Annotated in this window: 53 protein-coding genes and 2 pseudogenes (1 of these 55 only partly in view); 26 read left to right on the top strand and 29 right to left on the bottom strand. The window is 68.2% G+C overall.

The annotated features are described in order from the left end of the window. From AC07YH_RS20910 to AC07YH_RS20895, 4 genes are all read right to left on the bottom strand, one after another. Nucleotides 1-4,562, bottom strand: the 5' portion of a protein-coding gene (locus AC07YH_RS20910) for a hypothetical protein (protein ID WP_494748891.1). Its footprint begins 463 nt before the window's first position; the window shows 4,562 of its 5,025 coding nt (coding positions 1-4,562); its start codon is at nucleotides 4,560-4,562; the stop codon falls past the left edge of the window. Between the two features lie 93 nt (nucleotides 4,563-4,655). Continuing rightward, entirely contained in the window at nucleotides 4,656-5,723 is a 1,068-nt protein-coding gene (locus AC07YH_RS20905) for a hypothetical protein (protein WP_494748875.1), read from the bottom strand. Between the two features lie 38 nt (nucleotides 5,724-5,761). Further along, a complete protein-coding gene (locus AC07YH_RS20900) occupies nucleotides 5,762-6,253 on the bottom strand; it encodes a hypothetical protein (protein WP_494748874.1) in 492 nt (163 codons plus the stop codon). After that, nucleotides 6,250-7,353 carry a hypothetical protein gene (locus AC07YH_RS20895; protein ID WP_494748873.1) on the bottom strand — a complete coding sequence of 368 codons (1,104 nt, stop codon included), beginning with the start codon at nucleotides 7,351-7,353 and terminating at the stop codon, nucleotides 6,250-6,252. Before AC07YH_RS20895 ends, AC07YH_RS20900 begins: the two co-directional genes overlap by 4 nt. 397 nt (nucleotides 7,354-7,750) lie before the next feature. Here AC07YH_RS20895 and AC07YH_RS20890 point away from each other — a divergent pair, with 397 nt between their 5' ends. Further along, nucleotides 7,751-8,401, top strand: coding sequence for a response regulator transcription factor (locus AC07YH_RS20890; protein ID WP_494748872.1), 651 nt, complete (start codon nucleotides 7,751-7,753; stop codon nucleotides 8,399-8,401). A gap of 53 nt (nucleotides 8,402-8,454) precedes the next feature. Here AC07YH_RS20890 and AC07YH_RS20885 read toward each other — a convergent pair. From AC07YH_RS20885 to hrcA, 10 genes and pseudogenes are all read right to left on the bottom strand, one after another. After that, nucleotides 8,455-8,634 (bottom strand): annotated as a pseudogene (locus tag AC07YH_RS20885) (UDP-glucose 4-epimerase GalE); the annotation flags it as partial. A 20-nt stretch (nucleotides 8,635-8,654) separates the two neighbouring features. Further along, entirely contained in the window at nucleotides 8,655-9,308 is a 654-nt protein-coding gene (locus AC07YH_RS20880; RefSeq protein WP_494748890.1) for a sugar transferase, read from the bottom strand. A 446-nt stretch (nucleotides 9,309-9,754) separates the two neighbouring features. After that, a pseudogene (locus AC07YH_RS20875) lies at nucleotides 9,755-10,895 on the bottom strand (methyl-accepting chemotaxis protein). Between the two features lie 121 nt (nucleotides 10,896-11,016). Then, nucleotides 11,017-13,479 carry a DNA topoisomerase (ATP-hydrolyzing) subunit B gene (gene gyrB, locus AC07YH_RS20870; RefSeq protein ID WP_494748871.1) on the bottom strand — a complete coding sequence of 821 codons (2,463 nt, stop codon included), beginning with the start codon at nucleotides 13,477-13,479 and terminating at the stop codon, nucleotides 11,017-11,019. Beyond that, on the bottom strand, nucleotides 13,476-14,639 hold the full coding sequence (recF, locus tag AC07YH_RS20865; RefSeq protein ID WP_494748870.1) for a DNA replication/repair protein RecF: 1,164 nt from the start codon (nucleotides 14,637-14,639) through the stop codon (nucleotides 13,476-13,478). The genes gyrB and recF overlap by 4 nt, the downstream gene beginning before the upstream one ends. A 36-nt stretch (nucleotides 14,640-14,675) precedes the next feature. Then, nucleotides 14,676-15,047, bottom strand: coding sequence for a VOC family protein (locus AC07YH_RS20860; RefSeq protein WP_494748869.1), 372 nt, complete (start codon nucleotides 15,045-15,047; stop codon nucleotides 14,676-14,678). A gap of 42 nt (nucleotides 15,048-15,089) precedes the next feature. After that, nucleotides 15,090-16,862: a gamma-glutamyltransferase family protein gene (locus tag AC07YH_RS20855; protein ID WP_494748868.1), complete on the bottom strand. Its 1,773-nt coding sequence runs from the start codon at nucleotides 16,860-16,862 to the stop codon at nucleotides 15,090-15,092. 63 nt (nucleotides 16,863-16,925) lie between these two features. Continuing rightward, entirely contained in the window at nucleotides 16,926-18,044 is a 1,119-nt protein-coding gene (gene dnaN, locus AC07YH_RS20850; RefSeq protein WP_494748867.1) for a DNA polymerase III subunit beta, read from the bottom strand. A 134-nt stretch (nucleotides 18,045-18,178) separates the two neighbouring features. Then, on the bottom strand, nucleotides 18,179-18,805 hold the full coding sequence (grpE, locus tag AC07YH_RS20845) for a nucleotide exchange factor GrpE (protein ID WP_494748866.1): 627 nt from the start codon (nucleotides 18,803-18,805) through the stop codon (nucleotides 18,179-18,181). 12 nt (nucleotides 18,806-18,817) lie between these two features. Continuing rightward, nucleotides 18,818-19,894, bottom strand: coding sequence for a heat-inducible transcriptional repressor HrcA (gene hrcA / locus AC07YH_RS20840; protein ID WP_494748865.1), 1,077 nt, complete (start codon nucleotides 19,892-19,894; stop codon nucleotides 18,818-18,820). A 135-nt stretch (nucleotides 19,895-20,029) separates the two neighbouring features. Here hrcA and rph point away from each other — a divergent pair, with 135 nt between their 5' ends. The 3 genes from rph to AC07YH_RS20825 all read left to right on the top strand — a co-directional run bounded on the left by rph (nucleotide 20,030) and on the right by AC07YH_RS20825 (nucleotide 22,587). After that, nucleotides 20,030-20,746, top strand: coding sequence for a ribonuclease PH (gene rph / locus AC07YH_RS20835; RefSeq protein ID WP_494748864.1), 717 nt, complete (start codon nucleotides 20,030-20,032; stop codon nucleotides 20,744-20,746). Nucleotides 20,747-20,815: 69 nt separating this feature from the next. Then, the gene (locus AC07YH_RS20830; RefSeq protein WP_494748863.1) at nucleotides 20,816-21,793 is read left to right on the top strand and encodes a S1C family serine protease; all 978 of its coding nucleotides are present in this window, start codon (nucleotides 20,816-20,818) and stop codon (nucleotides 21,791-21,793) included. After that, complete coding sequence (locus AC07YH_RS20825; RefSeq protein WP_494748862.1) at nucleotides 21,793-22,587, top strand: retropepsin-like aspartic protease family protein; 795 nt, start codon at nucleotides 21,793-21,795, stop codon at nucleotides 22,585-22,587. Before AC07YH_RS20830 ends, AC07YH_RS20825 begins: the two co-directional genes overlap by 1 nt. 22 nt (nucleotides 22,588-22,609) lie before the next feature. On the opposite strand, the gene AC07YH_RS20820 is transcribed toward AC07YH_RS20825, so the two are convergent. The 5 genes from AC07YH_RS20820 to AC07YH_RS20800 form a co-directional block, all read right to left on the bottom strand. Continuing rightward, on the bottom strand, nucleotides 22,610-22,927 hold the full coding sequence (locus AC07YH_RS20820; RefSeq protein ID WP_494748861.1) for a hypothetical protein: 318 nt from the start codon (nucleotides 22,925-22,927) through the stop codon (nucleotides 22,610-22,612). A 90-nt stretch (nucleotides 22,928-23,017) separates the two neighbouring features. Beyond that, a complete protein-coding gene (locus AC07YH_RS20815) occupies nucleotides 23,018-23,257 on the bottom strand; it encodes a helix-turn-helix domain-containing protein (RefSeq protein ID WP_494619502.1) in 240 nt (79 codons plus the stop codon). 17 nt (nucleotides 23,258-23,274) lie between these two features. Continuing rightward, a complete protein-coding gene (locus tag AC07YH_RS20810) occupies nucleotides 23,275-23,808 on the bottom strand; it encodes a DUF2975 domain-containing protein (protein ID WP_099581882.1) in 534 nt (177 codons plus the stop codon). Between the two features lie 106 nt (nucleotides 23,809-23,914). Continuing rightward, on the bottom strand, nucleotides 23,915-24,031 hold the full coding sequence (locus AC07YH_RS20805) for a hypothetical protein (RefSeq protein WP_494748860.1): 117 nt from the start codon (nucleotides 24,029-24,031) through the stop codon (nucleotides 23,915-23,917). 158 nt (nucleotides 24,032-24,189) lie between these two features. After that, nucleotides 24,190-24,795: a glutathione S-transferase N-terminal domain-containing protein gene (locus tag AC07YH_RS20800; protein ID WP_494748859.1), complete on the bottom strand. Its 606-nt coding sequence runs from the start codon at nucleotides 24,793-24,795 to the stop codon at nucleotides 24,190-24,192. A gap of 26 nt (nucleotides 24,796-24,821) precedes the next feature. Here AC07YH_RS20800 and rdgB point away from each other — a divergent pair, with 26 nt between their 5' ends. The 13 genes from rdgB (at nucleotide 24,822) to AC07YH_RS20735 (ending at nucleotide 39,686) form a co-directional block, all read left to right on the top strand. Then, nucleotides 24,822-25,424, top strand: coding sequence for an RdgB/HAM1 family non-canonical purine NTP pyrophosphatase (gene rdgB / locus AC07YH_RS20795; protein ID WP_494748858.1), 603 nt, complete (start codon nucleotides 24,822-24,824; stop codon nucleotides 25,422-25,424). Next, nucleotides 25,417-26,559, top strand: coding sequence for a radical SAM family heme chaperone HemW (hemW, locus tag AC07YH_RS20790; protein WP_494748857.1), 1,143 nt, complete (start codon nucleotides 25,417-25,419; stop codon nucleotides 26,557-26,559). The genes rdgB and hemW overlap by 8 nt, the downstream gene beginning before the upstream one ends. Before the next feature lie 36 nt (nucleotides 26,560-26,595). After that, entirely contained in the window at nucleotides 26,596-27,468 is an 873-nt protein-coding gene (gene rsmI / locus AC07YH_RS20785) for a 16S rRNA (cytidine(1402)-2'-O)-methyltransferase (protein WP_494748856.1), read from the top strand. Next, nucleotides 27,468-27,860 carry a YraN family protein gene (locus tag AC07YH_RS20780; RefSeq protein ID WP_494748855.1) on the top strand — a complete coding sequence of 131 codons (393 nt, stop codon included), beginning with the start codon at nucleotides 27,468-27,470 and terminating at the stop codon, nucleotides 27,858-27,860. The genes rsmI and AC07YH_RS20780 overlap by 1 nt, the downstream gene beginning before the upstream one ends. A gap of 3 nt (nucleotides 27,861-27,863) precedes the next feature. Continuing rightward, nucleotides 27,864-28,679 (top strand): SirB1 family protein, encoded by an 816-nt coding sequence (locus AC07YH_RS20775; RefSeq protein WP_494748854.1) that lies wholly within the window; start codon nucleotides 27,864-27,866, stop codon nucleotides 28,677-28,679. A 173-nt stretch (nucleotides 28,680-28,852) separates the two neighbouring features. Continuing rightward, nucleotides 28,853-28,975, top strand: a complete 123-nt coding sequence (locus AC07YH_RS20770; protein WP_494748853.1) for a hypothetical protein — start codon at nucleotides 28,853-28,855, stop codon at nucleotides 28,973-28,975. 180 nt (nucleotides 28,976-29,155) lie between these two features. Continuing rightward, nucleotides 29,156-30,976, top strand: a complete 1,821-nt coding sequence (locus tag AC07YH_RS20765) for a methyl-accepting chemotaxis protein (RefSeq protein WP_494748852.1) — start codon at nucleotides 29,156-29,158, stop codon at nucleotides 30,974-30,976. Between the two features lie 49 nt (nucleotides 30,977-31,025). After that, nucleotides 31,026-32,030, top strand: a complete 1,005-nt coding sequence (locus tag AC07YH_RS20760) for an alpha/beta hydrolase (RefSeq protein WP_494748851.1) — start codon at nucleotides 31,026-31,028, stop codon at nucleotides 32,028-32,030. A 109-nt stretch (nucleotides 32,031-32,139) separates the two neighbouring features. Continuing rightward, a complete protein-coding gene (locus AC07YH_RS20755; RefSeq protein ID WP_494748850.1) occupies nucleotides 32,140-33,609 on the top strand; it encodes an OprO/OprP family phosphate-selective porin in 1,470 nt (489 codons plus the stop codon). 177 nt (nucleotides 33,610-33,786) lie between these two features. Next, entirely contained in the window at nucleotides 33,787-34,740 is a 954-nt protein-coding gene (gene gshB, locus AC07YH_RS20750) for a glutathione synthase (protein WP_494748849.1), read from the top strand. Nucleotides 34,741-34,848: 108 nt separating this feature from the next. Further along, entirely contained in the window at nucleotides 34,849-36,393 is a 1,545-nt protein-coding gene (locus AC07YH_RS20745; protein WP_494748848.1) for a YifB family Mg chelatase-like AAA ATPase, read from the top strand. A 36-nt stretch (nucleotides 36,394-36,429) separates the two neighbouring features. Next, a complete protein-coding gene (locus tag AC07YH_RS20740; RefSeq protein ID WP_494748847.1) occupies nucleotides 36,430-37,959 on the top strand; it encodes a response regulator in 1,530 nt (509 codons plus the stop codon). Nucleotides 37,960-37,994: 35 nt separating this feature from the next. Continuing rightward, nucleotides 37,995-39,686, top strand: coding sequence for an AmpG family muropeptide MFS transporter (locus AC07YH_RS20735; protein WP_494748846.1), 1,692 nt, complete (start codon nucleotides 37,995-37,997; stop codon nucleotides 39,684-39,686). 30 nt (nucleotides 39,687-39,716) lie between these two features. On the opposite strand, the gene AC07YH_RS20730 is transcribed toward AC07YH_RS20735, so the two are convergent. The 3 genes from AC07YH_RS20730 to AC07YH_RS20720 all read right to left on the bottom strand — a co-directional run bounded on the left by AC07YH_RS20730 (nucleotide 39,717) and on the right by AC07YH_RS20720 (nucleotide 41,548). Continuing rightward, complete coding sequence (locus tag AC07YH_RS20730; protein ID WP_494748845.1) at nucleotides 39,717-40,550, bottom strand: S1 family peptidase; 834 nt, start codon at nucleotides 40,548-40,550, stop codon at nucleotides 39,717-39,719. 25 nt (nucleotides 40,551-40,575) lie between these two features. Next, on the bottom strand, nucleotides 40,576-41,004 hold the full coding sequence (locus AC07YH_RS20725; protein WP_494748844.1) for a DUF350 domain-containing protein: 429 nt from the start codon (nucleotides 41,002-41,004) through the stop codon (nucleotides 40,576-40,578). A 94-nt stretch (nucleotides 41,005-41,098) separates the two neighbouring features. Then, on the bottom strand, nucleotides 41,099-41,548 hold the full coding sequence (locus AC07YH_RS20720) for an SRPBCC family protein (RefSeq protein ID WP_494748843.1): 450 nt from the start codon (nucleotides 41,546-41,548) through the stop codon (nucleotides 41,099-41,101). Between the two features lie 50 nt (nucleotides 41,549-41,598). On the opposite strand from AC07YH_RS20720, the gene AC07YH_RS20715 reads away from it, so the two are divergent. Continuing rightward, nucleotides 41,599-41,928, top strand: coding sequence for an ArsR/SmtB family transcription factor (locus tag AC07YH_RS20715; RefSeq protein ID WP_494748842.1), 330 nt, complete (start codon nucleotides 41,599-41,601; stop codon nucleotides 41,926-41,928). A 120-nt stretch (nucleotides 41,929-42,048) separates the two neighbouring features. Further along, nucleotides 42,049-43,068: an SGNH/GDSL hydrolase family protein gene (locus tag AC07YH_RS20710; protein ID WP_494748841.1), complete on the top strand. Its 1,020-nt coding sequence runs from the start codon at nucleotides 42,049-42,051 to the stop codon at nucleotides 43,066-43,068. 7 nt (nucleotides 43,069-43,075) lie between these two features. Here the strand turns inward: AC07YH_RS20710 and rlmN are convergent, their stop codons facing one another. The 5 genes from rlmN to AC07YH_RS20685 all read right to left on the bottom strand — a co-directional run bounded on the left by rlmN (nucleotide 43,076) and on the right by AC07YH_RS20685 (nucleotide 46,765). Then, nucleotides 43,076-44,290, bottom strand: coding sequence for a dual-specificity RNA methyltransferase RlmN (gene rlmN, locus AC07YH_RS20705; protein WP_494748889.1), 1,215 nt, complete (start codon nucleotides 44,288-44,290; stop codon nucleotides 43,076-43,078). 83 nt (nucleotides 44,291-44,373) lie between these two features. Continuing rightward, nucleotides 44,374-45,174: an SDR family NAD(P)-dependent oxidoreductase gene (locus AC07YH_RS20700; RefSeq protein WP_494748840.1), complete on the bottom strand. Its 801-nt coding sequence runs from the start codon at nucleotides 45,172-45,174 to the stop codon at nucleotides 44,374-44,376. A gap of 74 nt (nucleotides 45,175-45,248) precedes the next feature. Continuing rightward, entirely contained in the window at nucleotides 45,249-45,440 is a 192-nt protein-coding gene (locus AC07YH_RS20695; protein ID WP_494748839.1) for a hypothetical protein, read from the bottom strand. A 72-nt stretch (nucleotides 45,441-45,512) separates the two neighbouring features. Further along, entirely contained in the window at nucleotides 45,513-46,016 is a 504-nt protein-coding gene (locus tag AC07YH_RS20690) for a VanZ family protein (RefSeq protein ID WP_494748838.1), read from the bottom strand. Nucleotides 46,017-46,156: 140 nt separating this feature from the next. Beyond that, entirely contained in the window at nucleotides 46,157-46,765 is a 609-nt protein-coding gene (locus AC07YH_RS20685; RefSeq protein WP_494748837.1) for a flavodoxin family protein, read from the bottom strand. A gap of 295 nt (nucleotides 46,766-47,060) precedes the next feature. On the opposite strand from AC07YH_RS20685, the gene AC07YH_RS20680 reads away from it, so the two are divergent. Further along, nucleotides 47,061-48,254 carry an MFS transporter gene (locus AC07YH_RS20680; protein ID WP_494748836.1) on the top strand — a complete coding sequence of 398 codons (1,194 nt, stop codon included), beginning with the start codon at nucleotides 47,061-47,063 and terminating at the stop codon, nucleotides 48,252-48,254. Between the two features lie 2 nt (nucleotides 48,255-48,256). On the opposite strand, the gene AC07YH_RS20675 is transcribed toward AC07YH_RS20680, so the two are convergent. Next, nucleotides 48,257-48,703 (bottom strand): Rrf2 family transcriptional regulator, encoded by a 447-nt coding sequence (locus AC07YH_RS20675; RefSeq protein ID WP_494748835.1) that lies wholly within the window; start codon nucleotides 48,701-48,703, stop codon nucleotides 48,257-48,259. A 219-nt stretch (nucleotides 48,704-48,922) separates the two neighbouring features. Between AC07YH_RS20675 and AC07YH_RS20670 the strand changes: the two genes are divergently transcribed. The 3 genes from AC07YH_RS20670 to AC07YH_RS20660 all read left to right on the top strand — a co-directional run bounded on the left by AC07YH_RS20670 (nucleotide 48,923) and on the right by AC07YH_RS20660 (nucleotide 52,606). Beyond that, a complete protein-coding gene (locus tag AC07YH_RS20670) occupies nucleotides 48,923-50,914 on the top strand; it encodes a potassium transporter Kup (RefSeq protein ID WP_494748834.1) in 1,992 nt (663 codons plus the stop codon). 17 nt (nucleotides 50,915-50,931) lie between these two features. After that, the gene (locus AC07YH_RS20665; RefSeq protein WP_494748833.1) at nucleotides 50,932-51,294 is read left to right on the top strand and encodes a hypothetical protein; all 363 of its coding nucleotides are present in this window, start codon (nucleotides 50,932-50,934) and stop codon (nucleotides 51,292-51,294) included. A gap of 85 nt (nucleotides 51,295-51,379) precedes the next feature. Next, nucleotides 51,380-52,606, top strand: a complete 1,227-nt coding sequence (locus AC07YH_RS20660; RefSeq protein ID WP_494748832.1) for an argininosuccinate synthase — start codon at nucleotides 51,380-51,382, stop codon at nucleotides 52,604-52,606. 681 nt (nucleotides 52,607-53,287) lie between these two features. Here AC07YH_RS20660 and AC07YH_RS20655 read toward each other — a convergent pair. Beyond that, a complete protein-coding gene (locus AC07YH_RS20655; RefSeq protein ID WP_494748831.1) occupies nucleotides 53,288-53,488 on the bottom strand; it encodes a KTSC domain-containing protein in 201 nt (66 codons plus the stop codon). Nucleotides 53,489-53,646: 158 nt separating this feature from the next. Here AC07YH_RS20655 and AC07YH_RS20650 point away from each other — a divergent pair, with 158 nt between their 5' ends. The 3 genes from AC07YH_RS20650 (at nucleotide 53,647) to AC07YH_RS20640 (ending at nucleotide 55,420) form a co-directional block, all read left to right on the top strand. After that, complete coding sequence (locus tag AC07YH_RS20650; RefSeq protein WP_494748830.1) at nucleotides 53,647-54,054, top strand: MAPEG family protein; 408 nt, start codon at nucleotides 53,647-53,649, stop codon at nucleotides 54,052-54,054. A 42-nt stretch (nucleotides 54,055-54,096) separates the two neighbouring features. Then, nucleotides 54,097-54,729, top strand: coding sequence for a LysE family translocator (locus tag AC07YH_RS20645; RefSeq protein ID WP_494748829.1), 633 nt, complete (start codon nucleotides 54,097-54,099; stop codon nucleotides 54,727-54,729). A gap of 97 nt (nucleotides 54,730-54,826) precedes the next feature. Then, the gene (locus tag AC07YH_RS20640; RefSeq protein ID WP_494748828.1) at nucleotides 54,827-55,420 is read left to right on the top strand and encodes a CC0125/CC1285 family lipoprotein; all 594 of its coding nucleotides are present in this window, start codon (nucleotides 54,827-54,829) and stop codon (nucleotides 55,418-55,420) included. Nucleotides 55,421-55,467: the final 47 nt, after the last annotated feature.

The following is a 55,467-nucleotide window of genomic DNA, read 5'->3' as shown; positions in this document are numbered from 1 at the left end:
TAGCCGGCGGCGGCGGCGCCCTGGGTGACGCCCCGGGCCTCCTCGCGACGGACCTCCAGCTTGTCCAGGACCGACCATTGGCTGTCCAGCGGGCGCCAGGCGATCGAGCCGGCCACTTCGGCGCCCTTGGAGATCGCGCCGGTCGCCGTCTTGGTCTGGTCGGCGCGGACGGTCAGGGCGGCGGTGACGCCCTCGCGCAGCTGGCGCAGATAGGCGGTGCGGAGGGCCCAGCTGTCGGCGATGTCGCCACGGCGGGCTTCCACCCGGCCATTCCAGTTCCAGCGCTCGGCGCGATAGGCCGCGCCCAGGCTGACGGCGGTGAAGTCCTCGGTGGCCAGGCCCGCGCCGATGGCCTTGTCGTTCAGCGTATTGGGCGAAGGCGTGGCGCCGCTCAGGGTCTTGGCGGAGTCGATCGAGGCGTCGGCGCTCCAGCCGCCCTTCAGCTGCACGCTCTGGGCAAGGCCCAGGCGGGCATAGGTGCGGGGCCCGAAGGCGGCCAGGTCCTGACGGTTCAGGGCGCTGGTCAGGCGCGCGCCCTTCCAGGGCGAGACCTCGACGCCGCCGCCCAGGACGGCGGCCTTGTAGCCGACGCCCTCGATCGTCTCGCGGCTGGCCAGCAGGCGCACGCCCTCGCGCACCTCGAAGGTCGCGCCGACGCGACGACGGACCGGGAAGTCCAGGCTCTCGGCGTCGCCCAGGGCGAAGTCCGAGGCGGCGGTCAGCTGCAGGCGACGGTTCAGGAAGTCGCGGCTGGCCGACAGGGTCAGCAGGTCGGAACGCACGGCCTCGCCGCTCTCCGGCGCATCGTGAGCGGCCTTGACGCCGGCGCCCAGGCGCAGGCCGCCCGGCGCCAGATAGTCGACCTTGGCGTCGACGACGTCGCGCTGGTCGCCGCTGTCCAGATAGTCCTCGTGATAGGCCGCCACGGTCAGCGACAGGCGCTCGGTCAGGCGGGCCTTGCCATCGACGCCGACCTTGCGGGCGCCCAGCTCGGCCAGGTTCTGCTGGTTCAGGCCGAAGGCCTTGTCGGCCTGGCGGGCGTAGCCCAGCACGTCCAGGCGCGCCGAGTGGTGTTCGACCTCGGCCACCCAGGCCTGCTGACGGCCGGTCGAGACCGACTGGCTGGTGGCCGCTTCCAGGCGGATGGCGGTGTCGGCGCGCGGGCGGACGACCAGGTCGGCGGCGACCAGGTCGGCCTCGGCGCGGGCCTCGCCCGGACGGCCATGCAGATAGGTGGCGCCGACGGTGGCCTTGCCCTTCAGCAGGTCGGCCGAGACGCGCAGGCCCATTTCGGTGGTGCGCTCGCCGGCGCCGTCGATCTCGTAGTTGGCGACCACGACATTGGGGTTCAGGTCGGCGTCGCGGGTCGGGATCGGGTCGCGGAAGGTCAGGGCGCCGGTCGCGTAGTCGATGTCGTAGTCGATGTCGCGGACCAGGGTCTTGCTGGCCAGGATCCGCTCGGCGCGCAGGCGGTCGCGGGTCTCGATGGTGATCGTGTCGGTGTTCGGCACGATCTCGCGATGCGACAGCTGGTAGAGGCCGGCCAGGCCCGAGCCCGGCAGCTCGTCGCGAACGTGGTCCTGGGTGGTCTCGGCGGCGAAGCCGGCGACGTTGACGACCTTGCCCTGGCGCTCGAACTTCAGGCCGTTCAGCGTACGGTCGAAATGGCCCAGGCGGGTGGCGTCGAAGGCGGTCTGGAAGTCGCCGAACAGGGCGTAGAACGCCTTGCGCTCGACGCGGATGTACAGCTTGCGCTGGCTGGCGGCGTCGAAGGCCTGGCCCGAGCCGTCGCCATAGACGGTGTAGTAGCGGTCCGGATCGACGCCCGAAGTCAGGCCGCGCTCGTCGTCCTTGGCGCGCTTGTTGTCATAGGCCAGGGTCAGCAGCCACGAGCCCTTGACGCGGCCCTTGGCGTAGAAGGCCAGCTGGCCATCGACCATGGTCTTGCCACGGTCCTTGCGGGCCAGGGGCGAGGCGTGGCGCGACAGGGTGTTGTAGCCCGCCGTGCCGGCCGCGAAGCCGACGACGATCCAGTCCTGGCGAGCGGCGCTGAGCCACGCGCGGACCTCGGTCGGGGCGGCGTTGTCGGCCAGGCCCGGCAGCTTGAAGCGCAGCACGGCCGAGCCCGCCTGGCTGGTGGGGGCGAGCGCGATGCGGGCCACGCCGTCCTCGCCCAGCACGCGCCAGGTGGCGGCGCGGGCGCCCTCGCCGGCCATGCGTTGGTCGGAGTTCGGATCGGCGGCGAGGGCGTAGGGTTCGGCGACGTCGAACGTCCCCATCGTCCCGGGACGGACGGGATGGCCGAAACGGTCGGTGAAGCGCACGGCGATGACCGGGGCCGACAGGCCGTCGGCGGTCAGGCTGGAGGCGTCCGCGACCAGCTCGGCGCGGGCCGGGGTGTTGGCGTAGGCGACCTCGCGCTTCAGCTCGGCGATGGTCTGCCCCATGGCGTTGACGACCTTGGCGACCAGGATGTTGGTCCCGTCGGTCAACGGCACGCCGCGCCACAGCGAGACGGCCATGGTCCCGTCGGCGCTGGTCTCGACGCCGTCGCGGGCCAGCGGATCGACCGGCGCGCCGTTCAGGGTCAGGCTGACCTGATGGCCAGGCGTGTGCTTGACGGCCACGCGGATGGCCGGGACGGCGGGGTTGTAGCCCACGGCGGGGAACACGAAGTCCGCGCCCGGCTCCTGGCCGGCGAACCAGTCGATGGTTCCCGGTGCGGCGTCGTCGATGGCGGTCGGTGCGATCTTGGGCGCGACTCCAGCCGTGGAGGCTGTGCGCCGTAGACGGAATTCGACTCTCTGCAGACCACCGCCGCCGATCTCGACGAATTGCGACCAGGCGCGGCCGGCGATGCGGGTGTCGCGACCACAGGCCACGGCCTCGTAGCCGGCCGGCAGGGCGGCGGCGTCCATCTGCACCACGTGGATGCCGGGCCGCACGCCCTCGAAATGGAACAGGCCGTCGCGATCGGAGACCACGAAGGTCCCGTCCTCCATCACCAGGCGGACTCCGGACACGCCGATCCGACCGTCCTCTCGCCGCCTTGCGCAGGCGCCTTCGGTGACCCGGCCGATGATGGTGCCGGCGTCGGTCATCAGCGGCGGGGCTGCGACACGAACGCGCGCCTGGGCCTCGCCGCTGGAGGCGCCCAGCGCCCCGGTGGCGATGGCGCGGTTGATGGCCCAGCCGGTCGGCGCGTCGGGACCGACCGTGACCAAGTAATTGATTTTGCTCAGCAGAAGCGGACCGAACGTCCCGAGCGGATAGGTCAGGGTGCGGCCGTCGGCGCTGATCTGGGGGTCGGCCAGCGACCCATCGTCGCGGCGCGAGGAGCCGCGCACATAGCGGAAACCGCGCGGCAGAACGTCGCTGACCTGGACGGTGTTGATGGTGCGCGCGGCGCCCAGATTGCGGATCGTCAGGCTGTAACGGACGAAGTCGCCGAACGCGGCCTTGGTCGTCGAGGCCGACTTTTCCAGCGACAGGCCGCTGACGAAATTGCGCACCACGACCGGGCGCTTGCCGCTGTCCAGCGGCACATCGACCTGCAGCGGATCGGTCTTGACCAGGTCGAACGCCGCGCCCCACGAGGCCGGCAGGATTTTGAAGGCGCCGCCGTCGGGCGCGGGCAGCTTGGCCAGGGCCTCCGCCGTGGCCGTGGACGGGGCCGCGTAGCCGGTCGGCGGCTCGATGAACAGGCTGTAGCGGCCCGAAGCCACCAGCGGGAAACGGTATTGGCCGGGCGCGAACTGATAGATCGCGCCGCCGGCGTCGGTGACGTTGTCGCCGCTGACCACCGTGGACGGATAGGCGCTGACGCCGTCATCGCCGAACACGGTGGCCGGCTGGCCGGTTTCCTGGTCGACCAGGGTCACGCGGGCGCCGTCGATGGGCATGCCGGTGCGGGAATCGAAGACGTAGCCGTAGGGGTCGATCAGGGCCGATGCCGTCGCCGACGTGCCGTCGTAGAGATCGGCCACGGTGACATCGAGGGTGCCGCCGCGCGGACCCGAGATCTGGCAGTCGAACGGAGCGGGCTCAACGTCCGTCGCCGGAATATAGCCCAGGAAATGGCCGGTATTCGGCCCGGTTTCCCAGACTTTCAGGGTTTCCTTGTCGCCCAGCGACGTCTTGATCGTGAGGGTCATCACGTCGCGCACGGCTGCGTCGATATTGCTGTCCGGGGACTCGATGTCGATGAAGATCGGCTCGCCGGCGTGATAGGACGTGGCGGGTCTCAGCTTGACCGAATCCGGATCGAATTCGCTGTCACCATCAAGGCCGGGAACTTGGAATCCCTTGCCGTCGACCAGGCACTGCGTGTTGCTGGCGCTCATCGCGACGCCTTCGGCCCCAACGGCCAGGCGCATCAACCGGATCGTCGGGCGCTTCGCCGCGGTCACGACCAGGGTGGTGGTGTTGGAATTGACGCTGCTGACACTGCCCGTCGCGCTCGTGAACGAGAGCTGCGCCGTATTGGTCAGGGTCGTCTGTCGCGCATAGACGGGCGTACAGAGCCCGGCGGCGATCGCCAGGCCTGTCAGCGCCAATTTCATGCGGGACAAAAGGGATGTCATTCTGGCATGCGGCCTCGTTCCGGGCGGCGCGAACCGCCGCCCGGTGGAAGCCTTCGGTCCTTTTGAAAGCGACTAGTTCAGCGTCACGCGGAAGCGCGTCGTGGTCGTCGCGCCGACAGCGATGCTGGCGATGGACGTCGCGATGCGCGTGCCGTTGAACACGTTGCCATCCGTGGCCTGCGCCCCGTCCGCGACGCACGCGCCCAAGGCGACGCTGCCGCCGACATAGGTGCTGTTCGCCAGATAGGTCGTGTTGGCCGGGATGTTGTCGGTGATGCCGACGGCGGTCAGCGCCTGGGCCCCGATGTTCTTGACCTGGATGCAGTATTCGACGACCGCGCCCGGGATGGCCTTGGGAGCCACGATGCCGTTCATCGGGTCGCTGATCACCAGGGCCGTCTTGAGGATTTGAGCGGTCGGGGCGGCGATGTTGTATTCGTCGCCGGCGCTGAAGCGGGCGTCGCGCACGGCGTCGACATAGCCGGCGGCGTCGGCGAAGACGGTGTCGATCTGCGAGGGATCGTCCGTCAGGCTCTGGACCAGATCGGCGCCCAGTCCAGCACCGCCGCCAGTGGCGACGACGGCCGTCAGCTGCACGCCCGAAATGCCGCTGGCCGGGCCCGAAGCCGGGATGTCGGCGACGACGAACACGGTCTTGGTCTGGTCCGGCGCCAGCTCGTCGATGAAGGTCGCCGTATCGACGCCCGCGTCATACGTGCCGTTGCCATTGGAATCGACGAACACTCGGATGTTGGTCACGGTGAAGTTGTCGGTGTGACCCAGCTGGGTCGTCAGGCCCAGGCCGATATTGGTGGCGAACAGACGGAAGTCCTGGGTCGCGTTGGTCGTGTTGGTGACGGTGAAGGTTGTCACCTGGTCGGCCTGGCCAAAGGACACCGACGTCGCCGCGCCGCCGACCTCGGCGACCATGACATTGGCCTTCCGGTCGACGACGAAGGTGGCGATGTTCGAGGCGACCGGCGTCTGGGTGACGCCGCCGACCGAGTACGACACCGAGGCGGTGTTGTTGATGTTCGTACCGGCCTGGGTGCCGGTCGCGGCGGAAGCCAGCGGCCCCCACAGCACCACGGCGAAGGCGGAGACTCCCGCCAGAGCTGCTCTTCTGTATGACTTCTTCATGATGGACCCCGCTTTGTTTGATTAGGTGAAGGCGCGCGTCACTTCAGACGGGCGCGGAAGGACAGCTGGACCTCGCCGCCCGCCGGAACAGGTTGGTCGAGGGTCCAGCGGATGGCGGTGATGTCGGCGGCGGTGGCCGGGGCGGACGCGCCGCCGGCCTTGGCCTTGCTGAGCGAAGCCAGCGGACCGAAGGTCTGGCCGTCGATGGAGACCATCGGCGGACGGGTGTCGGCCGGACCGGCATAGACCAGGTCCTGGGCCAGGGGATTGGTGATGACGACGCCGTCGGCCGGACGCGTGCCGCCGTTGCGATAGGTCAGCACGTAGACGACCTGCTCGCCCGGCGTGACCTTGCCGGCGGGCTTGCGGCTCATCACCGCGCCCTTGGCGCCCGGCGTCTCGACCTCCTTGAAGACCGTCGAGGTCAGGGTGGCGTCGTGCTCGGCGACCCGGGCGTTGGCGGCGGCGCCGGCCAGGTTGGACAGGAACAGACCGGACGCCACGGCGGCCAGCAGGAAGGACTTGGTCATGAGGCGCTCCCGAGGGGGTTGATGCGAACCTTGAAGGTGACGGTGCGGACGGTCGGGACGGTGACGTCCCCCAGTCCGACCTGGATGGCCCCGTCGGCGAAGCCGCCGGCGTCGCCGTCGGCGGCGTCGCTGAGCGACGAACCGTCCAGGGTGAGCGAGCCGGCGACATAGGCCGAGCCCGCGGGAATGGCGTCCGAGACGACGGCCTGGCGCACGGCGGCGCCGGCCCCGAAGCGGGCTTCCAGGCTGTAGGTGACGATGGAGCCCGGCACGGCGCGCGCGCCGCCGGTGTTGTCGGTGACGGTCTGCGTCTTGATCAGCTGAGCATTGGTCCGGCCGACGGAGAAGGTGGCGGGCTGGCTGGTGCTGCCGTCGGTTCCGGTCCCGCCACCGCTGGTTCCGCCCGTGCCGCCGCCGACCAGGATGCGAGGACGGAAGCTCTTGCCCAGAACGACGAAGGTGCCGCCATTGCCGGCGGACGCCATCGTGCCCGGCGTCGCGCCATTGCGCAGCACGGCGGGATAGGCGCGCAGCAGCAGGCGGCCGAAGGAGCCGTGGGCGACACCGGTCGGGATGCTGCACGAAACCCAGGCCACGACCGAAGCGCCCGGATCCAGGACGGGCGTAGTCGTCGTCTCACGGTCGCGCGTCGTGTCGAGGTGGCCATCCCCATCCCAATCGACCCAGATCGTGCATGAGGCAGGATCGAAGTCGCCGTCCAGGATGGAGAACGAAAGGTCGAAGGCCTGACGGCCGTTGCCCAGGTTCCGGATCCGGAAGCCCAGGCGCTGGTTGGTGCTGTTGGCCTCGACATTGACCTCGGGCGTCAGGACATCGACCTGCACGTCGAGGATTTCCTGCACCTGCAGCGACACCTTGTTCGACGGCAGCGAAGAGACGGTGTCGCCCGTCGTCATGCTCATGCTGGCGACGTTGTCGATCATGGTCGCGGCCGGCGTCATCGTGGCCGGGTCCTGGGTCGACTGGGCCCGCGCCAGGCCAGGCGCGCAGACCAGCGCCGCGACCCCGATCAGGGCGCAGGCCGACACACCGCGCGAGGCGGTCGTCTTGCTGGTCTTGGGCGGGCCCGGGTGGGTCATGAGCGGAGCGCGAAAAGTCCTGAGGCGAAAAATCGAACCTCATGAGCGAGCGATCACAGCTAACCGGACCTTACCGAGATGGAACAAACAGGGAATATGTAGACTAACGTCTAGTGAGAGGATGCGCTTTGCACTCGCCTTTTGATACGTACCGCTTCAGGCGATCCAGAACTGGAGCACAACTCGTGCGTCACCCTGTCGCAACCGTTTGCGGCAAGCTAAGTCATTGATAAAAACGTTTGCATAGTATCGGCACCCCAAGCGCCATAAGGGTTTGAGCACTGATCGGCGAACAAAAGTCGACGAACCGACATAGGTGAGATGCGACACTTGGCGCGGCGACGAATGTGCCCGGGCATTTCATGCTCGCAACAGTTGCCCAACGAGAGCACCCGCCGTGAAACGCGTCCTGATCATCGACAGCCATCCGCTTATGCGCGAAGCCATCCGAACCGTCGTCCTGTCGGTCTGGCCAAAGGCGCATACCATCGAGGTCGGCGATCTCGCCGCGGTGGACAACGGCTGCCGCTTCGGCGCGACGATCGATCTGGTGGTGATGGATCCGGCCCTGGCCGGCTGCAGCGGCCTGTCGGTGCTGGTCATGGTGCATCAGCGCCTGCCCAACACCCCGACCGTCGTCTTCTCCTCGCGGAACGACGACCAGATGGTCGGCTCGTGCAAGGCCCTAGGCGCGGCCGGCTTCCTGCACAAGTGCGCCGAGATCGAGGAGATCGCCCGCACCCTGCGCAGCGTGCTCGAGGGCGCGCGTCCATTCCCCGCCCTCACGGGCGCGGCTTCGGCCAGCCAGGAGCTGACCGCCCTGAACCGCCGCCTGGACGGCCTGACCGCCACCCAGATGAAGGTGCTGATGAACATCGCCGACGGCCGCCTGAACAAGCAGGTCGCCGCCGACCTCCACGTCACCGAGGCGGCGATCAAGGCCCACCTGACGGTCATCTTCCGCAAGCTGGGCGTCCAGAATCGCGCCCAGGCCCTGCTGACCATGCGCCCGATCCTGGAGTCCACCGGCGGCGCGATCGCCGTCTAGGCTATCGCCGTCACGCGGTCAGGCCCGGACCGCGACCTGCGACTGGCGCCAGCGACCAGTTCGCGCGCCGTCGCGCCGTCGCGGGTGCCGTAGTCGTCGCCGAAGATCGTGAAATGCGGGCGCTGGCCCAGGGCGACCTGGGTCGCCAGCGGGATGGCGTAGGTCTCCGGCTCGCGTCACTCGCCGATGCGGCCATACGGATTGAGCGGCGCTTGCGGGTGATCTTCCGGCAGCCGCTCGTGACGCCGTCGTACTAGTAGGCGTTCTCGGCCAGAAGCAGATGCGGCACCGTCATCAGCAATATCCGGATGTCGCCTCCGAACGTCCAGCGTTCGATATATTCGTTGTCCGCGTCGACGCGGGCCGACATGGCGTCCAGAGCCGTGGTGCCGCCCCGAAGTCCTCGGATCTGGGCCAGGCCGGTCAAGCCGGGCCGAGCGCGGAAACGCAGACTATAGTTCGCGATCAGAGCGCCATACTGCTCGTCGTGCGCCAAGGCATGGGGGCGCGGTCCGACGATCGACATATCGCCTTTCAGGACGTTCAAGATCTGGGGCAGCTCATCAATACTTGTCTTGCGGATGATGCGGCCAATAAACGTGATGCGATCATCATCCCGCTTTGCCTGGACAACCTTCTGGCCATTTTCCTGGCAGCGCATCGAGCGGAATTTGTAGATCGTGAAAGCTCGGCCATTCAGGCCGCCTCGCGCCTGCCGGAACAGCGCCGGCCCCGGCGATTCGAGCTTGATCAGCAGAGCGGTGAGCAAGAAAAGTGGCGCGAAGAAAAGTAAAACGCCGCCGGCTACAAGTATATCCATGGCGCGTTTGTACGAATTCCGAACGACAGGCAAAGTCGCGGCCACATATTCTCTCTGTTCCGTTGACGGATTAGATGCAACCAGCACGCGATCCCCACCAGGATAAGCCTTCGGCTTTTTGCCCAATTTTAGAATACCCTTACCAAGCTATCGCTGTTTCGACAACCATCGCTCCCTGACTAGGGCCAGCATTCTCGCCATGCGATGGTTTCGACATTTCTCGGCGGAATTTCCCTCAGTAACGGGCGTATTGGCGCATTTCCTAAGGTTGAGCCCGGAAAGCACCAATATTGTTAGCCACGCCGAGCATACAAGCGCATCGTTTCTTCCCAATACGCCTCTACAGCGTGCGGATATGGCGCCAATAGGGCGAGCCCGCGACGGCGGCTCAATTAAGGGTAGCCATCCACACCGACGGATAAGAGCCGCATGGACGCGCGCAGCGCGCCTCGGCCGTCGCGAGCCGGGCCTTAGGGTTTTTCGATGGAGCGGCCTTGCCGCCCCGCGTTGAGCTCAAAGAGCCGCAGCGCGCCTCAGGAGGCGATCGCCACGACCTCAACCGCCTTCTGCACGTTCTGGACCAGGCATCCGTACCAGCCGAGGCCGGCATAGGTTTCATAGCCCGGCGTCAGGGCGTAGCCGACCGTGACATCACCGTCGGCGTAGCTGCCCATCGAGCCGCCGGAGACATTCAGCGGGAAGACCTCGGTCAGGACGCCTCGGTTGTCGGACGAGGCCAGGACGCGGCCCTTCTGGTCCAGCAACATGACCCGCGAGCGCTCGCGTTCCTCCGGCGTCAGACGAACGCCGTCCACGACCGCCTGGGCCTGGGGCCGCCAGTCGAAATGGACGCCCATCACGCCCAGGATCTTGCCCTTGGCCTGGCCACCTTCGCGGATGGCGGTGGCGTAGGTGGCGACGGGCGCGTCGCCCAGGGCGCGGGCCTTCTCGATGTCGCAGGCCACGAAGTCGTCGCCCGTGGCCGTGCGCATGCCGTCGCGGAACCACTTGGCGTCGGCGACCGACTGGCCGACCACGCCCGGATACTTGCCGGGTCGGCCATTGGCCACGACCCGCCCCTTGGTGTCGCAGATCCACAGGTCGAGATAGACGGTGTAGGCGTCGAGGATCACGCCCAGGCGTTCGCTGGCGTAGCGGGTCGCACCCGCATCGCCCTCGGCCAGGCAGGCGACGACGGCCGAGTCCGTGGCCCACCACCGCACGTCGCAGGTGCGCTCATAGAGGTTGCGGTCGACGATCTCGATGGCGTTGAGCGCCAGGTCCGCCAGGCGCTGGCCGCGCATGTGGCCCAGGATCGCCCCGCCGATGGCCGACAGCTCGTCGAGATCGGCGCGCACCTGGCTGTCCAGGGCGCCGGCCACTACGTCGATCTCGGTGGAGATCTTCTTGAATTCCTCGGCGACGATGGCGAAGCCCTTGCCGGCCTCGCCGGCGCGGGCGGCCACGATCAGGGCGTTGATCGACAGCATCTTGGCCGCCCGGTTGACCCGGGCGATCTCGCCGATCTTCTCACCCGCCACGCTGGACAGTCGCTCCGACAGATCCAGGATGCGTTCCGGGCGCAGGCTGGCGTCCTGTTCCATCAACTAGGCGTCCCTACGCAAAACTTTGCAGTGAATCGACATTATTCACGCAAGATGACGCCCTCGTCACCGCCGCGCGATGACAGCGGTCGTCACACCCAAGGCTTGAGGGGCTTGGTTAACGAAAAAGCGCCGGAACGCCCGCGAAACGGGCGCCCGGCGCTCAAGATTTCGGCGAGGCGAACGCCGTTCTAGACGTCGACCTCGGCGTCCAGGGCGTTTTCCTGGATGAACTCGCGTCGTGGTTCCACCAGATCGCCCATCAGGCGACTGAACATCTCGTCGGCGTCGTCGGCATGGTTGACGCGAACCTGCAGCAGGGTGCGGGCCTCGACATCCAGCGTGGTCTCCCACAGCTGGTCGGGGTTCATCTCGCCCAGACCCTTGTAGCGCTGGATCGAGAGGCCCTTGCGGCCCGCGTCCATCACCGCGGCGATCAGGTCCATCGGCCCGCGCACGGTCGTGGACTTGTCCTTGCGGCGGAACACGGCGCGGCCCGAGAAGATCTCTGCCAGCGCCCCGGCCCGCTCGGCCAGACGACGGGCGTCGGCGGCGTGCAGCAGGCCATCATCCAGCACCACGTTCTCGGTGACGCCGCGACGGACGCGCTTGAAGACGTAGGCCGTCTCGCCCCGCTCGCCGGTCCACGGGCCGTCGCCTTCCTCGGCATAGAGATCCAGACGGGCCGAGGCGGCGGCGACGTCGGGCTTGTCGCCGAACAGGCCGGCCAGGGCCGACTGCTCGATGGCGAACGACGGCGCGCGGGCGGCCAGGCGGTCGATATTGCCCTTGGCCTGGCGGCACAGCTGCACCAGGGCCAGCAGATCCTGGCCCGTGCGGCGCTCGCCCGACGGCAGGTCCAGTTCGGCCCCGTCGACGCCCTCGTCGATCAGGAAGGCGTCCATCTCGCTGTCGTCCTTCAGATAGCGCGAGGACTTGCCCTTGGCGGCTTTGTAGAGCGGCGGCTGGGCGATGTAGATGTAGCCGCGCTCGATCAGCTCCGGCATCTGCCGGTAGAAGAAGGTCAGCAGCAGGGTGCGGATGTGGGCGCCGTCGACGTCGGCGTCGGTCATCAGCACGATCTTGTGGTAGCGCACCTTGTCCGGGTTGAAGTCGTCGCGGCCGATGCCGGCGCCCAGCGCCGTGATCAGCGTGCCGATCTGGTCGGACGACAGCATCTTGTCGAAGCGCGCGCGCTCGACGTTCAGGATCTTGCCGCGCAGCGGCAGGACGGCCTGGTTGTCGCGGTTGCGGGCCTGCTTGGCCGAGCCGCCGGCCGAGTCACCCTCGACGATGAAGATCTCGGACTTGGCCGGATCGCGTTCCGAGCAGTCGGCCAGCTTGCCGGGCAGCGAGGTGATATCCAGCGCGCTCTTGCGGCGGGTGAGTTCGCGGGCCTTGCGGGCGGCTTCACGGGCCGCGGCGGCTTCGGCGATCTTGGAGACGATGGCCTTGGCTTCGTTCGGGTGCTCCTCGAACCAGGTCGCCAGGCCTTCCTGCACCAGGCCTTCGACGGCCGGGCGCACTTCGGACGAAACCAGCTTGTCCTTGGTCTGCGAGCTGAACTTCGGGTCCGGCACTTTGACCGACAGCACGCAGGTCAGGCCTTCGCGGGCGTCTTCGCCGCCCAGCGAGACCTTTTCTTTCTTGGTGATGCCCGAGCTCTCGGCGTAGCCGGTGATGATCCGGGTCAGGGCCGCGCGGAAGGCCGACAAGTGCGTGCCGCCATCCCGCTGCGGGATGTTGTTGGTGAAGCACAGCATCTGCTCGTGGTAGCTGTCGTTCCACCACATGGCGAGGTCGACCTCGACCTTGTCCTTGACGCCGCGCACCGAGATCGGGGCCTTCAGCAGCGGGGTCTTGACCTTGTCCAGGTGGCGGACGAAGGCCTCGATGCCGCCGTCATAGTGCAGCTTCTCTTCCCACGGCTCGGCGTCGCGATGGTCCTTGAACCAGATCGTCACGCCCGAGTTCAGGAACGCCAGCTCGCGCAGGCGGTGCTCCAGCGTCTTCCGGTCGAATTCGATGAACGCGAAGGTTTCGCGCGACGGGAAGAAGGTCACTTCTGTGCCCGTCAGGGTCTCGCCGGCCTTGGGGCCCTCCTCGCGCACCGGCGAGTCGCCCGTGACCTTCAGCGAGGTCACCGCGTCGCCGCGCTCGAAGCGCATCTGATGGATCTTGCCGTCGCGGTGGATCAGCAACTCCAGCCAGTCCGACAGGGCGTTGACGACCGAGACGCCAACGCCGTGCAGGCCGCCCGAGACCTTGTAGCTGTTTTGGTCGAATTTACCGCCGGCGTGCAGCTGGGTCATGATGACCTCGGCCGCCGAGACGCCTTCTTCCTCGTGGATGCCCACCGGGATGCCGCGACCGTCGTCGGTGACCGTCACCGAGCCGTCGGCGTTCAGTATCACCTGGACCTTGGTGGCGTGACCGGCCAGGGCCTCGTCGATGGCGTTGTCGACCACCTCGTAGACCATGTGGTGCAGGCCCGAGCCGTCGTCGGTGTCGCCGATATACATGCCGGGGCGCTTGCGGACGGCGTCCAGGCCCTTCAGCACCTTGATCGAGTCCGCGCCGTACTGGGCGGCGGCTTCCTCGGTGGTCATTTCGGGAGCCACTTCGGGAACTTGGTCTTCGGTGTTCTCGGTCATTCGTCTTCCAAAACAGTCAGGCCGGCGTCGCCCACGCGAACGCCTAATGCCCGACCCTTGAGATGGTCGAACAGCGACTCGTCCGTGCCGGTTAGGAAGGCCTGGAGCTTGAGCGCCGTGAGTTCGTCGGCCAATGCGGCCCGACGGGTAAGGTCGAGATGCGCGGCGACTTCGTCGAGCAATATTACAGGATTCGGCGCGGATTCCGCACGTGAAAGTCGCGCCGCCTGGGCCAAAACCAGGTTTAAAATCAGGGCTTTTTGCTCTCCGGTCGAGCATTCCGCCGCCGGACGGTCCTTCTCGACGTGGAAGATGGCCAGATCGCCTCGGTGAGGCCCGGTCAAGGCCCGCCCGGCGGCCCCGTCGCGGGGCCTGGCGGCGGCCAGGGCGGCGGCCAGTTTCTCCTCGATCTGGGCGAACGGGACGCCGTCCAGCGCCATCTTCTCCCATTCGCCGGTCAGGGTCAGGCGAGCCTGCGGGAAGGGCCGGTCTCCTCGGCCGTCAATTTCGTTCTGCAGCGCCAGCAGCGTGCGGGCGCGGGCCTGGGACAGCAGGGCGCCGGACTCCGCCAGCCGCGCTTCCAGGGCGTTCAGCCAGGTCGCGTCGGGCGCGCTCCCGCTGTCGGCCGCGTCGGTCAACAGCCGCATGCGCTCGCGCTGGGCCTTGTCATAGGCATTGGCGTTGGTCGCGTGGCCAGGCTCGCCGGCGAAGACCAGGCGGTCGAAGAACCGCCGGCGCTCGGAGGCGGCTTCCAGGAACAGGCGATCCTGGGCGGGCGTCAGCCAGATCGGCCGGACGTGATCGGCCAGACGCCCTGGCGACACGGTCTCGCCCTCGATGCGAACGGTGCGGCGGGCGGCGCCGCCCTGCTCCACCCCGGTGCCGATGCGGACAGGGGCGTCATCCCCGCTTTCGACCTCGGCGGCCACGGCCCAGGCCCGGCCCACGGTTTCACCCGGCATCCGTCGTCCCACCTCGGCCATGCTGGAGCCGCGCAAGCCCTTGCCAGGGGTCAGCAGGCTGATAGCCTCGAGGAGATTGGTCTTGCCGGCCCCGTTGGCCCCGAACAGGTAGACGCTACGCCCCTCGGTCTCGAGGCGAGCGCGCTCGTACGAGCGGAAGTCCGTCAAAGTCAGGGAAAGCAGTGCGGCCGACGCCATGGCGCGTTCTTAAGCGGTGTCGCCGGCCGACGCTACTCAGCCCATCTTGTAGCCGCAGAGCTTGTTGCCATCCAGGTCGCGGAAATAGGCGAAATAGACCTTGGGCATACGCGCGCCCGGCGCGCCCTCGTCCGTGCCGCCCAGCTCCAGGGCCTTCGCGTGGAAGGCGTCGACCTCCTCGACGGTGTCGAAGGCGAAGCCGCCCATCATGCCGTTGCCGACGCAGGCCGGATTGCCGTCATACGGCCCCAGCACCCCGAACATGGCGCCGTCGCCACGATAGAGCCGACCGCCCGACGGGTGCTCGTACAGCGGCTTGAAGCCGATCGAGCCCAGCAAGGCGTCGTAGAACGCCTTGGCCTTCTCCAGGTCGTTCGAGCCGACCGTCACGTAGTTCAGCTTGGCCATGAGCCACCTCCCGTTTCTTATTCAAACGGACGTTCGCACGGCTCAGTACCCGAGCGCCACCCCGTCCTTGCGCATCTCGGTGGCGGCGGCGTAGCGGCCAGGCCAGCGCTCGATGGCCTGGTAGCCGCCATAGCCGCCGGCTTCCGTCTTCAGGGTCCAGCCGATCGTCTCCAGCGCCTTGCGGGTCTCGGCCGGCACACCGCTCTCCAGGTCGAGCACGGTGATGTCCTCGGCCGCGACGCCCGTCGGCTCCGGCGAGCCGCCATGGTGCCAGCGCGGGGCGTCGCCGGCCTCCTGCACCCCTAAGCCGAAGTCGACCATGTTGCTGATGATCTGGGCCTGGCCCTGGGGCTGCATGTCGCCGCCCATCACCCCGAACGACAGCCACGGCTGGCCTTCGCGCAGGGCGAAGCCCGGGATGATCGTCTGGAACGGCCGCTTGCCCGGCGCGAAGATGTTGGGATGGCCGTCGGTCAGGGCGAACAGCTCGCCGCGGTCCTGGAACATGAAGCCCAGGCCGTCCGGCGACAGGCCCGAGCCCATGCCGCGATAGTTCGACTGGATGATCGACACCATCATCCCGTCCTTGTCGGCCGTGGTGAAATAGGTGGTGTCGCCCTTGCTGGGCGCTTGGCCCGGATAGGCGGGGGTCAGAATCTTGTCGGGCCGGATCAGCTTGGCGCGCTCGGCCGCGTAGTCCTTGGAGATCAGCCAGTCGATCGGCGACTTGTAGAAGTCCTGGTCGGCGTAGAACCGGGCACGGTCCTCATAGGCCAGGCGCTTGGCCTCGACGGCGTGGTGGATGGCCTGGGCCGACTGGAAGCCCATGCCCTTCACATCGAACTGTTCCAGGATGTTCAGCAGCTGCAGGGTCGCCAGGCCTTGGGTGTTGTCGCCCAGGGCGCAGACCTCGACCCCGCGATAGGGGCTCTTGTGGACCTTGGTCCAGACGGCGCGGTTGGCGGCAAGGTCGGCCTTGGTCATCCAGCCGCCGATGCGCTTGAAATAGGCCTCGATGGTCGCGGCGATCTCGCCTTCGTAGAAGGCCCGGCCGCCGCCTTCGGCGATCATACGGTAGGTCCTGGCCAGGCGCGGGTTCTTGAACACCTCGCCCTCGGCCGGCGTCTTGCCGTTCGGGGCCCAGACGGCCTTGAAGTTCTCGACCTCCTCGATGCCCGAGGAAGGGTTGGTGAAGCGGCGATAGCTGCCCGCCAGGTAGTAGGCGACGTTCTGGGTGACCGGATGGCCTTCCTCGGCGTGGCCGATGGCCGGGGCGAACAGGTCGGCCCACTTCAGCTTGCCGTAGCGCTCGTGCATCTCGCGCCAGGCGTCGACGGCGCCAGGCACGCTGACGCTGACCGCGCCGAAGGATGGGATCTTACCGTTCTTGGCCCGCGCGCGGACGGTCTCCAGGGTAAGGGCCTTGGGCGAGCGACCCGAGCCGTTCAGGCCCATGACCTGCTTGGTCTTCGGGTCCCACAGCATCACGTAGCAGTCGCCGCCGACCCCGCACGAGACCGGCTCGACCAGGCCCAGCACCGCATTGGCGGCGATGGCGGCGTCGGCGGCCGAACCGCCCTTGCGCAGCATGTCGATCGCCGCCTGGGTGGCCAGCGGATGAGCGGTGGCCGCCGCGCCGTGGATCCCCCACGCCGCCGAGCGCGAGGCCCAGGTCGCCCCGTCCACCCGGTCGCCGCCATGGACGTCGGGGCGCTTCAGGTTGGGATTGGGACCCGCCAGCAACTGCGACTGGGCGGCGGCCTGCCCCGCGAAGGCGGCGGCCGGCAGGGCGGCGAGGAAGGTACGACGACGCATGACAGAACCCCCAAAAGCAAAACGGGCGCCGATGGCGCCCGTCTCTTATTCAAAATCCGCGGATCAGACCCGCAGCGGCATCAGCACGTACTTCACGCCCGGATCGACCGGATCGACCACCAGGGTCGGGCTGGCCGGGTCGGCGAAGCGGAACTCGGCCTGCGGGCCGGCGATCTGGCCGCAGACGTCCAGCAGGTAACGAGCGTTGAAGCCGATCTCGAAGGGCTCGCCGTCGTAGTCGACCTCGACCTCTTCGACGGCCTGGCCGGCTTCCATGTTGCGGACGGTCAGGGTGATGCGGCCCGGCTCGATGGCCAGCTTCACCGAGCGGCTCTTCTCGGCCGAGATGGTGGCGACGCGGTCCACGGCCTTGGCGAAGAGGTCGTTGTCGAGCGTCAGGATCTTGGCGTTGTCGCGCGGGATGACGCGCAGATAGTCCGGGAAGGCGCCGTCGATGACCTTGGAGGTCAGAGCGGCCTGGCCGAACTCGAAGCGCACCTTCTGGGGCGAGAGCTGCAGGTCGACCGTCTCGCCGGCCGATTCCATCAGGCGACGGGCCTCGGCGATGGTCTTGCGCGGGATGATCACGCCCGGCAGGCCGGCGGCGCCTTCCGGCGCGGGCATCTCGGCCAGGGCCAGGCGGTGACCGTCGGTGGCCACGGCGCGCAGCTTCACTTCGCCGCCCTCGTTGACCGTGTGGACGTAGAGGCCGTTCAGGTAATAGCGGGTCTCTTCGGTCGAGATCGCGAAGCGCGTCTTGTCGATCAGACGCATCAGCTCGTTGGTGTCGACCGCGACGCGGCTGGATAGCCCGTCGCTGCTCATCACCGGGAAGTCGCCGGCCGGCAGCACCGGCAGGTTGAAGCGCGAGCGACCGGCCTGGATGACCAGGCGCGGGTCGTCACCGCTGAAGGTCAGCGAGACGTCGGCGCCGTCGGGCAGCTTGCGGACGATTTCGTAGAGGGTGTGGGCCGGCGCCGTGATCTGGCCGGGGACGTCGATCTGGGCGAAGCCCTCGTCGATGATCTCCATGTCCAGGTCGGTGGCCGAGAAGGACAGGCGATCGCCTTCGGCCGACAGCAGGATGTTCGACAGAATCGGGATCGTGTTGCGGCGCTCGACGACGCTCTGCACGTGACTCAGCGCCTTCAGGAGCGCCGCCCGTTCGATGGTAAGCTTCATAGTCGGTCCAGATCGCGCGGTCGGCCGATGGAATCGACCGCTACCCCCGTTGAGAATGGACCGCCGACATTATCGCAATGCGCGAACGGGGAAAGGGGGCGCGGCGGTCATTTCCGCGCCCCGAAGTCGTAAAGTCAGGCTTTCGTGTCGAACGAGCCGCCCGAACCTTCGCCATCCGCGCCGGCGCCGGCATACGGGTTGGCGGCGCCGCCCGAGGCCTCACCGCTCGACGGCCCCGTCGAGCCCTTGGCCGCCACGGCGACCATGGCCGGACGCACGAGGCGACCCATCAGCTCGTAGCCGGCCTGCAGCAGGCTGATCACGCCGCCGGCGGCGACGTCGGTCGCCGGCTGCTCCATCACCGCCTGGTGCAGGTGCGGGTCGAACTTCTCGCCCTTGGCCGGGGCGATCTGCTTGAGGCCATTGCGCTCGAAGGCGCCTTGCAGCTCCTTCTCGGTCATCTCGACGCCGATGATGAAGTTCTTCACCGCCGCGTCGGTCGAGTCCTTGGGGCTGTGGGCCGTGGCGCGCGACAGATTGTCGGCGACGCCCAGCAGGTCGCGGCCGAACTTCTGGATCGCATAGGCGCGCGCGTCGTTCATCTCGCGCTCGGCGCGGCGCTTGGTGTTTTCAGCCTCGGCGGCGTAGCGCAGGGCTTGCTCCTTCAGAGCGGCCACTTCCAGCTTAAGCGCCTCGATCTCTTGCGACGCGTCGTCGGCCTCAAAGGCGACGTCTTCAGCCGGCGTTTGCTCGTCGGTCATCTCGTACAGTCCTTATCCATCCATCATCCGCCCCAGCACCCGGGCGGTATAGTCCACCAACGGAATGACTCGAGCGTAGTTCAATCGGGCCGGCCCGATCACGCCGATCGCGCCCAGCACCTTCTGTCGGCCCGTCATATAGGGCGCCGCGATCACCGAGGAACCCGAAAGCGAAAAGAGCCGCGTTTCCGCCCCGATATAGATGCGCACGCCCTCGGCGTCACGGACGTCGTCCAGCAGGCCGATCAGCTGGCCCTTCTGCTCCAGATCGTCGAACAGCTGGCGCACGCGGTCGATGTCCTCGCGGGCCCGGGCGTCGGCCAGGAGGTTGGCCTGTCCCCGCACGATCAGCGAGCGCGCGTCGCCCTCGCCGCCGCTCCAGGCGGCCAGGCCGTCCTCGACCAGGCGGGCGGCGGTCTCGTCCAGCTGGCGGCGGGCGGCGCCCAGCTCGACATCCATCTCGCCGCGGGCTTCGGTCAGGGTGCGGCCGCGCAGGCGGGCGTTGAGGAAATTGCCGGCTTCCTGCAGGGCCGAGGGCGTCACGCCGGGGGCCTGGCGCATCAGCCGGTTCTCGACCTGGCCGTCCTCGAACACCATGACCGCCAGCACCTGGCCGCCGCCGAGGGGGACGAACTCCACGTGCTTGACCCCGCCCTCGCGGACCGGGGTGACGACGATGCCCGCACCGCCGGCCAGGCCCGACAGGACCGAGCTGGCCTCGGCCAGGGCCTCCTCGAACGAGCGGCCCTTCACGGCCAACCGCGCCTCGATGGCGCGCTTTTCCTCTTCGCCGATGTCGCCGACCTCGAGAAAGCCGTCGACGAACATCCGCAGGCCGGCATGGGTCGGCATCCGGCCGGCGCTGGTGTGGGGCGCGTCCAGCAGGCCCAGCTGCGCCAGGTCCTGCATGGTGTTGCGGATCGAGGCCGGCGACAGGGCCAAGCCGCCCCGGGAAATGGTGCGCGAGCCGACCGGCTCGCCGGTCTCCAGATACGACTCCACGACCCGGCGGAAGATGTCGCGGGCGCGGCTGTCCATCTCGCCAAGGCCCGGCGCGGGGACGATCGGACCAGGGAACAGATGAGTCATGCTCTAAAGGCCATGGGGCGTGTCGTTTGGGTCCCGGTCGGCGGACAAAAGGAGTCGGCCTCTTTCAAGGTCCGCTCGCAATAGGATAAGCGCCACCCACAGACATTCAAATAGCCCTGAGATCAGGAGTCTCCCATGCGTCCGTCCGAACGCGCCCCCGACCAGCTGCGCGCCGTCACGCTGGAAACCGGCGTCAACCGCTACGCCGAAGGCTCGTGCCTGATCAGCTTCGGCCACACCAAGGTGCTGGTCACCGCCACGGTGGAAGAGAACGTCCCCGGCTGGATGCGCAACAAGGGCGCCGGCTGGGTCACCGCCGAGTACGGCATGCTGCCCCGCGCCACCCACACTCGTGGCCGTCGTGAAGCCGCCGCCGGCAAGCAGACCGGCCGCACGCAGGAAATCCAGCGCCTGATCGGCCGCAGCCTGCGCGCCGTCGTCGATCTCAAGGCCCTGGGCGAGCGCCAGATCAGCCTGGACTGCGACGTCATCCAGGCCGACGGCGGCACCCGCACCGCCGCCATCACCGGCGCCTGGGTCGCCCTGCGCCTGGCCACCAAGTACCTGCTGGACGAAGGCGTGCTGAAGACCGACCCGATCCTGGGCCAGGTGGCGGCCGTCTCGTGCGGCGTGTTCAACAACGTCCCGGTGCTGGACCTCGACTACGAGGAAGACAGCAACGCCGAGGCCGACAGCAACTTCGTCCTGACCGGCGGCGGCGACATCGTCGAGATCCAGGCCACCGGCGAAAAGCGCGGCTTCTCCCGCGCCGAGTTCGAGACCCTGTTCGGTCTGGCCGAAAAGGGCATCAACGAACTGTTCGCCATCCAGCGCGCGGCGATCGAGGGCTAGGCTCAAGGCCGCACTTGCCTGAACGGGGTGTCGGTCCCAGATTCCAGTCTTAAGGATTAGGAGTTTCGCGTGCCCACCCCGTTCGAAGGCCATGAAGTCGAAGCCCGCCTGCGCCCGTCGGCGGAGGCCTATCGCTTCGACCTGGACCAGGCGCTGGCCTCGATGGTCGCCCTGGAAGCCACCGTGCCGCCCGACGCCTATACGGCCGGCATCCTGGGCACCGAGCGCGTCGGCAACGGCGTGGTCGTCGGCCCCGGCGGCCTCGTCTTGACCATGGCCTATCTGATCACCGAGGCGGAAGAGGTCATCCTCACCCGCAACGACGGCCGTCGCGTGCCGGCCCACGTGCTGGGCCTGGACGTCCGGTCGGGCCTGGGCCTGGTGCAGGCGCTGGAGCCGCTGGACCTGCCCGTCATGACCATCGGCTCGGCTCGCGATCTCGACACCGGCGACGCGATCATCGCCGCTGGAGCCGGCGGCCGCGCCCACGCCGTGGCCGGCAAGGTCCTGGCCCGCATGCCGTTCGCCGGCTACTGGGAATACCTGCTGGACGACGCCATCATCACCGGCCCGGCCCACCCGCACTGGAGCGGCGCGGCCCTGATCGGTCCCAAGGGCGATCTCGTCGGCCTCGGCTCCCTGACCCTGGAAGGCCGCGACAACGAGGGCCTGGCCCGGCCGATCAACATGTTCGTGCCCGCCGAACTGCTGCCGCCCGTCCTTGACGAGCTGGCGCGCGGCAAGAGCCCGCACCCGCCCCGGCCGTGGCTGGGCGTCTTCGCCCAGGAGACCGAGAACCACGTCATCATCGTCGGCATCTCGCCCAAGGGTCCGGCCGCCCGCGCCGAACTGGCGGCCGGCGACCTGATCCTGGCCGTCGACGGCATGCCCGTCTCGACCCTGGCCGAGTTCTACGAGTCGATGTGGAGCCTGGGCGACGCCGGCGTCAGCGTGCCGCTGAAGATCCGCCGCGAGGGCGACGTCTTCGAGGTCGAGGTCCGCTCGATGGACCGCGCCAGCCTGCTGAAGAAGCGACGCCTGAACTGATGACCAAAGGCCCCTGGGACCAGCCCGACACTCCGCCGCCTGTCGCGGGATCGCCCCGACCGTCAGCGGAGGTCCCGCGCCACCGGCTGTTCCTGTGGCTGGGCCTGCTGGCCGCCGTCGGGGTGTTGGCGTTCGCCTTGGCGCACGCCTATCCCGAGGCGATCCAGACGGGCGAGGACAAGGCCAATCTGGCGCTCAAGCTGGGCTTCGTCGTGCTGGTCTCGACCGCCCTGCTGCGCGGCCTGCAAGGCTCGATCGGCCAGCACCTGAAATATGTGGCGATCTGGACCGCCATCATCGCGGTCCTGACCCTGGGCTACGCCTATCGCGCCGAGCTTTCGGAGATCCCCCGCCGCGTGCAGATGGCCTTCAATGTCGGCACGCCGGTGCAGGTCGGCGAACGCACCCTGGTCGTGCCGCAGGGCGAAGACGGCCACTATGTCGTCGATGGCCTGATCAACGGCCAGCGCGTGCGGTTCATGGTCGACACCGGCGCCACCGAGACGGTGCTCAGCCCGGCCGACGCCCAGCGCATCGGCGTCCCGATCGACACCCTCAACTACGGCTACGAGACCGAGACGGCCAACGGCAAGGGCTATAGCGCCGCCTACGACGCCACGACGCTGGAGATCGGCTCGATCAAGCTGGAAGGCTTCCGGGTGATGGTCAACAAGGCGCCGATGAGCGGCTCGCTCTTGGGAATGAGCTTCCTCAAGCGCCTGGACGCGTTCGAGTTCCGCGACCGCCGGATGATCCTGAAATGGCGCGAGGACGGCAAGGGGCGCGCCGTCTAGCGCACCCCTCCCGACGCACGTTTTAGCGCGGCTGCGGCGGGGCGACCCAGCCGTCGGCGTTGTCGATATAGGCCTTGCGGCTGACCTTGTCGTACAGGCAGAGCTTGGCGTTGTTGGAGCCGCGCGACTTGTCGGACACCAGCACCGCGACCTTACCGACGCGGTCGTCGAAGCCGATGATCGGCGACGGCCGGGCGTTGCGGTAGCCGGCGGCGGCGACGCAGCTGCGGGTGACCCGCTGATTGAACTCGGCCCAGGCGCCCGGGCTGGAGGCTTGGGCGGAAGCGGCGGCCGCCACGGCGGCGACGGTCAGGGCAGAGGCGAAGAGTACACGGGTCACGGACAATGGCTTTTCCTAAGATGGCGAGGCCCCCGCCTCACCGTTGGAAACGCCGTGATTCCCTGGGCGGTTTCGTGACGCGGCCGAGCTTTACGCCTCTTCGTCCTCGTCGTGGCTGTCGGCCGGGCCATATTCGAAGGTCAGCAGGTCGCCGGGCTGGCACTGCAGTTCGCGGCACAGGGCGTCGAGGGTCGAGAACCGCACGGCGCGGGCCTTGCCGGTCTTGAGGATCGAGAGGTTGGCGATCGTCACCCCCACGCGGTCGGAGAGCTCGGTCAGCGACATTCGGCGGTCGAGCAGCACGCGGTCGAGGTTCACGCGGACGGGCATGCGGGGATCGCTCCGGATCAGATCGTGAGTTCGGCTTCACGGCGAAGGCGGGCGCCCTCGCGGAACACTTCGGCCAGGACGAAGACCACCAGCACCGAGAACCAGGCGGTCAGGGTGAAGCTGTCGTCGATGACCTTGGCCTTGGGGGCCAGCCAGCGGGCCATGCCCGAGAACACGTAGCGCCCGACTTCCAGGCCCGCGAGGACCAGGCCGATCAGGCGCAGGCGCACCACATTGTCGGGGTGGAAGGGGTCGCCGGCGGTCAGGGTGGCGAAGATCTTGCGCAGGCGCTCGACGATGACCATCCAGCCGCCCAGCAGCAGCGCCCAGGCGGCCAGGGCGCCGGCGAACAGCGGACCGTCGCGGCTGATGGCCTCGACGGCGTCACTGATCGGCAACATCGAGGCGAGCAGTTCGGGATTGAAGCTGAACAGCAGGGCGACCAGCGTGAACAGCGACAACAGACTGACGAAAATCCACAGGCCGACGTAGATCACGTCGAGGATGATCTTCAGAAAACTCGATACGGAGCCTGGGCCCAAGGCGCGCATGGCTGCATCCCCCCGACAGCGACGCTAAGCAAATTGCCCCGCGTCGCGGCGGGCGTCAAAAATCCAGCCTCTGGCCCCAGAAAACCCAGAGAATCCTTGGCGCGCCTTAGAGCGTCTGCACCACGAAGGCCACGGCCGACACCGGCACGGCCACGATGAGCGCGGCGGTGATGACGGTCATGAGAACCTTGTCGGCGATGCTGAACAGGCGGGCGGCGGACATCTTGTTTTCCAGTTTGAGAGACGTGGACGGGGTCGAGCCATTCGGCCTCTATCCACAGGCTCAACAGATAGGCTGCGATTCCGGTTCCGCCAATCTTGTTTATCGAGAAACGATATTAAACTCTTGTAACGATGCAAGCTCGCCCGGAACAGTTGCCGTTAGGTCACAGTGGCGTGGGTGGCGGCCATCGACGGGCGCTGGGCGACCCGCTCGTACCAGGCCGCCAGCACCGGCCGGCCAGTGCGCCAGGCGCTGACTTGGCGCACGTCCTGATAGGCCAGTTGCACTGCCACGGCGATCTCGCCGATCCCGAAATGCGCGTCCGAGAGCCCGCCCTCGACCACCGCCGTCTCGAACAGATCGAGGGCGGCGTTGACGGCGCGCAGCTGGCGCTGGAACAGGTCCTGGCGGTGCTCGGCTTCGGGGCGCATCCGTTCGCGGACAATCAGCACCGAGGCGTCGCCCATCCCGTCGGCGGCGGCCTCCAGGGTCAGGGCCCGGCGGCGGGCCGGCTGGACATCCGGGATCAGGCGCGGCTCGGCCAGGCCGTCGACATAGTCGGCGACGACGCTGGAATCGAAGACCGTCTCCCCGTCGTCCAGGATCAGGGCCGGGACCTTGCACAGCGGGTTCTGGGCGCGAAGGCCCTCGTCCGCGAACGGCGCGACGACCTCCAGCGTGAAGAGATCCGTCAGGCCCTTTTCCAGCGCCAGAATACGAACCTTGCGCGCAAACGGTGAAATTGGGGAGTAAAGGAGCCGCATTGGAATCTGTTCTCGGGAGATGTCGGATGGCGCTGAAGCTTGAAATGGGATCGAAGCTCGTGGCCGCCACCCACAATCCGGGCAAGGTCCCCGAGATCACCGCCCTGCTGGACGGCCGCTTCGAGATCGTCACCGCCGGCCAGCTCGGCCTGCCCGAACCGGACGAGACCGAAAGCACCTTCGTCGGCAACGCCCTGCTGAAGGCCCGCCACGCCGCCGATCTGTCGGGCCTGCCGGCCATCGCCGACGACAGCGGCCTGTCGGTCAAGGCGCTGGACGGCTCGCCCGGCATCTACTCGGCCCGCTGGGCGGGGCCGACCAAGGACTTCGCCATGGCCATGGGCAAGGTCGAGGAGCGGCTGGAGGCGACGGCGTCCGACGACCGTTCGGCCTGGTTCACCTCGGCCCTGGCGGTCGCCTGGCCGAACGGCCCGGCCGTGGTCGTCGAGGGCCGCGTCGACGGGACCCTGGTGTTCCCCGGTCGCGGGACGCGCGGCTTCGGCTACGATCCGATCTTCATCCCCGAGGGCGAGGCCCTGACCTTCGGCGAAATGGAGCCGGTGGCCAAGGACGCCATGAGCCACCGCGCCCGCGCCTTCGCCAAGCTGAAGGCGGCGCTGTTTGACTGATCCAGTCGGCGTTTACGTCCACTGGCCGTACTGTTCGCGCATCTGCCCTTATTGCGACTTCAACGTCGTCCGCGATCGGGGCAAGACGCAGGAGCAGGCGGACCTGGCCGACGCCATCGTCGCCGACCTGATCGCCCAGCGCGAGCTTACCGGCGAGCGGACCTTGCTATCGATCTTCTTCGGCGGCGGCACGCCCTCGCTGATGGACCCCGTCCAGGTCGCGCGGGTGATCGACACCGCCAAGCGCCTGTGGTCGCCCGTCGCCGATCTGGAGATCAGCCTGGAGGCCAATCCGACCGACGCCGAGGCCGACCGCTTCACCGCCCTGGCGGATGCGGGCGTCCAACGCCTGTCATTGGGCGTCCAGGCGCTGGACGACGCGTCCCTCAAGGCGCTGGGCCGCAACCATGACGCCGGCGCGGCGCGGCGGGCGATCGCGGCGGCGACCAAGGCCTTCCCGCGCCTGTCGATCGACCTGATCTATGCCCGCCCCGGCCAGACCGACGCGGCTTGGCGCGCCGAGCTCGCCGAGGCCATCGCCCTGGGTCCCGAACACGTCTCGCCCTACCAGTTGACCATCGAGCACGGCACCGCCTTCGACCGCGCGGTGGGGCGCGGGACCCTGGTCGTGCCCGACGAGGACTTGGCCGCCACGCTGTTCGAGACCACCCAGGAGCTGCTGGAGGCCGCCGGCTTCGACGCCTATGAGGTTTCCAACCACGCCAAGGGCGCGGCCGCCCGCTCGCGGCACAACCTCGTCTACTGGCGCGGCGTCGACTATGTCGGCGTCGGCCCCGGCGCGCACGGGCGCCTAGGCCTGCCCGAAGGCCGCGCCGCGACCGTCGCCCACCGCGCCATCAAGGACTACGTCACCGCGGTGAACACCACCGGCGTCGGCTTCGAGCGCGAAATTCTCACCCCCGAGGAAGCCGCCGAGGAGCGCCTGGTCCTGGGCCTGCGCATCGACGATGGCGTCAGCTTCGCGGAGATGGCCCCGCTGGGCCTGGCCCCTGACACGCCGAAAGTCCGCGACCTGGTCGAAACCGGCCTGCTGACGGACGATCGCAACCGATTGCGCGCCACCCGCGCCGGCCGCCTGGTGCTGGACCGGCTGACAGGCGCGCTCGCGACCTGATATGGGTTTTATCCGTCGACCGAAGGACTCCAGCGTTTGAGCCGATTGCTTCCCCCGCCAGCCCTGTCCGACGCGCCCCTGGCGCCCGGCCTCTATCTGGTGGCGACGCCGATCGGCAATCTGCGCGACATCACCCTGCGGGCGTTGGACGTGCTGGCCGGCTGTGACGTGCTGCTGGCCGAGGACACCCGCGTCACCGGCAAGCTGCTGTCGGCCTACGCGATCAAGACCAAGCTGGAACGCCACGACGAGCACGTGGCCGAACGGGCCATTCCGCGCATCCTGGAACGGCTCGAAGCCGGCGAGCGCGTGGCCCTGGTTTCGGACGCCGGCACGCCGATGGTCTCCGATCCCGGCTACCGCCTGGCCAAGGAGGCGATCGCCGCCGGCCACCCGGTGATCCCGATCCCCGGCGCTTCGGCGGCCCTGGCGGCCCTGACCCTGGCCGGCCTGCCGACCGACCGCTTCCTGTTCGCCGGCTTCCCGCCGCCCAAGAGCGCCGCGCGCCGGACATTCCTCGAGGAATTCGCCAACACCCGCGCCACGCTGATCTTCTACGAAGGCGCCTCGCGGGTGGACGACTGCCTGGCCGACATGGCCGCCGTGTTTGGCGGGACCCGTCAGGCGGCGGTCTGCCGTGAACTGACCAAGCTCTACGAGACCTGCATCCGTGGGACGCTCGCCGACCTGGCCGCCGACCCGCGCTTTGAAGCCCCCAAGGGCGAGATCGTCATCCTCGTGGGCCCCGGCAGCGAGAAGGTCGCCACCGCCGATGACGCCGAGGCCGCCCTGCGCGAGGCCATGGCCCGCCTGCCGCTGGGCGAGGCCGCCTCCGAGGTCGCCAAGGCGCTGGGCCTCTCCCGCAAGGACCTCTACCGCCAGGCGCTTGCTTTGAAGGAACAAGCCTAGTGGTCGCCGGCGTCCGCCAAGCCCGTATTCGCAAGGAAAGGGGCGCGGCGGCGCGCAAGCTCGGCCGGCGAGCCGAGGTGGTCGCGGCCCTGTGGCTGATGGCCAAGGGTTACCGCATCCTGGGCTTCCGCCTGGCGACGCCGCTCGGCGAAATCGACCTGCTGGCGCAACGCGGCAAGGTGCTGGCCGTTGTGGAGGTCAAGCAACGGACGACGATCGAGGACGCCCTGGACGCCGTGACGCCGACCCAGCGCGAGCGCCTGCGCCGCGCCGCCGCCCATGTCAGCGCGCACCGCATGGCGCTGCGTGACCTCTCCGTGCGCCTCGATCTGATCGCCCTGGCGCCGGGCCGCGGGCCGCGTCACCTTCCCGACGCCTGGCAGGGGGTCTGATCGATGACCCGCGAGGACGCCGAAGAGATCCTGACCAAGGCCGGCGAAGGCCCGGACGAAAGCTTCCCGCTGTTCGAGGCGGCCCTGGCCTGCGCCGTCCACGACGACCCCAGCCGCAACACCCAGCCCGCCATCGATCTGGCCAAGGACGCCGTAGAGCGCCTGCGCCGCCGCGCCGAGGCCGAGTCGCCCGAGGAGGCCGTCGCCGAGACCCTGGCCGGGGACCTGCGCCTGACCGGCGACGTCCTGACCTACGACCATCCCGACAACGCCGACGTCATCGCCATCGCCGAGCGCCGCAAGGGCCTGCCGGTGGCGCTGGGCGTCTTCTACCTGCACGCCGCCCGCCAAGTGGGGCTGGATCTCTACGGCGTCGACTTCCCCGGCCACTTCCTGCTGCGCATCGAGACCGAGGAAGGCCCGCTGGCGCTGGACCCGTTCAGCGAGGGCCGCGTGGTGCTGCCGTCGGAACTATCTCGCCGGGCCCTGCGCACCGGCCTGATGCCCGACGTCGCCTCGCGGCTGGAGTTGTTGATGGCGCCGATCTCGGACCGCGCCGTGCTGATCCGCCTGCAGAACAACATCTTCGCCCGCGCCCAGCAGGCCAAGGACTGGGTCCGCGCCGAGCGCTCGGCCCTGCGCCGCGCCCTGCTCAATCCCGCGGACCACCGCCCGTGGCTGGATGTCGCCGCCGCCCGCGAAGGCCAGGGCGCCCTGGCCGGCGCCCTCCAGGCCCTGTCCCGCGCCCAGACCCTGGACGGCGGCGCGGCCATCGCCGCCCGCGCCCAGCGGGAGCGCGTCCGCCTGCGGCTCAACTGATCGACAGCGGTTCTGGACCTGCGGATCAGCCGCAGACCGAATCCCCTCAACGACGCCAAAGCCAAGCTTGAGCGGTTTTCCGCGCAAATCGCCCCCTCTGAGCGGCGAACCGCCGCGCGGAATTTCGAGTCCCGGCGAGCCGAAATCTCGATTTCCCCAACACGATCAACGCCATGAGCATTTTCACGCTCGGGCGTTTGCGTTTCGACGCGCCCATGCTGGATTGCCTCGACGCTGACACGGATCGCTTCGCGGCCGAGGAACAGAATCAGCGCACCAATCAAATCAATGTATAGATTTCAGTCTTGCAAACATCTGCTTGCGAGAACATTGTCATTTGTACTGCGCCTTTATAGGCCAAAAGCGATCATTACTTTTTGACAACTTCACCGGTAACCAATAGGTAACAGGTACAGTTTAGACGAAACCTCAACGTAATGGCTCGGTCGGTGACCGTTCTGCGCTGTGGGGACGTCATGCTTCGCGTCAAGATTACCGGGAAGATCGTCCTGGCGTTCGTCGCTCTGATCGGGGCGTTCTTCGTCGCCAGCACGATCGTGTTCGTCAGCCTGGGCGTGATCCGCGACAACGCGGTCGCGGTCGAGCGCAGCTTCAAGCTGGCCAAGTACGCGGCCCACACCGAGACCCTGGTTCTGGAGCAGCAGTCGGCGGTGCGCGGCTTCCTGGTGACCGGCGACGAGCGCTTCGTCCGCGCCTATCGCGACAGCACGAAGGCCTTCGACAGCGACCTCGACACCTTCATCGCTCGCAGCACGCGTCCGGACCAGATCGCTCGCGCCAGGCACCTGGCGGAACTGGCGCACGAATGGCGGACGACCCGCGCCGAGCGCCAGATCGCCCTGGCCCGCGATCCGGCCACCCGCCCGCAAGCCCTGGCCATGATCGGTCAAGGCGGCCTGGATCGCATCCGCGCCCTCCAGCAGGAGATCAACGACGCCGCCGAGAAGCGCTCGGCCGTCCGCCTGGCCGAACGTGACGAGGCCCTGACCAGCGCGACCTGGGCGCTCGGCCTGGGCGGCGCGGCCGCCATCCTGATCGCCATCGGCATGGCCTGGATGCTGTCGCGCGTCATCGCCCAGCCGATCCTGGGCATGACCCAGGCCATGACCCGCCTGGCCCAGGGCGACCACGGCGTCGAGGTCCCAGGGACTACGCGGCGGGACGAGGTCGGCCTGATGGCCAACGCCGTGCTGACCTTCAAGGAGGCCGCGATCGAGAAGGTCCGGATCGAGGCCGAGGCGGCCGAGACCCGCCGTCACGTCGAAGCCGAGCGCGCCCGCAACGAGGAAGCCCGCGCCGAGGCCGCCCGCGAGCAGGCGATGGTGGTCGAGCAACTGGCCGGCGGCCTCTCACGCCTGGCCGACGGCGACCTGACCCACCAGATCGAGGCGCCGTTCGCCAGCGACTATCGCCAACTGAAGGACGACTTCAACGCCGCCATCGCCCGCCTGCGCCAGGCCATGTCCGTGATCTCGGGCAACACGCAAGGCATCAAGTCGGGCAGCAGCGAGATCAGCCACGCCTCCGACGACCTCTCCAAGCGCACCGAACAGCAGGCCGCCAGCCTGGAAGAGACCGCCGCGGCCCTGGAAGAGATCACCGCCACGGTCAAGCGCACCGCCGAGGGCGCCCTGCACGCCCGCCAGATCGTCGGAAACGCCAAGATCGACGCCGAGAAGGGCGGGACCGTCGCCGCCGAAGCCGTCGCCGCCATGACCCAGATCGAGAGCTCCTCGACCCAGATCGCCCGGATCATCGGGGTGATCGACGAGATCGCCTTCCAGACCAATCTCCTGGCGCTGAACGCCGGGGTCGAGGCCGCCCGCGCGGGCGAGGCCGGCAAGGGCTTCGCGGTCGTCGCCCAGGAAGTCCGGGCGCTGGCCCAGCGCTCGGCCGAGGCCGCCAAGGAAATCAAGCAGCTGATCGCCGGCTCGACCGAGCAGGTCGGCGCAGGCGTGGCCCTGGTCGGCCAGACCGGCGAGGCCCTGCAACGGATCGTCAAGCAGGTGCTGGAGATCAACGGCCTGGTCGCCGAGATCGCCGCCTCGGCCCAGGAGCAGTCGGCCAGCCTGCAACAGGTCAATGTCGCGGTGAACCAGATGGACCAGGTGACCCAGCAGAACGCCGCCATGGTCGAGGAAAGCACGGCCGCCAGCCACGCCCTGGCCCGCGAGGCCGAGGATCTTTCCCGCCTGATGAACCAGTTCCAGGTCGGCGACGCCCCACCCGCCTCATCCGCGCGGCCCGGAGCATCCCGGCCGGGACGCGCCGCCTAGCGGCGCGCGCGCCCTCTACCTCCCCTCCTCACTGCTCATGAGAACCTCCATGCAACTCGATCGCAGAGCCCTGCTCGGCGGCGTGGCCCTGGCCGCCTCGGCCACGGGTGTCGCCCTCGCCCAAACCCCTGCCACCACGCCCGCCGCCCCGGCGGCCGAACCCGAAGTCATCGACCTGTGGAACGGCGCCATGCCGGCCGCCGGCAAGGGCAAGGGCGGCGCCGAGGTCGTCCTTCAGGACGGCTCGCACGACGGCTCGGTCACCAATGTCAGCCAGCCCCGCCTGCGCGTCTTCCGCGCCGCCAAGCCGAACGGCACCGGCGTGATCGTGGTGGCCGGCGGCGGCTACCGCCGCATCAACATCCGCGCCACCAGCGAGGCCATGGCCCGCTGGCTGAACATGATGGGGGTCACGGCCTTCGTCCTCTACTACCGCATGCCGGTCGACGGCTGGGCTCCGCAGGCGCCGTTGCAGGACATGCAGCGCGCCGTCCGCGTGGTGCGCGCCCGCGCCGCCGAGTTCGCGGTCGATCCGGCCAAGATCGGCGCGGTCGGCGCCTCGGCCGGCGGCCACCTGGTCGGCATGATCTCCAGCCGTCCGGACGAGGCCTTCTACGCCCCGATCGACGCGGCCGACAAAGCCTCGGCCCGCCCCGACTTCGCCGGCCTGATCTACCCCGTCATCACGGTCAAGCCACCGTTCGACAACACCCAGACCCGCCGCATGATGGCCGGCGAGAACCCGAGCGCGGAGCAGAGCGCGGCGATGTCGGTCGAGACCCACGTCTCCAACAAGACCCCGCCGACCTTCCTGGCCCAGTGCGTCGATGACGGCGTCTCGGCCATCGACAACAGCCTGATCATGTTCGCCGCGCTGCGGGCGGCCAAGGCCCCGGTCGAGCTGCACGTCTTCGAGCAGGGCGGCCACAGCTTCAACATGGGCGTCCCCGGGACTCCAACTTCCGGCTGGCCGGCGCTGTTCGCCAACTGGGCCAAGTCGCACGGCTTCTTCGGCGGCAAGGCCATCGCGGCCCGCGCCGCGACCACGGACTAAACCGAGCGGGCTGGTCCAACAGCCCCCGACTTCAAACCCGAACTTTCAATCCACAGCGAACGCGTACCGGCGGGCCCAGGGGGGCGTGCCCGACGCGAAGGGAAAACTCATGCGTAAGCTTACCTTCAAGGGCGGCCTGGCCGTCACCATCAGCGCTCTCGCGCTCACCCTGGCCACCGGCGGCGTCGCCTCGGCGGCCACACCTAAGAAGCCCGACGCCAACGCGGCCCTGATCCAGCTGGTCAAGGACCAGCAGGTCAAGATCGAGGCCCTGGAACAGCGCCTGTCGGCCGTCGAAGCCAAGGCCTCCGCCCCGGCCGTCTCGGCCGAGACGCAAGCCGCCGTCCAGGCCAACGCCCAGGCGCTGGAGACCACGACCGCCGAGCTGCAGACCGCCCAGGCCCAGATCATCCAGCTGCAGGACGCCCAGCAAGGCGCCCTGAAGGTCAAGTGGGCCGACGGCGGTCCGGAGTTCACCAGCCCCGACGGCTTCTTCAGCTTCCACCCGCGCGGCCGGGTCCAGATCGATGCGTCGACGACCCGCGGCTCCAACTTCGACGCCCGCAACATCACGGGCACCGAAGCGCCGGCCGTCCGCCTGGGCGCCGAAGGCACGATGGGCAAGCTGGGCTACAAGATCGAAGCCGACTTCGCCGACGAAGTGGTGTCGCTGAAGGAGGTCTATCTCTCCTACGACTCCAGCATCGCCGGCCACGTGGTCGAGTACTATCTGGGCAACAAGCTGAACGACCGCACGATCGACGGCTCGACCTCGGGCGTGTCGCTGCCGTTCATGGAGCGCAACGTGGTGGCCAATGTCGCCGCCCCGCAGAAGGGCTTCTTCGGCCTGGGCGGCATGGCCAAGATCTATGGCGGCAACTGGCACGCCAGCGTCTCGCTGACCGGCGGCCCGATCGGCCAGGTCGGCGACAATCGCAGCCCGCTGACCCTGGCCGGCCGCGCCCACTGGAACCCGGTCAAGACCAAGGACGGCTTCGTCCACCTGGGCGTCTGGGGCTTCTCGGAAGACCTGGCCCCGGCCACCGCCACGATCAACAAGACCAGCTATATCGGCCCGGGCTTCAACGACAACCTGAAGGTCTCGGCCAGCTCGCTGACCAATCCCGAGCATGACAACGGTTACGGCTTCGAGCTGGGCGGGACCTACCGCTCGTTCTGGGTCTTCGGCGAACAAGGCACGCGCGACATCAGCCTGCAGGTCGGCCCGAACGTGAAGCAGAAGGCCCGCTCGATCTATGCCGGCTACCTGCTGACCGGCGAGCGTCCCGGCTTCTCGACCCGCTCGGGCATCTGGAGCGGCGTGAAGGTGCTGCACCCCGTCACCAGCGGCGGCCCCGGCGCGTTCGAACTGGCCACCCGGTACGACAAGATCGACTTCACCGACGTCGCCAACGGCGGCGAAGGCGACGCCTACACGGTCGGCCTGAACTGGTACCTGAACGACTGGGCGCGGCTCATGACCAACTACGTGCACTGGAAGACCAGCAACAAGGTCGGCTCGTTCAAGGGCATTGATACGGGCGACAGCCTCAGCGTTCGCGGCGAAATCGCGTTCTGATCGGACACGCGTTTCCTCCCCCAAGGACGGCCTCCTCCCAGGGGCCGTCCGACATTTCGTCGCGTTCAGGCGCCCGTCCCGACCTCCCCGGGGCGGGCGCCGCCTTATCTGCCCCCTCGCAATCGCCGGAAATCGCCTTAACTAGACGGCGCACAGACATCCTGAAGGATCGCCCCCATGTCGCTGAGAGTCGCCGTCCAGATGGATCCCGTCCTGGGGATCAACATCGACACCGACACGACCTTCCTGATGATGATGGAGGCCAAGGAGCGCGGCCATAAGCTGTGGTTCTACACGCCCGACAAGCTGTCGCAGGAGGACGGCCGGGTGTTCGCCCGCGCCCAGTCGCTGGAGGTCTTCGCCGAGAAGGGCGCGCACGCCAAGCTGGGCGAGACCGTGATCCTCGACATGAAGGACGACATCGACGTCGTCCTGATGCGCCAGGATCCGCCGTTCGACATGGCCTACATCACAGCCACCCACTTCCTGGACAAGATCCACCCCCACACCCTGGTGGTGAACAACCCGACCGAGGTGCGCAACGCGCCGGAAAAGCTGTTCGTCACCGACTTCCCGGGCGTGCAGCCGCCGACCCTGATCACCTCGGATCACGAGGCGATCTACGACTTCCGCGCTCGTCACGGCGACATCGTGCTCAAGCCCCTCTACGGCGGCGGCGGCTCGGGCGTGGCGCGGCTGTTGAAGGACGATCCCAATCTCGACGCGCTCCTGGAACTGCACGCGATGATCAGTCGCGAGCAGGTCATCGCCCAGAAGTTCGTGCCCGCCGTCAGCAAGGGCGACAAGCGCATCCTGCTGATCGACGGCGAGCCGGTCGGGGCCATCAACCGGGTGCCGGCCACGGGTCAGGTGCGCTCGAACCTGCGGGTCGGCGGCCGCGCCGAGGCGGTCGAACTGACTCCCCGCGACCTGGAGCTCTGCCGGATCATCGGCCCCGAGCTGAAACGCCGTGGACTGATCTTTGTCGGCATTGACGTCATTGGCGAGTACCTGACCGAAATCAACGTCACGTCGCCCACCGGCGCCCAACAGCTGAAGCGCTTTACCGGTATCAACGCCGCGGCTGTACTTTGGGACCGTATCGAGGACATTCGCCGCAACGGTGGGTAACTCTGCGGAAACGTAGCGTTTTCTTGAAACGTTCGTTTTTCGTTCTTGCTCCATTTCGTAAGCTATGCTGTGACTTGTGGATAAAATCGTTATCCATGAGGGGCTTGCATGGCCGCCAAGGTGGTCACCGTCGCGTTCGAGGGCGTCGAAGCTCGGCGCGTCGATGTCGAGGTGCAGCTGACCACGGGTCAGCAAGTCTTCGTCATCGTCGGCCTGGCGGACAAGGCGGTGGCCGAAAGCCGTGAACGAGTGCGTGGGGCCTTCGCGGGCCTCGGGCTCTCGCTGCCCGGCAAGCGCATCGTCGCCAACCTGGCGCCGGCCGACCTGCCCAAGGAAGGCACCCACTTCGACCTGCCGATCGCTCTGGCGGTGATGTCCGCCATCGGCGTGATCCCCATGGACGCGCTGGACGGTTGGGCGGCGATGGGCGAGCTCTCGCTGGACGGCCGCATCGTCCCCGCCGCCGGAGCCCTGCCGGCGGCGATGGCGGCCGGCGCCATGGGCCTGGGTTTGATCTGCTCGGAGGCGTCCGGTGCCGAGGCGGCCTGGGCCGGCGAGACCCGGATCCTGGCCCCACGCTCGCTGGTGTCGCTGATCAACCACTTCCGGGGCAGCCAGATCCTGTCGGCCCCTTCGCCCGGCCCGATCGTCGAGGGCGAGCGACCCAAGGACCTGCGCGACGTGAAAGGCCAGGAGCACGCCAAGCGCGCCCTGGAGATCGCCGCGGCCGGCGGCCACAACCTGCTGTTCACGGGTCCGCCCGGCTCGGGCAAGTCGATGCTGGCCCAGCGTCTGCCGGGCCTGCTGCCGCCGCTGACCTCCAAGGAGCTGCTGGAGACCTCGATGGTCCATTCGGTGGCCGGCTTGATCGCCCGGGGGGCCCTGACCCGCGATCGACCGTTCCGCTCTCCGCACCACAGCGCCAGCATGGCCGCGCTTACGGGCGGCGGCCATCGCGCCAAGCCGGGCGAGGTTTCCTTGGCCCATAACGGCGTCCTCTTTCTCGACGAGCTGCCCGAGTTCGGCGTCCAGGCCCTGGACAGCCTGCGCGCGCCATTGGAGACCGGCGAGGTGATGGTGGCCCGCGCCAACTTCCACATTCGCTACCCGGCCCGCGTGCAGCTGGTCGCCGCCATGAACCCGTGCCGCTGCGGTCACGGCGGGGCCGGACGCGGGGCCTGCGGCAAGGCTCCTCGCTGCCAGCGGGACTATCAAGGCCGGGTGTCTGGGCCGCTGATGGATCGCATCGATCTCGCCGTCGACATGCCCGCCGTCACCGCCGCCGACCTCTCCCTGCCGCCGCCCGCCGAAGGCTCGGCCGAGGCCGCCGCGCGGGTGGCCCGGGCCCGGGCGCTGCAACAGGACCGCGCCGACGAACTGGAGGTCGCCGACGGCCTGAACGGCCGGGCCGAGGGCGCCTTCCTGGAGAGGATCACCGGCCTCGACGCCGCCGGCCGCGCCCTGCTGGCCCAGGCCTCCGAAGCCGGCCGGATCAGCGCCCGAGGCTGGACCCGCACCCTGCGCCTGGCCCGCACCATCGCCGACCTTGAAGGCGCCGACGCCGTCCGCCGGGTGCATGTGGCGGAGGCCCTGGCTTATCGGCGGACCAACACGCCCGGAGAGGAAAGCTTGCTTCCCATGGGCCGCGTTTGACCGCCCGTTAAGCCGCGCCGGGTAAGCTTGATCTCCATGAGCGATCCGAAACCCGGCGTCACGCCCGAGCAGCTGGCCACCCTGAGCCACGAGTTCCGCACCCCGCTGAACGGCGTGCTGGGCATGGCGCGCCTGCTGGAGAACACCAAGCTGACGGCCGAGCAGCGGTCCTATGTCACCGCCCTGCGCGAGAGCGGCGACCACCTGCTGTCGCTGGTCAATGACGTGCTGCACTTCGCCCGCCTGGGCGCGGCCTCGATCGAGCTGTCGCTGGCGCCTGTCGATATCGAGGGCCTGCTGCGCCAGGTCGCCGAGCTGATGAGCCCGCGCGCCCACGAGAAGGGGGTCGAGATCGCCTGGGCCATGCCGCATCCTCTGCCGACCATCCAGGCCGACGAGGGACGCCTGCGCCAGATCCTGCTGAACTTCGCCGGCAACGCCGTGAAGTTCACCGAGGCCGGCGGCGTGCTGCTGACCGCCACCGCGACCACAGAAGGCCGCATCCGCTTCTCGGTCGCCGACACCGGCCCCGGCGTCGCGCCCGAGGCCCGCCAGCGGATCTTCGAGGCCTTCGTCCAGACTGACATCACCCACGCCACCCAGCTGGGGGGCGCCGGCCTGGGTCTGGCCATCGTCTCCACCCTGAGCAAGGCCATGAACGGCGAGGTTGGAGTCGGCGGCGAGCTGGGCCAAGGCGCCGAATTCTGGTTCGAAGCGCCTTTTGACATTGCCGCTCCCGCCCTCCGGGCGGCCCCCCTCGAAGGCCGCGCCGTCGCCATCGCCTCGCCCAACGCCATCGTCCGCGCCGCCACCGTACGCCAGATCGAGGCCGCCGGCGGCCGCGCCTTCGCCGCCGTCGATATCGCCTCGGCCCTGTCGGGCGCGCCGGCCGACGCCGTGCTGCTGATCGACACCGCCCTGTCCGGCGCCCGCGGCGCGCTGAAGCCGCCCACCGGCCGCAAGGCTGTTGTGCTGCTGACGCCCGAACAGCGCGACCGCATCGACCCGCTGAAGGCCGCCGGCTTCTCGGGCTACCTGATCAAGCCGCTACGCGCCGCCTCGCTGGTCGAGCAGGTGCTGCGGGCCGGGACCACCGAGACCGCGCCCACCGACGAGCCCGCGCACGACGACCGCATCGCCGGGGCCGTGGCCCAGGGCGTGCGGGTGCTGCTGGCCGAGGACAATCCGATCAACGCCCTGCTGGCCCGCACCCTCTTGGAGCGCGAAGGCTGCAAGGTCGACCGCGTCGCCGACGGCGAGCAGGCGGTGGCCGCCGCTTCGGCCGGGGCCTACGACCTGATCCTGATGGACCTGCGGATGCCGGGCCTGTCGGGCGTGCAGGCCGCCAAGGCGCTGCGGGCGAAAGGCGTCGCCTCGCCGATCGCCGCCCTGACCGCCGACGCCTTCGACGAGGACAAGCGCGCCTGCCTGGCCGCCGGCATGGACGACTTCCTCGTAAAGCCCCTGACGCAGGAAGCCCTGCGCGACGCCCTCAAGCGCTGGACCACCGGCGGCGTCTCCAGCGGCTGGACGAAAACCGCGACGCGAGCCAAGGTCGCCGGCTAAAGGACGGGGGCGTTTCTCCCCGTCGGGGGATCGCCATGACTGACGCCGCAAAGCCGCAGGAGAAGAAGACCCTTCTCCAGACCCTCGCCTTCTTCGGCGAGCGGCGCAGCCTGGTGATGCTGGGCCTCGGCTTCGCGTCGGGCCTGCCCTACATGCTGATCTTCGACACCCTGTCGCTGTGGCTGCGCGATGCGGGCCTGTCGCTGGCGGTGATCGGCTTCTTCAGCCTAGCCACCCTGTCGTTCTCGTTCAAGTTCCTGTGGGCCCCGCTGATCGACCGCACCAGGATCCCGGTGCTGCATGGCCTGCTGGGCCATCGTCGCGCCTGGATGCTGGCCTGCCAGGCGGTGATCATCCTGGGCCTGCTGGCCATTTCCGGGATCAATCCGGCGACGAACCTGCCGCTGATGGCGCTGGTCGCGGTGATCGTCGGCTTCACCACCGCCACCCAGGACATCGTCATCGACGCCTGGCGGATCGAGGTCGTGGACACCGAGCGCCAGGGCCAGATGGCCGTGGCCGTGCAGTGGGGCTATCGCGGCGCGATGATCATGGCCGGCGCGGTGCCGCTGCTGCTGGCCGAGCGCTTCGGCTGGAACATCTCGTACCTGGCCATGGCCGTGGCCATGAGCGTCGGCGTGATCTCCACCCTGCTGGCCCCGCGCGAGCAGGCCCACACGATCCGCGAGATCAACACCGGCGGCGTGGTCCAGCCCAAGGCTCTGGAAGTCGGCGAATGGCTGGTGCGCCTAGGCATCCTGCTGATCGGCGCCCTGCTGGTCGGCTCGGGCCTGTCGGGCGACGCCAGCCTGCTGAGCAAGTTCGCCGGCGGCGAGGCGCTGGAGGCGGCCTGGAAGGCCAAGCCCAACGGCGTGTGGCTGCAGCTGGTCGGGGTGCTGGCCGGCCTGGTCGTCGTCACGATCGCCGCCTGGCCGATCCCCAAGGTCCCGACCAAGCCCGGCGTCTATCTGTCCACCGCCCTGGGCGCGCCGCTGAAGGAGTTCCTGACCCGGTTCGCGGGCGTGGCCGGCCTGATCCTGGCGACCATCTGTGTCTATCGCGTCTCGGACTTCGTGCTCAACATCATGAACCCGTTCTACCGCGACATGGGCTTCACCCTCACCGAGATCGCCGAGATCCGGAAGGTGTTCGGCATCGTCGCCTCGATGCTGGGCGTGTTCCTGGGCGGGGTGATCGTCGCGCGCTTCGGCCTGATGAAGGCCCTGATCATCGGCGCCTTCGCCCAGCCGATCAGCAACCTTATGTTCGCGGTGCTGGCCATGAGCGGCCACAACACCGGCATGCTGTTCGCCTCGATCTGCATTGACAACCTGGCGGGCGGCGTCGCCGGCACGGCCCTGATCACCTACATGTCCAGCCTGACCACGGCGGGCTTCACGGCCACCCAGTACGCCCTGTTCGCCTCGCTCTATTCGCTGCCCGGCAAGCTGCTCGCCTCGCAGTCGGGGCGGATCGTCGAGGGCTCGGCGGTGGCGGCCGAACACGGCGGCCCGATCGGCGCCCTGAAGGGCCTCTTCACCCGCCTGCCGCCCGAGAGCTTCACCGCCGCCGGCGCCAAGCTGGGCGTCAGCGCCCAGGCCATGGCGGCCGGCTACACGGCCTTCTTCATCTACACGGCGCTGATCGGCGTGGTGGCGATCGCGCTATCGTTCCTGGTGGCGGCGCGGCAGGGCGACATTGGCAAGACCGAAGCGGCGCAAGCCTAGGCTGAAGATCGACTACCCGAAAACCAGCACTCAGACCTTCAGGCACACCACCTGGGCCACCCGCAGGTCGCGGCGCAGGCCGTCGGCGACGCGGCCGTAGTTCTCCGTCGTGATCGGCTCGCTGGGCGCGAATTCGGAGGGGCTGGGCCGGCGGCGCGGGCCCAGCAGGGTCTTCAGGGTCTCGGGCGCGGTCGTGTAGATGCGGCCGCGACGCGGGGCTTCGGCCACCGTCACCCCGATCACCCGTCCCGCGCTGTCGAGAGCCGGCGAGCCCGAGAGGCCGGCCAGCGTGCCCTTCAGCGTGTCGGTGCGCCCGACCTCGGCCCAGACCAGCACCGGCTCGGTGCGCGCCCCACGACCGTGGACGACCAGGTTCTCCCGGCCCAGCAGGCGCGAGGCCGCCTCGCCCGGATGGCCCTGCGGGAAGCCCGGATGGTAGGCGCGCGCGCCCCGGCGCAGCGGCACGTCCAGGCCCAGCGGCACCGACGGCGCCCCGCCCTCGGTGGTCAAGACAGCGGCGTCGGCGTTGGGATCGACATGGATCTTGGCCGACACCCCGCGCCCGTCGGCGACGACGATGGCGGCCTGCTTGCAGCCATCGACCACGTGGCGGGCGGTCAGCCAGGTCCCGTCGTCACCGACCGAGAAGGCCGTGCCCGAGCCCGGCTCGGGCTTGTCGGGCACCTGGACCACGATCGAGGGATCGAACGGCGAGGACGGCCCCAGCGGCAGCCCCTCCTCGCCTGGCACCGGCGGCGGCGGCTGTGGCGCGTCCGAGCGCTCCTGCCGGCCGACGGCGACGATCACCAGGGCGCTGACCGCCGCGGCATAGACCAGCCAGTCTGGAAGCTTGGGGAAATGCACCGGTACGCCCCCCGAACCCTTGGCCCTAGCCGGCCACGGCGGCGGCGAGGATCAGGGCGGTGGCCAGCTTGGCGCCGACCAGCAGCACCGCGGCCGAGATCTCGCCCTCCTGGATCCGCTCCGGCAGTCCCTTCAGCACCATGTCGGTGACGCGGAAGACCAAAAGCTGGATGAAGATCGTCGTCACGCCCCAAAGCGCTATCTCGAGAACCGTCACCGAAGCGGACAAGGACGTTGCTAGCGGAATCGCAAGACCGACCATCACGCCGCCCAGCGACAGGGCCGCGGCCGCATTGCCCTCGCGGATAAGCTTGATCTCTTTGTGCGGCGTGAGGAGCGCGTAGAGAGTCGTCCCCACCACAAGCATCACCAGCGTGATGCTGCAATGGACCAGCATCGCGCGAATGCCCGCGGCGAAAGCTTGGATCTCGGGCGACTGGAGCTGGGACGGCATGGACGCGAACTACCCCGAAAATTCTGCGGAGCCCTGACTAACACGGGTCAGCGAGATTTGCGTAGGGGGCGCCCGCGTCGGGGGAGTTGGCGCCTTACTTGTAGAAGCCTTCGCGCAGGTTCAGCCCGTGCTCGACGAAGACCTTCATCGCGCACAGCATGCCGGTCCAGCCCTCGCAATTGCCGAAAGCGGCCTTCTCGCCTGCTGGCGTGTCGCTCCAACCGGCTTCCGTGATCTTCACGTGGGTGCGGCCATCGCCCGTGTCGGCGAAAGTCATGGTCACCTCGGTCTGGTAGGTCGCGCCCGGCTCGGACGCCCCCCAGCGCAGGACGATCTTCGCGTTGGTCACGACCTCGACCACCTCGACCGGGAAGGCGCCGGGGAAGTCGTGGAAATCCCAGGTGACCGTCGCGCCGGTCTCGAGACGCCCCTGGGCGCCGCCCGTGGTGAAGTAGCCGGACAGTTTCTTGGGATCGACGACAGCCTCGAAGACCTCGGACACGGGCTTGGCGATCCGGCCGCCGACGGTGAATTCGTGCGCCATGGGACATCTCCATCCTTGAACGATACGACCATGTGTTATAATCTTATAACATGTCAAGCGAGGACGAAGCGGACCTGATCTTCAAGGCCCTGGGGCACCGGGTGCGGCGACATATTCTGGATCTGCTGAAGGCCGAGCCGCTGACGACCGGCATGCTCTGCGCGCGGTTCCCCGAGCTCGATCGCTGCACCGTGATGCAGCATCTGGGCGTGCTGGAAGAGGCCGGCCTGCTGGTGGCCGAGCGGCGCGGCCGCGAGCGGTGGAACCACCTGGACGCCCTGCCGGTCCACGAAATCCACGAACGCTGGATCGGGCCGTATGCCGCCTATGCGGCGGGGATGCTGAGCCGGTTGAAGAAGGCGGTCGAGACGGCAGACTAAAACGGCGCGCCCACAACGCCTCACAATCCAAAATAGCGTGGCAATCCTATTGCGCTCCATAAGGGAGCCGCTCTAGGTTAACGACGCGCGGCGCGGGCCGTGTCGCCGGGGGGCGCCGACATGGACAGACGGACATTCCTGCTCGCCGTGGCGAGCCTGCCGCTGGCGCCGACGGCGCGCAGCCGGATTCTGGTGCTGGGCGATTCCGTGGCTTGGGGCCAAGGACTGCTCGAGCCCCAGAAGATGCACAACCTGCTGGCCGCCAAGCTGCTGGAAAGCGACGGCGCCGAGGCCAGCGTGATCGCCTGCGGCGCCTCCGGCGCGATCATCGGAACACCCGACGCTACATGGCCGCAGGCGGTTCCGGGCTGGTGGCCCCGCGAGATTCCCCAGGATCGCCCCACCCTGTATGAACAAGCCCGCCAAGCCGTTGCGGAGCATCCCGACCGCCGGTTCGACGCGATCATCGTCATCGGCGGCATCAACGACGTCAACGCCCGCACGATCTACAATCCCTCCACCTCAACGGAGAAGATCGTCGATCTCTGCGACAAGCATTGCCGCCAAGGAATGACCCGGTTCCTGGAAACGGTCAGTGAGACTTTCGTGGCGGCCAACCCGCAGGTGAAGGTGCTGGTCTGCGGCTACTATCCGGTGCTGGGCCCCAGTTCCAAGCCGCCCAATTTCTGGGCCCTGCTGAGAGCCTTCGCCGTCGAATACACACGCTGGCCCACGATCCGCGACAAGGACAAGAACCTCCAAGCGCCCCTTGGTCCGATGGGCCGCGCCATCCGCAACAGCCTGACCTTCAACACCGCCTCAAGGACCGCGCTGAGCGACGCGGTCGCGGCGGCGAACGCCCGGACCGCCGGCGGGAACTTCCGGTTCGTCGATCCGGGAATTTCCGAGGAGGAGGCCGCCTTCACGCCGAACGCCCTGATCTTCGGCCTCGACCAGCAGGGCGTGGCGCAGGATGATCTGAGGAAGGACCGCGAGGTCTATTGCGAGCGGCTGGTGCAAAAGCCACGCGGAGACAAGCGCTTCATCTGCGAGCGCGCCTCGGTCGGTCACCCCAACGCCGCCGGCGCCCGACGTTATGCCGAAGCGCTGTTCGCGGCGCTGAAAAGCACGGTGGCCTGAAGCAGCCTTACGCCGCCTCGTCCTCGTCGTCGTCCGACAGCACGCCCGCCATCGCCGCCAGCGACAGCTTGCGCAGCGCGCTCGCGCGGACCTTCTCGCTCTCGCTCTTCAGCTGGCCGCAGGCGGCCAGGATGTCGCGCCCGCGCGGGGTGCGGATCGGCGAGGAGTAGCCAGCCTTGTTGAGGATCGCGGCGAAGGCCTCGATCGTCGACCAGTCCGAGCACAGGTAGTCGCTGCCCGGCCAGGGATTGAACGGGATCAGGTTGATCTTGGCCGGGATGCCCTTGATCAGCTTGACCAGCGCACGGGCTTCGTCGGGGCTGTCATTGACGCCCTTCAGCATCACGTACTCGAAGGTCACGCGGCGGGCGTTGGACAAGCCCGGATAGGCGCGGATGCCGGCCATCAGCTCGGCGATCGGGTACTTCTTGTTCAGCGGCACCAGCTCGTCGCGCAGGGCGTCGTTGGTGGCGTGCAGGCTGATCGCCAGCATGGCCTGGGTCGTGTTGCCCAGCTTCTCCAGCATCGGCACGACGCCCGAGGTCGAGACGGTGATCCGGCGACGCGAGATGCCGATGCCCTCGTTGTCGCTGATGATCTCGATGGCGTCGGCCACCTGGCCCAGATTGTACAGCGGCTCGCCCATGCCCATGAACACGATGTTCGAGAGCACGCGGTCTTCCTTGTCCGACGGCCATTCGGCCAGGTCGTCCTTGGCCACCTGCACCTGGGCGACAATCTCCGCGGCGGTCAGGTTGCGGACCAGCGGCTGGGTGCCGGTGTGGCAGAAGCTGCAGTTTAGCGTGCAGCCGACCTGGCTGGACACGCACAGGGCGCCGGCGCGACCGACGCCGGGGATGTAGACGCTCTCGACCTCAATGCCTGGAGCCATGCGGATCAGCCACTTGCGGGTGCCGTCCTTGGACACCTGACGCTCGACGATCTCGGGGCGGGCGATGGTGAAGGCCTCGGCCAGACGCGCGCGGGTCTCCTTGGCGACGTCGCTCATATTGGCGAAGTCGGTGACGCCGCGATGATGCATCCAGCGGAAGATCTGGGTGGCGCGCATCTTGGCCTTGCCGTGCTCGACCACGCCGCTCTCGACCAGGGCCGCGACCAGCTGCGGGCGCGTGAGGCCCGAGAGGTTGACCATGGGTTTGGTGACGGGAGTTGTGGGCGCGGCGTCGGTGGAGACGCGCGACAGGTCGAGGGTGACGCTCAAGGGGGTGTCCGGATGCTCGGGGGTCGAGGCGGACATATAGCAGGTCCGAGGCGGTTTTCCAAAAACAGCCCCAGGACCTGTCGTCACACCTTCCGGAACTTGCCGCCCTGGCTGGCGATCAGGGCCAGGGCCCAGTCGTCGGGGACGATCTTGGCGATGGCGGCGATGGCCTTGTTCGGAGCGCCAGGCACGCAGATCGAGCGGTTGGCCTCGGCGGCCTCGTAGCCGGCGGCGGCGACCTCGTCGGCGCCCAGCCACATCCATTCGGGCACGCCCTGACTGACCTGGGCGCGGGTGCCGTTGACGTCGTGGAACTCCGAATAGGTGAAGCCGGGGCACAGGGCCGAAACGTGGACGCCGGTCGACAGGTTCTCCAGATGCAGGCTCTGGGAGAACTTGACCAGGAAGCCCTTGGTCGCCGCGTACAGGGTGTGGCCGGCCGCGCCGGGGACCAGGCCCGCCAGCGAGGCGACATTGACGATGCGGCCGAACTTGCGCTCGACCATGCCCGGCAGGACCTTGTGGGTCATCTCGCAGACGCTGGTCAGCATCAGCTGCAGGAACTTGGCCTGGTCGGCCCAGCGCGTGGAGTCGTAGGTCCCGGGCAGGCCATAGCCGGCGTTGTTGACCAGGGCGTCGACCACCCGGCCCTGGGCGGCGATGGCGGCCAGGACCGTCTCGACGCCGGCCGGCTCGGCCAGGTCGGCGGGGATGGCGTAGGCCTCGACGCCGGAACGCAGCTTGATCTCGGCGGCCAGGCCCTCCAGGCGGTCGGCCCGGCGCGCGGTCAGGGCCACGTCATAGCCGTGGCTGGCGTAGATGCGGGCGGAGGCGGCCCCGATGCCGGCGGAGGCGCCGGTGATCAAGGCGAGGCGGCGGGCCATGGTGTGCGCGGTCCAGTCAAACGAAACTTCGCCGGAGACGAGCACGGCCGGCGATTTGGTTCAACTCGGGAACGCTACGCCTCGCTCGCGCCATCCAGCGCGCCCGCGGCCGACAGGCCCGAACGCCAGGCGGCGTCGCGGTCGGGATCGATCCCCATGGCCCGCTCCTGGCCATCGATGTCCAGAACTCGCCAACACCAATGCCCGTCGCGCGACGAAAGCGTCAGCGCAAAGCCGCTATTCGCGGCGGTCGCCCCGTTGTCCATGAGATCCCCACCCGTCCCTTTTCGGGAAACTTGCTGGATTGAACAGCAAGTCACGGGCCGGTCGCGCCGGACCTAGACCCCGGCGACCGCGTCGCCCGAGGCGACGACCGTCTCGCCAGGGATCCCGGCGGTCTTGGCGCGCTTCACGCGGCGACGCTCGCGGCGCGGGCCTCGGCGGTCGTCGGCCGACATCCGCGAGAAGTTTATGCGGCTACGCTCGCGCGCCTGCTGGCGGACCACCTCGATCATGCCCGCGCCATAGATGCCGTAGACGCCGACGGCGTCGGCCAGCCAATCGAGGAAGCTGGCGTCACGCCCCTCCATCGCCTGGATCATCTCGATGGCGCCGCCCAGGAAGATCAGGGCGCGCACGATGTCGCCCCGCCGCTGGCGCGGGAAGGCCAGGAAGGCGATGGCGGTCAGGCCGCTGAAGGCGAGGATGTGGGCGGCCTTGTCGTTCAGACCGAAGACCTGTTCCAGCCCCTGGAACGGGCCCAGCGTCAGGATCAGGACAGCGCCCAACGCCAGCGCCAGGCAACTCCTGGCGGCGATGACGAAATGGGCGGGTTTGAACATGACGCGCTCTAGGATCTGAAGGCGTCTTTGAAGCCTAGCTTACGATATTCGGTGATTGGAACGAGTCAACAAGAGGCGAAGATGTCGCACCGGCGCCGAGCGCCGGCGAGACGTCAAAATGAGTTCGAAAAGGCGCGTGTTCAGGCGGCCTTGTCGAGTTTCTGCTCTTGGGCGCCGACCGCCCAGCGGACGGCGGCCCTGGCCACGCGCTCGCCCAGCAGGCGGGCGGTCTCGCGGTCGCCGGCCGGCGGGGTCACCTCGGGCGAGGCGTTGTCCGACTGGGCGGCCACGCCGATGAACGAGCCGACGCGGTTCAGGGTGTCGGGGCCGCGCTCGGCGGCGGTGACGTTCGGCGGCGGGACGCCGAGATTGATCCAGTTCATGCCGTGCTGGGCGGCCAGGATGGTCAGACTCTCCAGGGCGTGGCCCTTGTCGCCGGCGAAGCTGTGCGAGTTGGTGAAGCCGGCGGCCAACTTGTCCTTCCAGGCGCCCGCGAAGAAGACCCCGGCGGTGGCGTCGGCGAACACTTTGAACACGCCCGAGACATCACCCATGTAGGTCGGCGCGCCGAAGATGATGGCGTCGGCCTTGGTGGCCTCTTCGATCAGCGGGGCGAAGTCCTGGGCGGCGTTCTCGATGTGCAGCAGCACCGGGGTCTGGCCGGCGTCGCGGACGCCTTGGGCGACCTTGTCGGCCAGGACGGCGGTGTGGCCGTAACCCGAGTGATAGACGATGGCGACGGTGGTCATTTCGAGCTCTCCCTCGTTTCGGCGATTGAAACGGTAGCGTTCAGGTGGGGAGCGGCGGCGTCGCATCCAGACCATCAGCAACAAGGTCGAGTGCAATTTTTCTGTAGGTCGGACTCAGCGCCGCTGAAGGCGGGTCGCCGAACCGTGAAATCTCCAAGGCCTGCCCAAGTCACACTTGCGACAACGTTGTCATTTTATTATCTGACAAGCACTTCTGCCCTGCAGCATGACTTCGGGACGCCCCTCCAGGGACGCGTCGCGCTCGTGTTGCGCCACGTGTGTGTGAGGCGCCGACATGACTACCGACACCCCGAAGGTCCATCCGGGCCTGGTTCTCGCGGCGCTGGCCCTGGGCGGCTTCTCGATCGGCACGACAGAGTTCGCCTCGATGAGCCTGCTGCCCTATTTCGCCAAGGACCTGGGGGTCGACGCGCCGACGGCCGGCCATGCGATCAGCGCCTATGCGCTGGGCGTGGTGGTCGGGGCGCCGATCATCGCGGTCGGGGCCGCGCGGCTGCCGCGCCGGATCATCCTGGTGGCGCTGATGGCGGTGTTCGCGGTCGGCCACCTGCTCTCGGCCATCGCGCCCAGCTTCAACTGGCTGATCGCCTTCCGCTTCTTCTGCGGCCTGCCGCATGGGGCCTATTTCGGCGTCGCGGCCCTGGTCGCCGCCAGCGTCTCTCCGCCGGAGAAGCGCGCCCAGTCGGTCGCCATGGTGATGATCGGCCTGACCGTGGCCACCATCGTCGGCGTGCCGCTGGCCAATGTGGTCGGCCAAGTGGTCGGCTGGCGCTGGGGCTTCGTCATCGTGTCGGTGCTGGCGGCCCTGACCGCCCTGTCGGTCTATGTCTATGCCCCGCGCGTCCCCGCCGACGCCGACGCCAGCCCGTTGCGCGAGCTGGGGGCCCTGGCGCGCGGCCGGGTGTGGCTGACCTTGGGCATCGGGGCCATCGGCTTTGGCGGCATGTTCTGCGTCTACACGTACCTCGCCGACACCATGCTGGCCGTGACCCACGCCTCGCCCGCCGCCCTGCCGGTGGTGCTGATGGTGTTCGGGGCCGGGATGACCGTCGGCACGCTGGCGTGCGCTTGGGCCGCCGACCGCGCCCTGATGCCGGCTATCGGCGCCATCCTGTTGTGGAGCGCGGCGGCCCTGGCCCTCTACCCTTTGGCGATCGGCAGCCTCTGGACCCTGATCCCGGTCGTGTTCCTGATCGGCTGCGGCGGCGGGCTGGGCGCGGTGCTGCAGACCCGGTTGATGGACGTGGCCGGCGAGGCCCAGACCCTGGCGGCGGCGCTCAACCACTCGGCCTTCAACACCGCCAACGCGCTGGGCCCGTGGCTGGGCGGCCTGGCCATCGCGGCCGGCTGGGGCTGGGCCTCGACCGGCTGGGTCGGCGTCGCCCTGGCCCTGGGCGGCTTCATGATCTGGATCGTGGCGGCGGTGGACGCGCGACAGCAACGGCTGTCGCTAGCGGCGGCGGAGTAACCTCAGCAGGCGGCCGCTTCGACCGCCTCGTGAGCGCCGTTCAGCAAGTCCGCGACGGTGATCTGGCCCAGACGGTCGTGCGCGGCGCGGTCGGCGGCGGTGATGGCCGCGCGGACGGCGTCGGGGATCTTCTCGCCGACCGGGCAGCCCTTGACGCCCTTGGGCGCGACGCCGAGGTGGGCGCAGCCGTTGACGGCCTTCAGGACGGTGTCCAGCGTGATCGCATCGGCCGGCTTCAGCAGCCAGGCCCCGCCATTGGCCCCGGCCCGCGCGCCGATCAGCCCGGCCTTGCCCAGCATGGCCGTGACCCGGCGGACCACGACCGGATTGGTCGGGACCGAGGCCGCCAGTTCGGCGCTGGCCACGGCGCGGTCAGCCGAAAACGCCTCCTTGTGCGCCAAGTAGGCGAGGGCGTGGGCCGCGACGGGAAATTTCTGGCTGTCAGACATCTCTACCGGGGAACGTAAGGTGGCCGCCCGCGCGTTCAACTGAAAACTGTTTCAGCCCCGAAGCAAAAACTCCTTAGGGGAGTCCCTTTTCTCAAATGAGAGGCCGTCGGGCGACGTTGGGTGACGATTGTATCGGCCGCGGTTTGGGTGTATCGCGCCGCGCTTGATCGCGATATGGGTCGGCTCCAAGCGTTTTGCGAGGGCGCCCGGAGGGATTGAATGGCTTCCGAAGCCCCCGGCGCTTCCAGTTCAGATTGCGCGCCAGCCTCTACCGACATCCCTCATCAGGACGGCGGTCCGCCGAACGGCAACGGTCATGGCTCCGGTCATGACGTGAAGGGTCATGGCTTCTACGCCATGGCGCTGGGCTCGATCGGCGTCGTCTTCGGCGATATCGGCACCAGTCCGCTGTACGCCCTGCGCGAGGCCCTGGCCCATTCGCGCAGCACGACGGCGACCGAGCACGCGGTGCTGGGCGTGGTGTCGCTGGTCCTGTGGACCATGACGCTGTTCGTGACGATCAAGTACGTGATCTTCTTCATGCGCGCCGACAACAAGGGCGAGGGCGGCACGCTCGCGCTCATGGCCCTGGCCCAGAAGGCGCTGGGCAAGACCGGCCGCAAGCGCTCGATGGCGATCTTCTTCCTCGGCGTGGTCGGCGCGGCGCTGTTCTATGGCGACGGCATCATCACGCCGGCCATCTCGGTGCTGTCGGCGGTCGAGGGCCTGAAGGACGCGCCCGGCGTCGGCCACGCCCTGACGCCCTACATCCTGCCGATCTCGGCCGGGATCCTCATTCTGCTGTTCGCCGTCCAGGCCAAGGGCACCCATCGGATGGCCTCGCTGTTCGGGCCGTTCACGGCCGTGTGGTTCCTGATCCTGGGGGCGCTGGGCGCCTATCACCTGGCCGACGACCTCTCGATCCTGCGCGCCTTCAATCCTTGGTACGGCCTGCGCTTCCTGCTGGAGAACGGCTTCCTGGGCTTCGTCATCCTGGGCAGCGTGTTCCTGGTCGTGACCGGGGCCGAGGCGCTCTATGCCGACATGGGCCACTTCGGGAAGAAGCCGATCCAGGCCGCCTGGCTGTGCCTGGTCTTCCCGTGCCTGGCTCTCAACTATCTGGGCCAGGGCTCGCTGGTGCTCGACCACCCGGCCGCCCGCCACAACCCGTTCTGGGAGATGGTGCCCAGCTTCGCCTACTGGCCCGTGCTGCTGATGGCCACCGTCGCCACCGTCATCGCCAGCCAGGCGGTGATCACCGGCGCCTTCTCCATGACCCAGCAGGCCGTGCAGCTGGGCCTGCTGCCGCGCATCGAGATCAAGCGCACGTCCGAGACACAGGCCGGCCAGATCTTCGTGCCGGCGGTCAACCAGTTCCTGCTGATCGGCGTGCTGGTGCTGCTGTTCGCCTTCCGCAGCTCGCACAAGCTGGCTAGCGCCTATGGCATCGCCGTTACCGGCGCGATGTTCGTCGATACCCTGCTGGCCTATGTCGTCATCCGCCGCGTGTGGAAGTGGCCGCTGTGGCAGACCGGCCTGTTGCTGATCCCGCTGGTGGCGCTGGACTCGGTGTTCATCGCCTCGAACATGCTGAAGATCCCCGACGGCGCCTGGCTGCCGCTGGCGTTCGGCGCGATGCTGGTGCTGGTCATGGCGACCTGGAACCGGGGCGCCGGGATCCTCACGGCCAAGACCCGCCGCGACAGCGTACCCCTCGTCGACCTTATGGAGATCCTGCGCGCCCGGGCCCCGCACCGCGCGCCCGGCACGGCGATCTTCCTGACCTCCGACCCCGACATGACCCCAGTCGCGCTTATGCATAACCTCAAGCACAACAAGGTGCTGCACGAGCGCAACGTCATCCTGACCGTCCGCACCAGCGAGACGCCGCGCGTGCGCGAAGAGGACCGGGTGACGATCGAGAAGGTCAACGACGACTTCAAGAAGGTCATCGTCAACTACGGCTTCATGGAAAGCCCGAACATCCCCAAGGCGCTGGCGGTCTGCCGCAAGCAGGGGCTGAAGTTCGACATCATGGCCACCAGCTTCTTCCTGGGCAGGCGCTCGATCGTGCCGTCGGCCAATTCGGGGATGCCGCTGTGGCAGGACCGGCTGTTCATCTACCTGATGAAGAACGCGGCCAACCCGACGGACTTCTTCAAGATCCCCCCCGGCCGCGTGGTCGAGCTGGGCGCCCAAGTCACCGTTTAAGAGATACAATCCGCAGTATGGAAACCACCCTGCGCGTGCTGGGCGACGGCCTGTCGATCGCCGCCCTGGCCATCATCGCCGCCACCGCCCAGGGCGCGTGGAAGCGGATCTCCAAGGACGCCCTCGTGCCCATGCTGTGGGGCCGCGACGGCAAGCCCACCGTCCGTGCGCCCAAGGCCGTGGGCTTGCTCAGCATTCCGATCCTGTCGATCCTCGTCCTGCTGTCGTTCACCGCCACCCAGGCGACGTTCACGGACGATCCGATACAGGCGATGATCATCTTCCTGGTCCGCACGACGCTGGCCGCCAGCCTGGCCCTGTCCCAGCTTTTCCACCTGCGTTTCGTCATCAAGACGTTGCAGGAAGACGGTCAGCTCTAGGGGCAGCTTTAAACTTCTTGACCAGAGCGCCCTTTCGCCGTTGAAGGCGCGCGACTTTGTGTTTCTCCTCGAAAGGACCCCGCCCATGGCCGACAAGTCCGTGAAGAAGGTCGTGCTCGCCTATTCGGGCGGTCTCGACACCTCGATCATCCTGAAGTGGCTGCAGACCGAGTACGGCGCTGAGGTCATCACCTTCACGGCCGACCTGGGCCAGGGCGAAGAGATCGAACCGGCGCGCGCCAAGGCGCTGGCCGCCGGCGTGAAGCCCGAGAACATCTTCATCGAGGACGTCCGCGAAGAGTTCGTGCGCGACTTCGTGTTCCCGATGTTCCGCGCCAACACGGTCTATGAAGGCCAGTACCTGCTGGGCACCTCGATCGCGCGTCCGCTGATCGCCAAGAAGCAGATCGAGATCGCCCGCAAGATGGGCGCCGACGCCGTCAGCCACGGCGCGACCGGCAAGGGCAACGACCAGGTCCGTTTCGAGCTCGGCTACTATGGCCTCGAGCCCGACATCACCGTGATCGCCCCGTGGCGTGAGTGGGACTTCAAGTCCCGCGAGGCCCTGCTGGAGTTCGCCGAGCAGCACCAGATCCAGATCACCAAGGACAAGCGCGGCGAAGCCCCGTTCAGCGTCGACGCCAACCTGCTGCACAGCAGCTCGGAAGGTAAGGTCCTGGAGGACCCGGCGGTCGAGGCCCCCGAGTTCGTCCACATGCGCACCATCGCGCCGGAAGACGCGCCGGATGCGCCCACGATCATCACCATCGACTTCGAGAAGGGCGACCCGGTCGCCATCGACGGCGTCGCCCTGTCGCCGGCCGCCCTGCTGACCAAGCTGAATGAGCTGGGTCGCGACAACGGCATCGGTCGCCTTGACCTGGTCGAGAACCGCTTCGTCGGCATGAAGTCGCGCGGCGTCTACGAGACCCCGGGCGGCACCATCCTGCTGGCCGCCCACCGCGGCATCGAGAGCATCACGCTGGACCGCGGCGCGATGCACCTGAAGGACGAGCTGATGCCGAAGTACGCCACGCTGGTGTACAATGGCTTCTGGTTCACGCCCGAGCGCGAGATGCTGCAGGCGGCCATCGACTACAGCCAGCAGAAGGTCTCCGGCCAGGTGCGCGTGAAGCTCTACAAGGGCAATGTCACGGTCATCGGCCGCAGCAGCCCCTACTCGCTGTACGACCAGGACCTGGTCACCTTCGAGGAAGGCAAGGTCGCCTACGACCACCGCGACGCCGGCGGCTTCATCAAGCTGAACGCCCTGCGCCTGCGCGTGCTGGCCAAGCGGGATAAGCGCGGGTAGGTCCGAAGCGAGATCATCTATCGAAGGGCGTCGCGAGGAAACTTGTGACGCCCTTTTTTCTTGGCCAGCGTTGCTCCGAAACCCTCTCTCATAGAGAGAGGGAGGGGCCCACCGCCTGCGGCGGCGGGAGGGTGAGTGGTTTCACCGCTAGCCGGAAAGGTTCCGGGATCGACCCGTTGCGGACATTTAGTGGGTCTGCTTGCATCGGCGCGATGCGGCGGGACGCCGCTTCACCAGAGGCGCCACATTCATGAAGTCCGGCTCGATCTTCCCGGTAATCGCGGCTGCGACGGCCTGTCTGCCGCTCACTGGATGTTTCCCCGGTGACGATGGCGATACCCACTGGGCGAGCCGAGAACAAATCGTCCAGGCTGCCAGTCGATGCGGCATCCAAGGGTTTAAGCCAACGCGGGTGGGAGCAGCTTGGGCAGCCCAAGTTCCGGGGGAGAGCCCGGACAAGGGCCCACACGGCGACTGCATCTACGCTGATCTAAGGAAGCAAGGCCTCACGGCGACGCGCTGAGATCTGCTTCCCACCCGTTGCGGACATTCTCGTAGCCCGCTTGAGAGACGCCTCCCAGACGCCGGATATTTCCCCGACAACGCGTATCCACTCACCCTCCCACCGCTTCGCGGCGGGCCCCTCCCTCTCTCTAAGAGAGAGAGGTTCCAGCGGTCGCCTCAGACCCGGTTGTAAGGGTACCGGTCCCGGATGATCCGCTGGAAGAACCGCCCCTTGGACGGCGCGCGCAGGAACGCCGCGCTGACCCGCTCAGGCACGCCCACATAGACGTACTCGTCGCCGTCGTGGAACGTGACGAACAGCTTGCCGTGTTCGGGGGTGTAGTCGATGCCGGCGATCGCCGTGGAGTCCACACGCATGGCTTCAAGCCTCCGCGAAGTAGGATCGTCAGCCTTAGGAGCGAATGAGTCCTGGACCGGTTCCGACGGCGAAGATTGCACGAAGGTTGCACGAACGGCGTTCGGCCCTAGGCTGCGCTTGAGGGCGGCCTTCAGAGTCGCCGGGAGGAACCACCGAAATGCACCAGTCCCACGCGCTCGTGGCCATCGTCACCCTGGTCTCGCTGCTGGTCTATTTCTGGATGATCATGCGGATCGGCGGCGCGCGCCGGAAGACCGGCATCCACGCTCCGGCCATGACCGGCGATCCGGAACTGGAGCGTCACCTGCGCGTCCAGGCCAACACCGTCGAGTGGCTGGTCATCTACCTGCCCTCGCTGTGGCTGTTCGCCATCTACTGGAACGACCTCGTGGCGGCCGTCCTGGGCGTGGTCTGGATGATCGGCCGGATCGTCTACGCCCTGGGCTACGCCGCCGATCCGAAGAAGCGCGAGGTCGGGTTCATCATCCAGGCCCTGGCCACGGCGATCCTGCTGTTCGGCGCCCTGGGCCGGGCGGTCTACATCCTGATCGTCATCGGCAACTAGCTTCACCTTCAAGGTCGTGGCGCGGGGCGCTATACCCGCGCCATGGACCACCTGCCCGTCGATCCCACCCGCTATGGCGCCTTCCTGGTCGCCATGTTCGTCATGGCCATCACGCCGGGGCCGGCCAACCTGTTCGCCATCGCCACCGGCATGGAGCGCGGCAAGGGCGCGGCGCTGGTCAGCGTCATCGGCATGAACACCGCCACCCTGGTGTGGTTCAGCGGCTCTGCGCTGGGGCTGGGCGCGCTGATCCTGGCCTTCCCCAAGGCCTTCCACGTCCTGACCTGGGCCGGCGGGGCCTATCTGATCTGGCTGGGGCTGAAGTCGCTGTGGGCCGGGATCAAGAACGTCGAGAGCCACGCCTCGGCCACCGTTCGCCAAGGCCGCTCGGCCTTCTTCGACGGCTTCATGGTGCAGATCGCCAATCCGAAGATCCTGCTGTTCTTCTCCGGCGTGCTGCCGCCGTTCCTGGACATCCAGCGGCCGCTGGTCCCGCAGCTGATCATGTTCGCCTGCGCCACCATCGGCATGGACCTGATCAGCATGTCGTCCTACGGCCTGGGCGGAGCGGCCTTGTCGACACGGATGAATGAGCCCGGCTTCCGGCGCGGATTCGCAGTCCTGGTCGGCGTCCTTTTGATCACGGCGGCCGTACTTATCTTGTCGAGAGGCTGAAAGATTTCGGAGGCGAAGCAAACTTCGCCTTGGCGAAACCACAAAGCCTCGCCAGAGTTGACGTAAGTACCAAGGACTCCGCTTGAAGGAGCAGATCATGTCCATGAAGAAGGTCGCCATCGCCGCGGCGCTGGTCATCGCGGCCGGCCTGTCGGCCTGCGCCACGCCGACGCCGTACCAGCCCAAGATGAGCGCCAGCTCGTCGGCCGGCGGCTTTTCCGAGCAGAAGCTGGAAGGCGATCGCTATCGCATCAGCTTCGCCGGCAACAGCCTGACCTCGCGCGATACGGTCGAGCGCTACCTGCTCTATCGGTCGGCCGAGTTGACCGTGCAGCAGGGCTACGACTGGTTCGAGACCGCCGACCACCGCACCGACCGCACGTCGCGCTCGTATGTCGAGCCCGATCCGTTCATGCGTCCGGGCTTCGGCTACGGCTATCCGTACGGCTATTGGCGCCCGTCCTGGCGCTATTACGGCGGCGGCTATGGCTGGCGCTCGTGGGACCCGTTCTGGGGTGACCCCTTCTTCGCCGACCGCGCCCAAATCCGCACCGTCGAGCGCTTCGAGGCCGGGGCCGAGATCGTGATGCACAAGGGCAAGAAGCCGGAAGGCGACCCGCGCGCCTACGACGCCCGCGAGATCATGAGCAACCTGGCCAGCTCGATCCAGCGGCCGGTTCCGGGCAAGTAAGCAAAGCGCCCTTCCCCCTTGATGGGGGAAGGGTCGGGGATGGGGGT

It is taken from the genome of Caulobacter sp. GW456-12-1-14-TSB4 (genome assembly GCF_059424195.1).
The sequence above is the reverse complement of the archived record's forward strand: the minus strand, read 5'-3'. Positions and strand labels throughout refer to the sequence as shown.

What these genes read in the sequence shown, in the direction of transcription:
- AC07YH_RS20735 (WP_494748846.1), top strand. Translation starts at nt 37,995, where the DNA reads ATGACTGACGCCGCAAAGCCGCAGGAGAAGAAGACCCTTCTCCAGACC.
- AC07YH_RS20715 (WP_494748842.1), top strand. Translation starts at nt 41,599, where the DNA reads ATGTCAAGCGAGGACGAAGCGGACCTGATCTTCAAGGCCCTGGGGCAC.
- AC07YH_RS20670 (WP_494748834.1), top strand. Translation starts at nt 48,923, where the DNA reads ATGGCTTCCGAAGCCCCCGGCGCTTCCAGTTCAGATTGCGCGCCAGCC.
- AC07YH_RS20655 (WP_494748831.1), bottom strand. Translation starts at nt 53,488, where the DNA reads ATGCGTGTGGACTCCACGGCGATCGCCGGCATCGACTACACCCCCGAA.
- recF (WP_494748870.1), bottom strand. Translation starts at nt 14,639, where the DNA reads ATGGCGTCGGCCGCACTGCTTTCCCTGACTTTGACGGACTTCCGCTCG.
- AC07YH_RS20770 (WP_494748853.1), top strand. Translation starts at nt 28,853, where the DNA reads ATGAGCATTTTCACGCTCGGGCGTTTGCGTTTCGACGCGCCCATGCTG.
- AC07YH_RS20905 (WP_494748875.1), bottom strand. Translation starts at nt 5,723, where the DNA reads ATGAAGAAGTCATACAGAAGAGCAGCTCTGGCGGGAGTCTCCGCCTTC.
- AC07YH_RS20800 (WP_494748859.1), bottom strand. Translation starts at nt 24,795, where the DNA reads ATGCGGCTCCTTTACTCCCCAATTTCACCGTTTGCGCGCAAGGTTCGT.
- AC07YH_RS20745 (WP_494748848.1), top strand. Translation starts at nt 34,849, where the DNA reads ATGGCCGCCAAGGTGGTCACCGTCGCGTTCGAGGGCGTCGAAGCTCGG.
- AC07YH_RS20900 (WP_494748874.1), bottom strand. Translation starts at nt 6,253, where the DNA reads ATGACCAAGTCCTTCCTGCTGGCCGCCGTGGCGTCCGGTCTGTTCCTG.
- AC07YH_RS20675 (WP_494748835.1), bottom strand. Translation starts at nt 48,703, where the DNA reads ATGTCTGACAGCCAGAAATTTCCCGTCGCGGCCCACGCCCTCGCCTAC.
- AC07YH_RS20775 (WP_494748854.1), top strand. Translation starts at nt 27,864, where the DNA reads ATGACCCGCGAGGACGCCGAAGAGATCCTGACCAAGGCCGGCGAAGGC.
- AC07YH_RS20680 (WP_494748836.1), top strand. Translation starts at nt 47,061, where the DNA reads ATGACTACCGACACCCCGAAGGTCCATCCGGGCCTGGTTCTCGCGGCG.
- AC07YH_RS20895 (WP_494748873.1), bottom strand. Translation starts at nt 7,353, where the DNA reads ATGACCCACCCGGGCCCGCCCAAGACCAGCAAGACGACCGCCTCGCGC.
- gshB (WP_494748849.1), top strand. Translation starts at nt 33,787, where the DNA reads ATGTCGCTGAGAGTCGCCGTCCAGATGGATCCCGTCCTGGGGATCAAC.
- AC07YH_RS20725 (WP_494748844.1), bottom strand. Translation starts at nt 41,004, where the DNA reads ATGCCGTCCCAGCTCCAGTCGCCCGAGATCCAAGCTTTCGCCGCGGGC.
- AC07YH_RS20740 (WP_494748847.1), top strand. Translation starts at nt 36,430, where the DNA reads ATGAGCGATCCGAAACCCGGCGTCACGCCCGAGCAGCTGGCCACCCTG.
- AC07YH_RS20710 (WP_494748841.1), top strand. Translation starts at nt 42,049, where the DNA reads ATGGACAGACGGACATTCCTGCTCGCCGTGGCGAGCCTGCCGCTGGCG.
- hrcA (WP_494748865.1), bottom strand. Translation starts at nt 19,894, where the DNA reads ATGACTCATCTGTTCCCTGGTCCGATCGTCCCCGCGCCGGGCCTTGGC.
- AC07YH_RS20650 (WP_494748830.1), top strand. Translation starts at nt 53,647, where the DNA reads ATGCACCAGTCCCACGCGCTCGTGGCCATCGTCACCCTGGTCTCGCTG.
- AC07YH_RS20815 (WP_494619502.1), bottom strand. Translation starts at nt 23,257, where the DNA reads ATGCCCGTCCGCGTGAACCTCGACCGCGTGCTGCTCGACCGCCGAATG.
- AC07YH_RS20805 (WP_494748860.1), bottom strand. Translation starts at nt 24,031, where the DNA reads ATGTCCGCCGCCCGCCTGTTCAGCATCGCCGACAAGGTTCTCATGACC.
- AC07YH_RS20720 (WP_494748843.1), bottom strand. Translation starts at nt 41,548, where the DNA reads ATGGCGCACGAATTCACCGTCGGCGGCCGGATCGCCAAGCCCGTGTCC.
- AC07YH_RS20695 (WP_494748839.1), bottom strand. Translation starts at nt 45,440, where the DNA reads ATGGACAACGGGGCGACCGCCGCGAATAGCGGCTTTGCGCTGACGCTT.
- grpE (WP_494748866.1), bottom strand. Translation starts at nt 18,805, where the DNA reads ATGACCGACGAGCAAACGCCGGCTGAAGACGTCGCCTTTGAGGCCGAC.
- AC07YH_RS20640 (WP_494748828.1), top strand. Translation starts at nt 54,827, where the DNA reads ATGTCCATGAAGAAGGTCGCCATCGCCGCGGCGCTGGTCATCGCGGCC.
- AC07YH_RS20810 (WP_099581882.1), bottom strand. Translation starts at nt 23,808, where the DNA reads ATGCGCGCCTTGGGCCCAGGCTCCGTATCGAGTTTTCTGAAGATCATC.
- AC07YH_RS20765 (WP_494748852.1), top strand. Translation starts at nt 29,156, where the DNA reads ATGCTTCGCGTCAAGATTACCGGGAAGATCGTCCTGGCGTTCGTCGCT.
- AC07YH_RS20855 (WP_494748868.1), bottom strand. Translation starts at nt 16,862, where the DNA reads ATGCGTCGTCGTACCTTCCTCGCCGCCCTGCCGGCCGCCGCCTTCGCG.
- AC07YH_RS20825 (WP_494748862.1), top strand. Translation starts at nt 21,793, where the DNA reads ATGACCAAAGGCCCCTGGGACCAGCCCGACACTCCGCCGCCTGTCGCG.
- AC07YH_RS20690 (WP_494748838.1), bottom strand. Translation starts at nt 46,016, where the DNA reads ATGTTCAAACCCGCCCATTTCGTCATCGCCGCCAGGAGTTGCCTGGCG.
- AC07YH_RS20685 (WP_494748837.1), bottom strand. Translation starts at nt 46,765, where the DNA reads ATGACCACCGTCGCCATCGTCTATCACTCGGGTTACGGCCACACCGCC.
- rph (WP_494748864.1), top strand. Translation starts at nt 20,030, where the DNA reads ATGCGTCCGTCCGAACGCGCCCCCGACCAGCTGCGCGCCGTCACGCTG.
- AC07YH_RS20645 (WP_494748829.1), top strand. Translation starts at nt 54,097, where the DNA reads ATGGACCACCTGCCCGTCGATCCCACCCGCTATGGCGCCTTCCTGGTC.
- AC07YH_RS20700 (WP_494748840.1), bottom strand. Translation starts at nt 45,174, where the DNA reads ATGGCCCGCCGCCTCGCCTTGATCACCGGCGCCTCCGCCGGCATCGGG.
- gyrB (WP_494748871.1), bottom strand. Translation starts at nt 13,479, where the DNA reads ATGACCGAGAACACCGAAGACCAAGTTCCCGAAGTGGCTCCCGAAATG.
- AC07YH_RS20755 (WP_494748850.1), top strand. Translation starts at nt 32,140, where the DNA reads ATGCGTAAGCTTACCTTCAAGGGCGGCCTGGCCGTCACCATCAGCGCT.
- AC07YH_RS20760 (WP_494748851.1), top strand. Translation starts at nt 31,026, where the DNA reads ATGCAACTCGATCGCAGAGCCCTGCTCGGCGGCGTGGCCCTGGCCGCC.
- rdgB (WP_494748858.1), top strand. Translation starts at nt 24,822, where the DNA reads ATGGCGCTGAAGCTTGAAATGGGATCGAAGCTCGTGGCCGCCACCCAC.
- AC07YH_RS20665 (WP_494748833.1), top strand. Translation starts at nt 50,932, where the DNA reads ATGGAAACCACCCTGCGCGTGCTGGGCGACGGCCTGTCGATCGCCGCC.
- dnaN (WP_494748867.1), bottom strand. Translation starts at nt 18,044, where the DNA reads ATGAAGCTTACCATCGAACGGGCGGCGCTCCTGAAGGCGCTGAGTCAC.
- AC07YH_RS20860 (WP_494748869.1), bottom strand. Translation starts at nt 15,047, where the DNA reads ATGGCCAAGCTGAACTACGTGACGGTCGGCTCGAACGACCTGGAGAAG.
- AC07YH_RS20660 (WP_494748832.1), top strand. Translation starts at nt 51,380, where the DNA reads ATGGCCGACAAGTCCGTGAAGAAGGTCGTGCTCGCCTATTCGGGCGGT.